A 57,671-nucleotide genomic window follows, 5' to 3' on the forward strand; every position below is an offset into this window, starting at 1 on the left:
AGAAACAATTGCTATATCCGTTAATTCTTTAACGCTCCAGCAGCCTGTTAAACCAAATACCATTAATAAAGAAATTAGGATGTGGACAACTTTCTTCATGTAATCTCCCCTTGAGACTCACCATCATTCCTTGATTTTCTAGATATTTTTTCCGGTGGCTTTGGTTCAGCAGTATATTCCCTAACGATATCTTTTTGACTAATAAGGCGCGGCCTTGAGAACATCCGCCACTGTGGGACTCGTAAAAATACATCTTTTTGATCGGCAGCAATAAATGGAGCCATCGGTGATAGGTAAGGAACCCCAAATGACCGTAAGCTAGCTAAATGAGCCACCATAATGATTAATCCCATAATAATTCCAAACAAACCAAAGGTTGCGGCTAACAACATAAACACAAATCTTAAAATTCTAATTGCAATGGCCATATTAAAGGATGGACAAACGAAACTGGCTATGGCAGTCAATGATACGATAATGACCATTGCAGCAGAAACAATGCCAGCTTCAACCGCTGCTTGCCCCAGAACAAGGGCGCCTACAATCGATATTGCTGAGCCTACTGCTCTCGGCATTCTTACTCCCGCTTCCCTTAGAATCTCAAAGGTTATTTCCATCATTAAAGCTTCTACCACTGCTGGAAAGGGCACGCCTTCACGTTGCGCAGCCAAATTAATCAGTAACAAGGTTGGCAGCATCTCTTGGTGAAAGGTAGTAACGGCTACATAGGCAGAAGGAGTTATTAAAGCTAAAAACAAACAAAAAAACCTTAACAATCTCAATAAAGTGCTGATATCCGCCCTTTGATAATAGTCCTCGCTTGATTGAAAAAACTGTACAAACACTGCTGGTGCGATTAAAACAAACGGAGTACCATCAACGATAATCACGATTCGCCCTTCTAAAAGAGCTGCAGATGCTGCATCTGGCCGCTCTGAGTTATGGATAGTAGGAAAAACCGTGAATGTTTCATCTTGGATCATTTCTTCAATATAGCCACTTTCCAAGATTGCATCCGTTTTGATTCTCTTAATTCTAGTCCTTATTTCATTAACAATCTTCTCGTTAGCAATATCTTTTATATAAAGGATGGCGACATCTGTTTGCGTTCTTTCACCTACCGGCAAAGTTTCGATCCAAAGATCTGTATTTTTAATCCGTCTTCTTATAAGGGAAGTATTCGTTCTCAAAGTCTCTGAAAATCCATCCTTTGGCCCCCTAACGACAGTCTGAGAGGAAGGTTCTTGAACCCCCCGGCCTTCCCAGCCTCTGGAACTAACGGCGAAACCCTTAGAATATCCCCCAATTAAAACGATGGTATCCCCTGAGAGCAAGTTAGTATAAAGGGTTTTTAAATCGGATATTTCCTTCATGTCCCCACTGAGTAGATTGAAATCTCTTATGACATCGAACAGATCAGCACCCCTAGTCACTTTTACATCGAGTTGAGTGATTCTCAAGTCCGTCATTAATGGCTCAATGATAAAATCTTGTACAAAAGTTTTATCCGCAAGTCCATCCGTGTAAGCAATACCAATTTCAATCGATCCATCTTTCCCTGTCTTAAAATTCCTTGTGACGATATCTGAACTATTACCCATTGTTGTTTTTATGTTTTCTAAAACGTCAGTAACATTAGCCGAGATATTTTCGGAATCGACCTTAATATTTACATGATCCCAATTTTCCTTTTTCATTTTATTTTTTTTGAAAAGCTTATTTAGCTTCATTTTGAAAAACTCCCGCAATCATTTCTCGTCTACAATTTTTAACAAGCAATATGTATTTTAAACTTTTTAATCTACTTATTGTTCCCGAACCTAATCTTTTATTATGTACAATCTATTATCAAAATAAAGTTGGCCCCCGAGATTTAAAACTCGGAACAAAGCCTTCCTTCCATCCTTCTATCCTCCTCAGTTGAGTCATAAATAAAAACAGCTTATACTAGTTGATAATGACCTCATGATAAATGCGAGCTTGGGAGTGGAGCTTTTGATATGGAAATTTTTGATGTGTTAATTATTGGTGGCGGTCCCGCCGGAATGTACTCTGCTTTTTATAGTGGACTTAGAGAAATGAAAGTGAAGATTGTTGAGGCCCAACCTTATTTAGGTGGAAAGATGCTATTATATTCAGATAAGATCATATGGGATTTAGGCGGACATCCCCCAACCCTGGCGTGTAAATTGATTGATCAAATCATTCAGCAAGGTCTAACCTTTAATCCAACGCTGTGTTTAAATGAAAAAATTACGAGTATTGAAAAACAAGGCGATTTATTCGTAGTACATTCCGATAAAACGGTCCATTACGCTAAATCCGTGATCTTAGCGATTGGCAGCGGTATTTTTACACCTCAAAAGCTATCCGTTTTTGATACTCACCATAAAAATGTACATTACGCCTTAAAGCCCCCAAGAATTTTTCATGATAAAAAAATTGTGATTTCAGGGAATGGAATTTCAGCATTTGATTGGGCAAATGCTCTTTCTGATATTGCGCAAAAAATTACGATCATTACTTCGGAGCAAGAGGAAAAAATCATTCCAATTGTTGATAAACATTTAATGAACAAATCGATTGAAATTTTAACGAATACTTCCATTGTGCAGGTAGTAGAAAATAATGATAAACACATTATTTCGTTAACCTGTGAGCATATGGGCACTAAGAAAAAGAGTCAAATTCTGGTCGATGAGGTACTGATTAATTTAGGATATGAAAAGGATTTTACACTCTTAAGAAACTGTAAACTTCCCATCCAAATCCAAGAAAACAGCTTTATTAGTGGACAACCAAACGGTACTACAACCGTACCAGGTTTATTTGCAGCCGGAGATATTATCAAGCACAATGCAAAATTAAATTTAATTACAGGAGCCTTTCAAGATGCAGCAAATACAGTCAATGAAGTGAAGCAATTCCTTGACCCAAAAGCACGCAAAACCGCAATGGTTTCCACCCATAATACTGTATTTAAGGAACGTAATGAAGAGATTCGCAAAACAATAAGGTAAACAACTGTGTACGAAAAAGATGCGTTGATCCACGACGGATTAACGCATCTTTTTCGTATACCACTGTTTATCCAAGTTTCCATAAAATTAAAAGCACCAAAAAACTATTGCTTATTTTTGATTCTCTCAAAACTAACTCTTTGGCTAAACCAGTAAGAAAGTAAGTAGAATACAGTTAATATAAAAAATGAATAGGTATATGCCCAATCAATTTTTTTGTATAAATCCATCATCGATAAAATTGGAAGTCCTACATATGCACCAAGCACACCAAAGAATACTGCTTTAATAAGTGGGTTTATATGGGGCATATATTGTAAAAACAACATTAATAACACAGGCAAAACAGAAAGTCGAAACGAAAAGTTTATTGTTGCTACAGGTATAACTTTAATAGGATAAACCCATTTTCCGAAACTAACCCCAACTGAATCCAATATTTCTGAAAGAACCATCATCAATAAAGCTGCCGAAAATAAACGTGCTGAACTTTCTCGTTTACGCAATATCCCCCATATAACCCAAGGAATCAATAACATTCCAAGTGCAATCCACCATGGCCACGTAAATAAAAAACCTTCCAGGATTGCTTCAACAACTAATTGATTTGCTTCTGTAAGTTTTTGATTCGCTTCATCTATTTGTTTTAATGCTTCTTGGTAAGTCATGCTACACCCCTTTCCTAAGGTATATTATGACTGTTAGTTTTTGTAAGACTTTCTTAAACTATACTGGACCTTCATCCCCTTTCAAAATCTCCCTCGATTACAAATCAATCTAGTGAAGCCACAAATTATAACCAGTCTTTCACATAAGCAATTAATCCCAAAACTGCACCGATAGCAGCACCAAGAAACCCATGAATAACGTAACTCTACTTATGTTTTCCAATTCTACGCAGCTTGCTAATATCACCCATCAAATTCCACCTCGATTAAACTATTCTAGAGTTAAAGGTATGTATTATTCATTTATTCCGAGGAATAGTTAATGATTTCCAATCACTTGATTTTAACATTTTTGCTATATAAATAATTTGCCCAATATGATACGAATAATGGTACATTTGGCGTTCAATTGCTTCCAAAACAGAATGTGGTTCATTTCGAATGGTTATTGTATTTAACAGATGTTTATCCTCCATCCCTTTCAATGCTTTTAAAAAGGTACCCCAGCCCATTTCCCACCGTTCGATCACCTGTTCTTTGGTTTTAAGATCCCCCACAAATTCATCATCACGATTTCGGTCGGGTTTTTCTCCATCTGTTGTAAGGAAGTCCGTCCATCGAGATACCATATTACCACTCATATGTTTCACAATGACGGCGATACTGTTGGACTCTTCATTCGGAGCCCAAAATAATTCGCTGTCGGTTAATTGTTCTATGGCTTTTTCAGCAGTACCTTTAGCGTCCTCGAACCGTTGAATCACTGTTATTAAATATTGGCTGCCTAAATTCATACCATCACCTCATCTTATTCACTTCACTTAACCCTTTTTAAACATTCTTTTTAAAAATGAAAATTCCTTCTTTTCCCATCTTGATCACTCAGCGTCCAGTGAAGCCTAAAATGAATAAGACCCATCGCAAAAGAAAAACCTATTTTTGGTATGTGTGAATGAAAGTCTTAGGAGGAGTTTGATGGAAAATGTGTTTGATTACGAAGATATTCAACTGATTCCCGCAAAAAGTATCGTGGGCAGCCGTTCTGAATGCGATACTTCCATAGAGTTTGGAGGCCGTAAGTTTCGACTCCCAGTCGTCCCAGCCAATATGCAGACGATTATCGATGAAAAGCTTGCTGTCTATTTAGCAGAAAATGGTTATTTTTATGTCATGCATCGCTTTGAACCAGAGAAGCGAATTTCATTTATTAAGGAGATGAACGAGCAAGGATTGTACGCCTCGATAAGTGTCGGCGTCAAAGAGGGTGAATATGATTTCGTCAAGCAAGTCGCAGATGCTCAGCTTTCACCGGAGTACATAACGATTGATATCGCCCATGGCCATTCGAATGCGGTGATTAATATGATTCAGCATATTAAGAAACACTTGCCGAACAGTTTTGTGATTGCTGGAAACGTCGGGACTCCAGAAGCGGTACGCGAATTAGAACGGGCTGGTGCCGATGCGACAAAGCTTGGGATTGGACCAGGTAAAGTATGTATTACAAAAATAAAGACCGGATTTGGTACTGGCGGCTGGCAATTAGCTGCACTACGCTGGTGTGCAAAAGCAGCGAGTAAACCGATTATTGCAGACGGGGGAATCCGTACTCACGGGGATATTGCCAAATCAGTCCGATTTGGTGCCTCCATGGTGATGATTGGTTCCTTATTTGCCGGACATGAAGAATCTCCAGGCGAAACGATTGAGGATGAAAAAGATGGAAAGCTCTATAAGGAATATTTCGGCTCCGCATCCGAGTTCCAAAAAGGGGAACGGAAAAATGTCGAAGGCAAAAAAATGCTCGTCGAACACAGAGGTTCAATCAAGGATACGTTAATCGAGATGGAGCAAGACCTTCAATCCTCTATATCGTATGCAGGTGGGAATACACTAGAAGCCATTAAACATGTGGATTATGTGATTGTGAAGAACTCGATCTTTAATGGGGATAAGATTTATTAGGTTTTATTCTTTTGAGGTGTTGCTGATAAAAAGCTGTTGCAATAAAACAGGAAGAAGCATGGTCAATTCCCATGCTTTTTCTATTCACTTACCAATTTTTAGTGATTAATAGTTTACATTTTTTAGCAAGTTGAAATGATCACTATCAAACAATTCTTTTATCTAATAAGAAATCCTTGAATAGCTTTGAACCATTTTCATAGGTCAAATCCCCATGGTACTCTTTTACAAGTAGACCAAAGCCTTTAAAAAACTGAAATTCATGATGATTAATAGTTGTTTTATAATGTTCATGATCGAAAAAACATGCACCATTTATCTTCATTTTGTACTTTCATGAAAATGGCCTCTAGATCATGTCCTTCTTCATAATAGCCTACATGCAAATGATATCTGTCATCGAAAATCATAGTATTTTCACCCTTAGAGATTAATCCTGAAACATTCCAAACTCGCTACCTATTCCCCAGCATTCCAGCAAGTTCACATAATGAATCGTGGCTTCGAATCCGGTAGTGATGTCCTTCCTTTTGCAAAAAGCCCTTCTCACTAAATTGGGATAACACATGTAATAAGTGCCGATAGGAAACACCTAAAAAGTCACAAACCGTTACATGTTTCTCCTTATAGATTCCTTCATCTGCCGTTTGCAAAATAAATTCCGCCAGCCGGTTCTCAAGCGGGAAGGCGAGACTTTGTGAGTACTTGGCTGCCATGTTTGTTGCTTTTAAACTTAAAAAGATGCTTAGCTCCCTTAGGAACTTCACGTCTTCAAGGACTTTCTCGCGGCAGCTGTGAAAAGGAAGGGCAAAACAAATGGTCTTCGTTGAAGCTTGAATCCCTTTTGAATAATACACATCATGTAATAATTCCATTTCCCCAATATAGTCATTTTCATTGATAAAATTGATTAACGAGACTTTCCCATTCTGATGGGTGAGATAGATTTTTGCCTTCCCTTCAATGACAAAAAATAAAAAATCCGGTCTCTTCCCTTCCTGGATAATCCATTCATCACGCCGATATTCGTGCACCTGTATAAACTCCTCAATCGGAAAGGAAAATAAATGTGAGATTGAGTGCTCTTCTAGATAATGCTGTCTTTTCCCATTTTTATAAATTTCCATATATCACCTTTTAAAATATGAGATATCTCATATTATTGTAAGGAACTCCGTGATATGATGCAACCAATGAGGTGATAATGAATGAACACACAACTTTGGATGGGTAGTCGATTTTTTAGTTTTTTTATAACTTGGGGAATATTTCTTCCTTATTGGACCGGTTGGTTGATCAATACCAAAGGGATTACTGTTTCACAAGCTAGTTTGATTATGAGCATAGGTTTGGTGGTAAGAGGTCTCTCTACTTTGTTCGCCTTTCCTTTCCTCTCGGAAAAATTCAGTAGTAAAACATTATTAAATGGAATGGCCATCGGCACGGTCCTAAGCGTTTTAGGTTATATCCCTGCAAATTCCTTTGCTGGCTTACTTATTGCTACCGTTCTTCTACATTTCTTTTATCCAGCCTTAATGCCTGCTTTAGATAGTGCAGCTGGTACGTTAGCACAAAATAAACTTTTAAAGGATTACGGGAAAAGCCGATCATGGGGGTCAATCGGATTTGTTGTCGCTGGTATGATTTTAACCTTCTTTACAGGCTCGATGGGCGATCATGTCATATTCTGGGCCTTGCTTATTGGGGCACTGATATTTTTAGGTCTAGGTTTTACCCACTCACCCGCTGTTTTATCAGATAAACCAACTATGGCATCAAACCATAAGGATGGAATGAAAAGTTTATTCCGTATCAGAAACTTTGGGTTAGTGTTAGTAATTGTGATTTTATTGCAAGCTGCCCACGCCTCGTATTACAGCTATGGCTATATTTTCTTACAGGAGATCGAGGCACCAAAGTATTTGATTGGGCTTATTCTTAACATTGCTGTCATCGCAGAAATCATTTTCTTTTCGATTGCCAACAAACACTTTCAACGTTTTTCGATTGGCTCGTTGTTGGCACTGGCGGCACTCGGTTCAACCGTACGCTGGCTGCTCGTGTTCTCCTTTCCGAATGTGATTGTTTTCTGTATTGCGCAAACCTTGCATGCCTGCTCGTTCGCAATGGGTCACTATGCCTTTATGCAATATATGATTAAACATATTCCACCTGCCCAGATTCCGAAAGTACAAGGTATGTATTCAGCACTGGCACTAAGCTGGAGCACGGCCGTTTTCACCTATTTCGGCGGCTACTTATACGAAATCGAGCCAAGATACGCCTTTATCGGGATGATTGTTTGTACCATCCCATCAATGCTACTTGCCCTTGTTTATCGGGCATCGGAGCATAGGAAAGAAGCGGTACCTTCTACTTTATAGCGAAAAAACCATTCCTCAATAAAAACCAGGGCGTTATATAAAGCAGCACTCCATTCAACATTACATGGGTGCTGTTTTTATTTAAAACCAAAGGATATTTTTGGTAAACTTATGTTAATATGTACTCGAAGATTCCCATAAAACTAAGAACTGGTTTAAGAGAGATTTGTTATGGTGAAGGGAGAAGGCTTACTTTGAATTCTAAAATGAAAAAGTTAATTATATTATTTCCAATCCTCTATTTACTTCATGATATTGAAGAAATCATTACTATAGAAATTTTCCTCCTTGCACATTCAAATATCATCCCTATTCGTGTTACTGCCGCAGAATTCACCCTAGCCTTTACTCTTTTATGGATTCTAGCTTCAGTAGGTTGTTTCTATGCATTTGCTGGAAAAAGATTTCTGAGAATGGGGCCAACTACATACCTGACATTCTTAGTTCCTGGTATGTTATTGGCGAATGGAATTGCCCATGTATTCCAATTCATTTTTTTCAAGGGCTATGTGCCCGGGATTATGACCACCATCATGATCGTATTCCCCTATTCCTTATTCACGTTAAAGTTTCTTATTACTGAAAGACTAGTAACATTCAAGAGATTCATAGTTTACTTACTAGTAGGTTTTGTTATACAGGCACCGCTCGCACTTGGTGCTCACTTTATCTCGAAGTTAACATTTACCTTATTATCAAACTAGAAAAACAATCAACATGCAGATTATTCACCCCATGGGAAAAATTTCATCGAGAATTAACAACACACATTTGAGCAGCATATGTTAACAGTAGGTGGTACACCATAAAAAAACGTGACTCGAAAGTCACGAAAAAAACGGTATTATAATGGAATGAGTAATCCATCCTCGTTTACACACAGGGTGGATTATTCTTTTTGTGCTATTTTCTCCAAGATAGGTCATCACTCTCCATTCTTTTCCTGCGTGATGGCTTACCGTTGTTAAGTAAATTGTATTGTTTTGATGTGTTCTAGATTCCAATAAACGGTTCCACCTTCAGCAGTTATGAGAGTGATATGGTTATTTCGAATCTTTTGTAATAAGCCTATTTTTTCAGGATTATCTCCACCATCTAATAGAACGAGTTGGTTTTCAAACCTTTTCAATTGTTCTTTAAATGATCTGGAAAGAGGTGCAGGTGGTGGGTTTAATGGAAATTTCCCATTGTCTAACGAATAGGGTGTCGTGTTGGGAGGATAGGGAATTAACCATTTTACATGTTTCATCGAAAGATACATCGTTTTATACAAAGGAGAGTGAAAGACAAGATAGTCATTCATGATGCTCGTTAAATAGCCATGAATGGATTTATTCCCCGTTACATAAACTTGGACAAACAAGCCTTTGGCCACTGTTAATGCTTTACGAAAGGATATAGCATCGGTTGCAATCGGTTTTTCTGAAGAAGGCTCATAATAATTTTCGTTATCCTCCTCTTTAATCAATTCCTTCAATCTTTGTATATGAACGGTTGGAATGTAGAGAAACGAAATTCCATTGAAAATCACAATGATGTCCAATCCGGCATCAAGTAACATTCCTCTGTGACAAATCCCCCCTGATATTTCAATATTTATTTTTTTGCCGATTAAATCAACAAAATCTATAACCATCCTAAGTCTCCTTTTCTCAATATCTTAATGTGAAAGAGTGCCGCTAAACAGCCAATACACCCAATAATATAAAATAACTAAAGTGAATAAGGTTGCTGGAGGTATCACAACGATCGTGACTTTTATATAATCCAGCCAACTAATCATGACTTTCCCTTTTCTTATGATATGCATCCACATTAACGTAGCAAGGGTTCCCATAGGAAGGAGTAAGGCTCCCATGTCACTGCCAATGACGTTAGCCAGATAGGCAATTTTCAATTCAAGTAAATTTAAATCCATATTCATTAAAGTGAGTGTTCCAACCATGAGGGCGGGATGATTATTGAAAATATTGGAGAGTACCGTTAGCAGCGTCCCCATCATGACACTCGCATTGAGCAGACTTCCAGAAACCATTGGCTTCATAAAAGCAATCAGCCAGTCCGTCAAACCAACGTTATTAAGACCGTAAATGATGGTATACATACAAAAGGCGAAAACGATAATATACCAAGGCGTTTTTTTCAACATATCGGCTGGGGATATTTTTAAATAGGCCCATCTCCACGCTAACAGGATAAGCGAACCGATTACAGCCATAAGAGAAACGGGGATGTCCAGAAACGAAGCAACAAAGAGGCTGCAGCGGACAGCAAATACAAATAAAAGCACATTTCTCATAAATTTGGAACGATCTTTTTGTGAAGTATGCTTGAGACCTGGTTTGAGTGGATGATAAGTTTTAAGCGACCTTCCCGTTACGTTTGTAGGTACGGTTTTCGGTAGTACCCTTTTAAACCGAAGGAACAAAAACCAAGTCAGCAGTAGTAATCCTAGTGTTGAGGGAACAAACATCATGGCTGTATGCAGCCATAAATCCATATGGACAATTTTTAAAGCAATTAAATTGACAATGTTACTTACCCCAATGGGTGCACTAGAAGCAGTCGCAATTAAGGCTCCTGACAGCAGATAAGGAATTTTCTGATGGTTTTTCAAGCCCATGTTATTTAATAACATCACGAGGATTGGGGTGGTAATTAAAATACTTCCATCGTTATTGAAGAATAGTGTCATAAGAAAACACAATAGATTAACATACCAGAATAAACGGATCCCTGACCCCCTTGCCTTTTCTGCCAACTTCTCTGCTACCCAGTTAAAAAAACCAAAACTTTCTAAAACGATTGCCATAACGATGGTTGCCATAATCGTGATGGCTGCACCACTTATTGTGTTTAAAATAATCCCCAGGTCTGAGAAGGTAACACTCCCACAAAGTACGACGATCACCGCACCTATTGCGGCAGGTATTGCTTCATTGATATTTCTAGGTCTCCAAAGAATAAATCCGAGGGTAACCAAAAATGTGATAATGGTTAACCAAACGGTTAAATGATCCATATTTGACTCCTTTCATCAAGCTTGTTATTCAACAAGCCATGATACACCCTTACCTCCCATTTCCTTTGCATCCGCTCATGTCCCCCCCTTCCATCTGTCCTTCTTGTGATGTTGTACTATATCTATATGTAACCCAAAATTGACAAGCTTTAGGTTTGTATCTATTTTTCAATAAATCCACGAGAGTCTAAATGCATAGTTTCAAGACAGTAACCCAATAAAAAAAGCGAAGCCAGGACAGCTCCGCATAAAAAAACTTATTCTCATTTTATATGAACTAGGAAAGTATTTATTCTCTTGATTTAACCAAAGATATTTTTGAAAAATTCCACTTAATGTACGGGTGATGTTAATTCTGGAAAATAAGCATCAATGACACCTTATAAAAAAGCGCTCAATATAAAAAAGAGGGAAATCCCTCTCTTTTAGGCTACATCTTGATCCTCGCTAACATTCTGCGGTACACGCTTTCCAATTCCAAAAGCGAAATAGCTCAAAACTACAATCCCTAGGAAAACAATCCCTGCTATCAATGAGATCCGGGTATCATCATTCATCCACATTCCCACTAAAACCATCAACAAGAAAGCGATGGTTACATAATTGGTCACAGGAGCAAAAGGCATCTTGAATGGATGCTTGTCCATTTCAGCTCCTTTTGCTTTTCTAAATTGAATTTGGCTGATTAAGATGACAAACCACGGAACCATTCCTGGAAGAACACTTGCACTGTATACATAGACAAATAAGTTTTCAGGCGCAAGATAACTCAACACAACTCCAACCGCTAAACCGATCAGGACACCGATCGTACCGACAATCGGTACACCGTTAGAAGAAATTTTGGTAAAGAATTTTGGGGCTTGTCCGTTCACTCCTAATGTATAAAGCATACGTCCTGCACTGTAAATCCCGCTGTTACAGCCAGACATCGCTGCAGTTATTACCACAAAGTTAATAATACCAGCAGCCGCAGTAATTCCCACTTTGGAAAACGTCGCCACGAACGGACTGCCAACCGATTGCAGCTGATCCCAAGGATAGACGGTTACAATGACCAAAATCGCACCCACATAGAAAATCAAAATTCGCCAAATGATACTTTGAGTGGCACTTGTTAGTGTTTTTTTCGGATCCTTTGCTTCCCCTGCTGTAATTCCAATCAGTTCCACCCCTTGATACGCTCCAATGACAAGGGATAAAGCAAAGAAGAATCCAGTCCATCCACCTGTAAAGAATCCACCATTTTCCCAAAGATTAGAAAAACCAATAGCCTCTCCACCATTGCCAATTCCGAAGAAAATGAGTCCAAAACCGGCAATGATCATTAAGATGATCGTTATCACCTTAATCAAGGAAAACCAAAATTCAAATTCACCAAACGATTTAACCGAAATTAAATTGGCTGCCCCTAGAATCAACATCGCGATGAAACCGGGAATCCACGCCGGCAAGTCTGGAAACCAGTATTGCATATAGGCACCGACGGCAATAATTTCAGCCATACCAACAACAACCCATTGAAACCAGTTACTCCAAGCTGTCAAATATCCGGCCAATGGATGAATATACTTATAGCCAAAGGTTGCAAAGGAACCCGTGTTGGGCTCTAGATACAGCATTTCCCCCATAGCACGCATAATGAAGAAAATAAAAATTCCCGCTGTAATATAGGCTAGCAGTACAGACGGTCCCGTCCATTGAATCGTACTCGCTGATCCCATAAATAAACCGACACCAATCGTCCCGCCGAGCGCAATCATCTGAATGTGACGCGATTCCAAGCCTCTCTTCAATTCTTTATTTGCCACTCCAATTCCCTCCTCTTTTGAATTTCCACAAATTAATAGTTTTAAAGATTCTTACTTTTTCATACAAACCCTTTATTAATAATAATAAATTCACCTTATTATTATAATCGAATAACGCCATAAAAGGCTATATAACAATGCTAATAGTGGAAATTGGTTATATTTCATTATTATAGCAATATAACCTAGGTCTTTCTATCTGGTTATTTTAGTACTAAGCAAAAAACAGGTTTGTTGAACAAGCTATTCATAAAAAAACACGATTAGCTAATCAGCTAACCGCGTTTCACCTCAAATATTCTCCTGCTTCAAGCTCTCGATAATGTTTTCATGCTTAATTTTCGCAATGGAATACAGCATCGCCGATCCTACAATCAAGAAAATTACGACAATTACGAATAAGATGCTCATCCAAGGAAGTGTAAACCCGTATTCAAAGGTATGGTCAAGGGAGTGGTGCATCCCAAACATCACTAACACGCTAATAGGCAATCCATAGGTCAGAGCCTTCACACCATAAAAAATACTTTCATAACGGATCATTTTATTAAATCCTTTCGGTGTCATCCCAACCGATCGCAGCATCGCAAATTCCCGTTTTCTTAGCGAAATGCTTGTTGAGATCGTATTAAAGATATTGGCAATCGAAATAAATGAAATTAGTGTGATAAACCCATAGGTGAACACAGACATAAGCAAAATCATTTGTTCTTCCTGTTGTCGGTTTTGATAAATATTGTATACATGAATATTTGAACCTTCTCGATCTTCAATCGCATCTTGAGTGGCCATGGGGTCCGAACTATTTAGGTACAAATAGGGGCTCACAAACTCTGGATCAATCGCCAAGCGATCCATGACAGTGTCTGGAACAATGAGATTAAGTCCTCCTGGTCCTCCCGTTTGGACCCCCATCGGAACCTCATCGGTTAACGCACCTATTTGGACACTGCTCACTAATTCCCCAATTGGTTGATCGTTTTCCCCATTGGATAAAGTAAATAAGTCAATCGTCTTCCCCACTTCAGTCTCAATGGCTTTGGCTTCGACAAATTTTTGGGTTTCGCCATCCTCATAGGTAATTTGATCAATCACAATCGCGTTTGGTTTGTCTTGCTGGGCAAAATCTTTCGCATCCACACCAACTTTTTCAGCATATTCTTTAAAACTCTCTTGATCGAGACCATGGAGAGTAACAAAATAGGGGTATTTTCCATCTTCTAGAATAGAATCGTCCTCTTGTATTTGTTCTTTTAATCGTGATGGAAGCTGATCTTTTCCAATCAGTGCCGTTAAACTTGCCTCCTCAATCATGGTCGATTTCGTGACATGATCGAGCTTCGTATAAACTGTCAATGCCTCTTTCCCTAATTGGCTGCCAGAGATTTGAATATCATACTGAACATTATCTTGAGACATCTCCAGTGACTTTTTCAGATTATCAGTAAAATAGGTAACCGATAAAAATAGGACAATACTAATCACTAACGAAAACACCGTGGCCAAATAGCGTTTTTTATTTCGTTTGACGTTTTTCAATCCAATTTCAGCCTCTAGCCCAAAGACTTTCCTCACCAATTTGGATGTCTTGACCGTTTTCCCTGACAACTTAATGTCGTGGGTTTGGCGGATGGCATCAATTGCTGAAATCTTAGATGCTTTTTGCGCTGGGATATAGGTTGAAATAAAAATCGTCAGGATGGAAACACCACAAGCGATGAGAATAGAAGCCGGTGTGATCACTAACTCCAGCTTTTCAGATATCCCGAGTGCTCCTTCAATAAATTCGTTGATAAATGAAAAGGTGATTCCTATCCCCACAATGCCGGCAAGAATCCCAATGGGGATGCTAATTGTTCCAATCACTGCGCCTTCAAAAAAGACCGAATTCCGTTTTTGCCTTTTTGTCGCCCCGACACTCGAAAGCATCCCCAGATGTCTGGCACGCTCAGATACACTAATCGCAAACGCATTATAAATTAACGCCACGGAGCCAATGATAATCACAGACATAATGATTGCCGCTAAGGAAAAAAGCGTCCTCCGCAATTGATCATTATTCGTAACCCCATAGTAACGAAGCAAATCACTGTTAAAATTAACCTTTTCGATTCCTTGTTTTTTAGCAAGACTTTTTGCATTCTTTAAAAGGGAACCATTTATTTCTTTTGCTACCACAATCGCATCAACGGTTTTCCCTTCGCTTATTGAGCTTTCGTCCACATATCCGATAACTGTGTAACCCGGTGCCCAAGTCGGTTCCCAGAAGGGTCGTTCAATCGTCCCCACGATGGTCACCGTTTTGGTTTCTTGAATACGGAGTTCTTCGTTCAGCGTATCCTCCTCCCACTCGAGGAAGTCATACTGAGTCAAAGCTGTCCCGTCCGTTTTTTTCAATCGGTCACCAATTTCCACCGTGAGCTGATCCCCGATTTGGTAACCAGCCTTTTCGTTAGTTAAGAGCTCCTCAGAAATCGCGACCTCCTTTTCATTATCGGGAAGCCTTCCTTTGCTAACTTCAATTGGGAATTGCTGCAAACCAGACGTATTATAGTTTTGAAAAAATAAATAGCGTTTATCTTCATTATCTGATTCATCTAATGCCGCATAGCCATCACTTGAGAGAACAAGCTTCTTAGTTTCCTCGTCTTTTTCAATGGCTTGGATTTGGTCTTCAGTAACGTTCTTATATTGAACATGCCATTCTCCATTTCTGGTGATTTCCTGGCGAATCATTAAGTCTAAAAAAGAAACACCTAATGTCGCAACCGCCGTGATCATCGCCACCGAAATAATGACTCCAATAATCGTCACAAGTGATCGGCGTTTGTTCTGTTTTAAATGCCGAATTGTGACTTTGTTGATAATATTCATGGACGGATCACCTCATCCTTAGCGACCCTTCCATCTTCAATCGAGATAATCCGGTCGGCCTGAAGGGCAATGCGCTCATCATGGGTGATGACAATCAGGGTCTGATTGTAGGTCTTGTTAAACATTTTAAGCAATTCCATGATTTCTTCACTATTCTTACTGTCAAGGTTACCCGTTGGTTCGTCAGCAAGCATAATGGCAGGGTTGCTGATTAATGCTCGTCCGATCGAGACGCGCTGCTGTTGACCGCCTGAAAGCTGGTTGGGCAGGTGGGCTAGCCGGTTGTTTAAGCCTAGAATGTCAACAACTCTGTTAAAATGAGCTGGATCCACTTTTTGCTCATCTAACAGCATTGGCAGCGTAATATTTTCCTCAACGGTTAAGATCGGAATCAGATTATAAAATTGATAAATCAAGCCAATTTGCCTTCGTCTAAAAATCGCCAACTGTGTTTCATTCAAGTCATATATATCGGTTTGATCAATGAGGACCTTTCCGCTCGTTGGCCGGTCGACGCCGCCAAGTAAATGAAGCAGCGTTGACTTTCCCGAACCGGACGGGCCGATGATGCAGACAAACTCCCCTTTTTTCACGGAAAAAGAAACATCATCCAGTGCTGTAACAGCCGTTTCACCTTTGCCATAAACCTTCGAAAGATTTTTTACTTCTACTATATTCATGTGATAACCTCCGTCAATTCGTTGTATGAGGTTAGTATATCGAGCTAGAATGACTTTAAAGTGACTCTTAAGTGACAATTTAGTCACTTTGGCGGGTGGGGGTAGGGATGCCTTGCCGCTATCCGCAACTAACTTCACGCCATCCTCCACTATCAGATTACTTGCTTATAAAACTTAATGCGAAATGTCGTCCCTTCACCCTTTTGACTTTTCACTTCAATATCCCCCTGCTGACTGGTAACGATACTATGTGCCATCGCAAGGCCAATGCCGACACTGTCATCACTCGCATTTTTCCCTTTGTAAAACCGTTTGAATATGTAAGGGATATCCTCCTTAGGTATTCCTTCCCCATTGTCAGAAATCGTGATTTCTGTGAATAGTGCATTCTCCGAAAATAGAATGGTGATTTCTCCGCCGTCAGGCGTGTGCTCGACACAGTTTTTTACGATATTGATGAGAGCTTCTGCGGTCCAGTTGAAGTCAACGTTAAAGGCTGCGTTTTCATCGCCTTTGACAGTTAACACTTGCATTTTAATATCCATTGGAACCAATAGCGGCTCTAGCGCCTTTTGTACGAGCTGACTAACCAATACTTTTTCCTTTTTAAAAGCAATCGTTCCCGCATCAATCTTCGAAAGTTTTAATAAGGAAGATACCAGCCATTCCATCCGTTCCAGTTGTACCTGGAGATTCCGAGTGAATTCTGCTCGCTTCCCATCCTCCAGTCGTTTATCCCCTAACAAATCTGCCATCATCATCATCGAAGTCAAAGGGGTTTTAATTTGGTGAGAAATATCGGAAATCGCATTGGTCAATTTTGCTTTATCCTCCTGTAAAACCGCCCCTTGCTCAGATAGCATTTTTGTCACTTTATAAATTTGACTTTTTAAGATACTTAACTCGCCTTCATAATTATCACGGACGTCCAACTGAAAATTGCCATTACTTATTCGTTGTAAATAGCCAGAGAGTTTCTCGATTTCTCGGTAACGCCATCTAGTAAAAATCAGCGTGCAACTAATCAGTAAAATCGATACACCAAGCACAAAACCGGCCGCATGCATTGAAACGAGAATGGCCGCCAACGCAATTCCGAAACCACTAATGAAAAGAAGAATGATTAGAAAGATTTGAACTTCTCGATTACGGAACAATTCACTCACCAACCCTATAGCCCATGCCTCGAATCGTCTTGATCAGCGTTGGGTTTTGCGGATCATCTTCTAACTTCTCTCGCAATCTTTTAATATAGACGGTCAAGGTATTGTCATTGACAAAATCACCAGCGACATCCCAAATTCGATCGAGCAGCTGTGCTCTTGTGAGTATTTGTCCAAGGTGATTAGCGAAAATGAGAAAAAGTCGATATTCTAGGGCCGTCAACAAGATCTCCTGGCCATTTTTATAGACTTTTCCTTCCAATGTGTTAATTTGTATATTTCCAATATCAATGGTGTTTTTCGGTTGAGTATGGCGCTGGTAGCGACGGAGTACCGTCTTGATCCTTGAAACAAGCTCACGAATGCGAAAAGGTTTGGTAATATAATCATCCGCTCCCATATCAAGACCCATCACGACATTCACTTCATCATCAAAAGCAGTTAAAAAAATGACCGGAATATCCCGACGTTTCTTCACCAGCTCACATAAGTCATAACCGCTTCCATCTGGTAAGGACAAATCAAATAAACATAAATCGATTTCTTCGATTTGATTTTGAATAACCTCCATTGCAGAAGCCGCATTATGACAAAGCAGGGTTTCATAGTCTTCCTGTTTCAAGGAATACTCCAACCCTGAAGCGATGGTACGGTCATCTTCGACCAATAAAATTTTCATACGGTTCACCCTAACATTTAGGTTTTTCTTTAATCTTATCAAAAAACAGCGTAAAACCCCTATCTTTAGATATGGAGATACTCATCCTCTATCACGGGATACGGAAATCTATCTATATGGATCAAAAAAGCTCTTTAGTTGAGTGAATAAAAAAAAAATTGGTTTTTAAAAAACCAATTTTTAATAAATATTTTAATTTTCCATCATCCTTTATAGATTTGAAAAAGAATCAAGGACCTTTACTAAAGACTCAATCTCAGGCTTAGAGATTTGTGCGTTAGCACCAACGCTTTCTCCTTTATGTCTTAGGTCATTGGTAATTAAGGATGAAAAAATGACTACTGGAAGTGGATTTAAAACAGGGTGTTCCTTTACCCATTTCGTCAAAGAAAGACCATCCATTTTCGGCATTTCAATGTCAGTAATTAAGCAATAAATATCTGACAAAGCATTCTTCCCTTTAGCGTTGACCGCATGTTCCAGATATTCCACTATTTCTTTTCCATTATTTTTTATCGTTAGGTTTTGGTATCCTGATTTTTGTATACTATCTCGAATGAGTTGAACAAGAAATGGTGAATCTTCTGCTATGAGAATATGTTTATTTCTTCTTTCTTCATTGTACTGGATCCCACTGATTCGTTCCTCATTGATTCCTGTGCTAGGATTGATTTCGGTAAGAATTCTTTCAAAGTCTAAAAGGAAGATAATTTTATCCTCCAAATTTAGAATCCCTACTATTTGACTATTCTTATCATAGGTAATATTCGATGGTGTAATAATATCTTCCCATGTGACCCTTTTAATTCCTATAACGTCGTCAACTTGAAAGGCCGTAACCTGTTGATTCATTTCGGTAATGACCCATTTAGGATTACTGTTAGATTTATGTTCTGATAATCCTAGCACTTTAGGTAAATCCACAACAGAAATGACGGTACCCCTCAGTTCACTGACCCCCATGATAAATGGATGGGAATTTGGTAGTGGAGTGTAATTACTCGCTTCGACTAATTCTTTTACCTTCAATACATTAATACCATAGATTACTTCACCAATTTTAAATTCCATAATATCTATTTCATTTGAGCCACTTTTCATTACATCCATTGTTTTCATTCCTCATTTCATCTTCGTTTTATAAGATGATAACCATTCCACAAAAGAAAATACTATAAAATAAATCAGCATCCCTCTATTTATATCTTTTGTGGATGCTCCTCTTTCATAAGATGATTGATCTCTTTTTCTTTATCGACTAACGAGCCCAGTTTGTTTAATGCTGTCGGGATTCAAGCAACTAGACATATTTTTATACATTTTAGTGAAAGTATTCCTATTTAAAAAAGAACCCTATTCATTAGGGCTCCTTTCCTCCATCTATCAGAATAATTAAGTTATTTTTCCACACATTGGTAATTGTTGATTTAACTTATTACTTTGCCAGTCATGCTTATATAGAGTGTAATGATGATATTTTTGATTCTCAATTTCAATATCTCCAACCACTTGAAAACCAATTTTTTGAATGACTCTATTAGAGCTAATATTATTTGTTAAGGCAATCGCATTTAATTGCTCAAGATTGGTTTTCTCAAACAAAAAATGAACCAACCCTTTTGCTGCTTTTGTTGTGTATCCTCTATTTCGATAATCCCTTGAAATTCCATAGACGATTTCTCTGTTAGGTTCCGGTAATTCCTCTTTAATTCCAGTACTTATAAAACCAATAAACTGATCCGTTTCTTTGTGGATAATACCTAATTTCAAGACATCTTTTCCTTCTATATTAGGGACTGACGATAAAAAAGCTTTGTTTGACGGGATTTCATATTTTGTTACATAGAATAATCGTTTTTCTCTTGTCGTCTTCCAATCTGGTAAAAACTCATAGACTTCTGGTTGTGAAGTAATTTCATAAATGGCATCTACATCTTCGATTGTTAATTCCCGAAGTAGAATATCTCCACAATCAATGGTAAATACATTGCTCACATTTTCATCCCCTAGTTTCCTTTTATAAAAAAGATTCTCTTAAAAAATGGAAATTCCTTCTTTTTCTTATCTGCCATTTCATTCAAAATAAAATTCCAATTACATTGAATCAAATGAAATTGAGTAAAAGAATGCAATGATAGAATCAATAAAAGAAAACTAGGACATATTTTTTGCTCCGTTAGATAACTATCTGATTTTTAAAATGATTTTCCCTTTCGCTCTTCCTGACTCCGCATATTCCATCGCTTTTTGAGCATCTTCAAAAGGAAAAACTCTATCAATGATCGGTTTGATTTTACCAGTCTCAATAAAGTTGGCAATTGTACGCAATTGCTCACCACTCGGCTTCATAAACAAAAACGAATATTCAACATTATGCTTTTTTTCAAGCGCCGTAAGTTTATGACTTGCGGCTCCAAACAACAACGTTTTAAAAAATCCGGAACCATATTCTTTACCAAACCGAGCATTCGGTAATCCCGAAACGGAAACAATTTTCCCTCCGCTTTTTACCACTTCGAAGGATTTTTCGAGTGTCTCGCCCCCAAGTGTATCAAATACGGCATCGTAGTTTTCCAGTATCTCTTCAAATTTTTCTGTCTTGTAGTTAATCATTTTATCTGCACCAAGAGATTTTACTAAATTCTCACCTGCAACACTTGCAGTCGTTGCTACAAAAGCACCCATTAATTTAGCCAGTTGAATCGCAAAGGTACCGACACCACCAGAACCAGCGTGAATCAAAATCTTTTGGCCCTTTTGTAATTGCATAATGTCTGTTAGGGCTTGATAGGTGGTTAACCCAACCAGTGGGATCGATGCTGCTTCTTCAAAGCTCAAATTTTTAGGCTTTAAGGCGATGTCATCTTCATGAACCGCGATATATTCCGCAAACGTACCGATTTTACTTTTACGTGGACGTGCATATATTTCGTCACCAACCTTAAAACGAGTCACTTTTGCGCCAACCTTTACCACGACACCAGCGAAGTCATTTCCTAAGATAAGCGGCATTTTATATTGAACTAACAATTTCACTTTCCCATCGCGTATCTTAAAATCAACTGGATTAATACTAGCTGCATGAATTTCTGCAAGTACCTCGTATTCATCAATTTCAGGTGTAGGCATTTCTGCCAAACGCATGGGAACTTTCCCATAACGATCAATAACCATTGCTTTCATAGACTATACCTCCAAATAATATGTGTAAATTCCATCATTTCAATAAAAGTTCTCCATGAACTGATCAATATCCATCACAAGCGTTTTTAATAAACCTAATTCTGTACGAACATTAATATAATAAAAGTTTTTTGTCCCTTCTTTACGCATTAAAATAACACCAGCATCCCGTAAAACCTTCAAATGATGAGACACCGCAGGTCGAGAAAGATGGGTTTGTTCCGTGATTTCACCCACCCGTAATCCTGTTTGACAATCCGTCCCCAGTAGAACTAAAAGAATAGATTGACGAGTTTCATCACCAATGGCCAATAGTACTTTTTGACAATTAATAAAATCCTCTTTAATCCTATTTAGTTGGTCCTGTTTATTCATTCAGTAAAATACCTCCAATTATCAGTTGAATGGTTTAAGTTGATGAACCAAACTGCTGAATACAACAATAAACGATTGTTATGATAGCTGCAATATTGAGAAAGAAAATCGAGACGAATACTCAGGCATCTGTCCTACGCTCAACGCGTGTTATTTCTAAGATGAAATTGATTTGGAACTTTTTGGTTTTTAATTCGTAGATAAATATAAGAAATATATTGTGGGAGGAATTACAATGAGTGAAAAGGGTTGTGTGAAATGCGGAGCTAGAGATACTGGCACTAAGGAAGTCGCCATGACGGGAACCGGTTTATCGAAAATGTTTGATCTTCAACATAACACCTTTATTGTGGTCTTCTGTAAAAAATGTGGTTATTCCGAGTTTTATAATAAGAAAACATCGACAGCATCAAATATCTTGGATTTATTTTTTGGTGGTTAATGGAGGAGATTAAATGGATAAAATATTTCTATTTTTCGTAATTGGATATATCGTAATATCGCTGATTCTCGTCCCCTTCCAGTACCGCTATGTCGAGCAAATGGAAAAAATGCGCCTGGCCAATGAAAAGAAGGGGAAAAGTCAGGGGCAGATGTTTGAAGAGATGGAGTTTGGGCAACAGGTGTTACATGCAAATGTGCAAGGGAGTCTACTATTCTTTTTAGCTAATATTATTGCGACGATTGTGTATAAAATAAAACACCGACGGTAAAGGGGTGAGGATTGCCTCACCCCTTTTCTTTTTTGTATCAAGACTCTTTTATAACTGAATGTTGATTTTCCTGTGTTTGAAAAAATAAACGGAGATTTTCCGGTTATATTAGGAAATACTCATATTTCCTTAAAATAAGGGGAGTTTTTCCGTTTAAAGCATCCAAATCTTTGGATTTTGCCTTATTTAGTGCAGTTAATCGGAATATCTCCGCTTATATTGGCTTCTTAAGCTTCCTTTAGATACATAGCCGGAAATTCTCCGCCTATTCATTCTCATTCCTACACGAAAAGCAACAAACAAGGTCACTACTACACAAAAAGCATACTTCCAAACTGATGAATTAAAAAAAATCAATAAATGCTGATTTCATCGTTGGGACCATTTTTTCAAAAATCTCAATCTCCTCCACAGATCCTTTCAAGTACCCCATTTCAAAAAGCTCCATCGGTCTTTTATATCCAAATAGTATGGCTGAAAGGGAATTGATATTTAAGCGAATTCCTTTTTTAGGAGGATGAACACATTGACCTCCAGCTTTTTCTTTAAACACCTTTATTTCATCATTTCCAATGAAATAGCTTCCATTATTCCAAGGAGCATGTGCATCTTCTAGATGAAGAAATAGCTGCTCATTTCCGAGTGTAAAAGGAAATTTCCTTAAACATTCCTCAGCATCCACGACTCTTGCCATAAAATAAGGGGATAACTCTGCTTTCACCTTGGGCTGCGGCAGAAAATAAGGAAAAGGATCGTGACTGGCAAGCGTAATTGTCACGGTTTCCACCATGGAGTCATGCTGGCAAATGAAGTTCCATAACCCGATTCTTGCTTCCTGGTTCATAGCAATCATCTCTTCCACAACCATCTTTCTATCTTTTACATGGTATAGAATATAGCCATTAGCCTCTTTCACAGAATCGTAATAGACAGCAAGTTGAGAGTCCTCATCATACACGTGATGCTTCCACCAATGGGTATCGCGTTTCAGCATTCCCGTAAATTGTATGCTAAATTCTTGATACATCTTTTCAATTTCCTCATTATGGGTCTCTTTCGAGTATCTTTTTACCAACCCTTGCTGGCTTTCAAGGAATTTCAGGTCCTTCTTTTCAATCGTGATTTTTTTCTGTTCATTTAATATTTCCCATCCAAATCTCCGATAAAATGAGATATCAAATGGGTGTAAAAGCGATACGATTTGAGCATTATCTCGCATCTGCTTTAAAGAATCGATAATAAGTGTTTTAACATAACCATTTCGTCGATATTCCGGGTATGTAGCGACACCTGCGATCCCTCCCATTTTCCATTCATCCTCTTTCATCTGAACGTTTAATGGAATAATATGAAGCTTGGCAGCCAGAATGTCCTCATCCCATATTCCTAAAATTTGTTTTTTCAACATTTCTTTTCTAGCCGGTAAGTCGGATTCCGCAACCTTATATTGAAAGGCATACATGGACAGTTTTACTGCTTCTACGTATTCATCTTCTCTTACTTCCGTAACCAACATTTAAGCCCCATCTCCTTTGCCTGACTTCATATATTTATTAGCATAGCAAGAACTTCATTCAACGATTTTTTTTATTTGTCCGTGGTACCAAATTCCGTCCATCAGGATATTTTTGTTTTCAAATATGTCCGAACTTCCTCTACATCTGTTATCTCTCTTTTAGGAATGATGTAGGCACTAACCGAACTATTGTAAAGATAGAAGTTAGAATCATCTTCCTTGAACTCATGGATTCCAGACCAATGAACCTTCGTTTCACCATTAGAAGCAACATCAACAATTCCCTCGTCAGAAAAAGTCATCGTATGCTTCCCTAATAACCCCTCATTCTTTCCTTCGTTAACCATCTTTTTCGTGTGCCGGGCAATGCGGTTAAAGAAATATTTCGGATAAAAAATCGCCCACATCATACCAATTAAAAAGAAAGGAATAAAGGCATATAAGAATGGAATATCTGCGATCAACGAAAAAATATAAGCAACAATAATATAGACAACCGGTGTTGCAAACCTTTGCATTTTCAAAGATTTCATTGCAGAATCAGAATTTTTGATATGAAAAATATTAAACTTTAGATAATCCTCTTCGGTTAAGTTGTATTTGATTTCCATTGATATTCTCCTAGCATGTATTAGAGTAGACCTGGTTTCCGTTATTTGGATCGTTTTACAATATCCTTATTTTTACGATGTTTCACTTCATCCATTTTCTCATAAAAACTTTCTTCCGCATCAAGGCCGAAAAAGTTATAAAACTTGAGCATATAAGCCAGACAATCCGACAGCTCTTTACCGATATTCTCTTTAATCTGATTCTTGGCCAACTCAAAAGCCTTATCCTCATCCATTCCCTTTTGAATATAGGAAGCCGTAAGATTAAAACCCTTCCGGAGCTCCTCCGCGACTTCAGCCACCTCTGTCGTCAGCAGCATGTAATTGTTCAGCAGCGAAGCACGGCTCTTATCATAGCTCTCTTCGCTAATCACCCAACCCATTTCTTTCTGAAACTGTTCTGCAAATGCTTGTATTTCTTTCATTTGGACCCCTTTCATTGTTCATAATTGAGGCTTTGAATTCCTTTATTTTATACATTAAATCCTAATAAATTTTTCAGAGGTAACTAATTATTATGTCGTTTGTTAACTTCAATCGTAATGAACTCCGGCAAATAGCTGGGTGTACATCCTTTTGATACTATTTCATCTTTGTAAAGACCCGTTTTCTCACCAAGTTTAATACAACGTACACGATTCTTTTCATCATAAACGCCTATCCAGCCTGCAGTGAAATTCATAGCCCATTGAACTTCCGGTTCTTCCTGCGTAATATTAGCTTCTAATGCAGATAGCAAGTATGCGGTGTTATCAGGTGGTGTTTGTCCAGTCCATCTCAATCGCGCTTGATAATACCAGAAAGCTCGCCTTTGAAGAGCAGAAGGGCTATTTTCCCATGACTCCATCAATGCAATTGTCTTCTTGTCTTTGGTGAGCTGATTAGCCATTAACCAATCCATTAAGTTATTTTGCTCATCAAAAGTGTGAGTCTGCATATCCTTATCAAGCTTATTTAGCACATCTTGTGAAAGAAGTTTTTTGTCCATAATTAAGATTGCTAATAGTCTGGGAAAAACGCTTCGGTTGACCAAAGTTCCATAGCTAGTTCGTGATCTTTTTTAATGTCCTTCGCGATTTTTCGTAAGTCGCCTAGCTTTGTTTTACTATTGATCTGAGGTAGAATGTTTTCTGCTTTTGAAGAGCGTTGTATTTCTGTATCTTTTTTTTCATCCATTTTTTACAACTCCTTTATTAAAGCACTGTTTCATATATATATGTCCTTGACGAGATATATCAAGAACTTAATTTTGTTATAAGCCTTATTGCAGTGGCGTGTCTCCAAAGTTTACCTTTTTTAATATTGTAGCATATATCGTATTAATGCTTTCTCAACCTATAATAGAAGAGCAACCATCTTTAATATAATAATCACATTTAACTTTTAATTGGATACGAAAAGAGCATTCCTTTTTAAAGAAACGCTACCCTTTAAGTAATCACTCACAAACTACAAAATTAATGTACAAACCTGCTCTTTAACGTTATTTGAGCTGCATAATATGCAAAAAAAGCACCCCAAAGGATGCCTTTAAAAATTCATCTCTATTATGCTGCTTACAGAGTCTGCTTGATGTTTTTCAAAATCTTTCGAAGCTCTTAAAGCTCCTAATAAAGATTGATAGTAATCATAATTATTATTACTGTTAAGTTTTTTATAACCTTCTCGCGCCTTTTCCGTTAAAACTGAGTTCTTATGGTAGTTTTCCAAATATAAAATTGACTTCGATACCCATGTTTCAAAGTTAACTGAATTAAAAAACTTAAATCCCATGCTTTCACTAGCTTCTGACTCTAATAGTTCTCCAGTTTTTAATAGTTCGTTTATCATATTCAATCACCTCCCTCTATACTAAAATTCGACAGATAGAAGGATTCCCCTTCTTAATTGCCGAATATTGTAAATAAAAGGAGCTGATAAATTTGAACGCTAATTTAATTACTTATGATCTTATAGCACCACTACGGGATTATGATAACTTAATAAAAAAAATAAAAACTAGCTTCAGTGATTACGAAAAAAATTACTGAATCCGTATGGATTGTTGAAACAAATAAAACAGCAAGTGAAGTTTTTGACGAAATAAAACCACATACAGATACAGATGATAGATTATTTGTTGCAAAAATAAATGGTGGAGCTAAGTGGAAAAGAAACATTTTAGGTGATTCTGATAATCTAAAAACAATATTGTAAATAACAAATACTCCATCTGTACAACAAATAAAGCCTTTTTCAATGAAACAAGAAAAAGGCTCTTTGATTTTCAATGTTCAATTTTATTTTTAACACTCTCTAGATGCGATTGTACTGTGTCTTTTTTCACACTACTAATAATTCAGAGGTAACAAGTTGCTGCTTATTAACACGCTTTTTTCGATAATCTTACTTTTTGGTGGGAGCCACATATTTTCCTTTTTCCCATTGCAATAATTGGTCATTAAATGAATGCTTCATACCTTCATCTTCTTGGTTGCAAAAATGGGTATAATATAGTAGATTGGTTGCAACGTACAAACGTCGATGTAATAAGGTTTGCAAAACAAAAAGTACACCAAAAAGCGCTTAATGCGTCATTCAGTGTCCTTCAGAGGGCTAGTAGAACATTATTATCTAGAATAATTAATTCCTACAAGAGTGTTAAAATTCTTCAGTAGGCTTTTTAAACCATAATAGTTATAAATTAATTTTACCGATTCCATTAAGCATGTTACACTCATTGCAAGGTATAACTCTTCACTTTTCTTCATATTTATTAAGTTAATCCGATTCTTCTCAAAATAAAAATTTCTAATTGCATCTTTTCCATGGGTTTCTATTGAGAGGATAGAATAAAGAAGGTTATACTCAACAAATAAACCTATTTTATGACATAATTTCTTAAAATTATTTGTATCTCCATCTAGGTTATACCATTTTTGTTCTATACGTTTCATTCCAATGTCATTTAGATATCCATCTATTATACTTTTTTGATAATTATCATCCATCTTAGCCGCAAGTTTTTCGCGTATTTCACCTTTTTTTAGTTGAAGAAATTCTCTCAATTTATAACTATCTAAACTGTCCTCGGTTAAATCATTCAATAATTGTATTTCTTTAATTTTTGTTGAGTATGTATAAGACTTAGCTCGTATTTCAGTATCCTTTTCTAGAATGAATTTACAGTATACATAGTTCTCGAAAATTGTTCTTAATATAGTATCTCCCGCTGTATGATGTTTACTTTCTAAAAGAATTAACATAGATTTTGAATGGTTTATCATATTTTCTAATAACCCTAGAATAACAGCATCTGGAATGTCAAATTCGCCCCTATCTCCCCTTTGATTAAAACACTCATCAATTACATTTTTAAATACTTTTTGAGATTCTGTTACAACTCTTTTCAAAGTTTTCAAAAGGCTCTTCCCCCTAACAAAGCCTAACTGTCTTTATTTTTTTTGTCTTCAATTTCTTTAATACAGATATCAATAATATCAATAATTAATCCAAGCCTTTTTTTATCATAACTAAGTCTACCTGTAATAACCGCAAAAGTAATAAACACAACCATTAACACTGCAAAAAATGAATAAACTGTAAACTCATTAAAAATAGACAATTTCTTCCCCATAAAAAATATTAACAAAGGAACAAAAATACCCATTACTGTTCTTAAATATAATTCTTCTGCTGTTTCTTTAGAATATTGAGTATAGTAAGCTTTCATAAGTCTTAAATTATCTATATTTTCATTCGTACATCTCAAAATATTCTCTTTAATTATTGATAGATTTTCTAAAGTTTTATACTTAACAGATTGGTTGTTTAAAAAGTAATGCAATTTATCATCAAAATTACTCAGATCATCCATCCATTCATAAACTGACATTTTCCCCCTAAATTTCTGGGGACCAGATTTCACATTGTACAGTACTAACATTAATGCGGCATACATAAATGCTGCTGCCAAAATTGTAATTAGATTCTTAACAACTACTGGAGCATTAGATAAATTAATTATGATTACTATAGAAAAAGGTATAATCATTCCGACAACAAATATTTTTATTTTCCTAAAAATCTTAGCCTTCATCAAACTTCACCTTTTTGACTTTGCTCGATGCGTAACAATTTATATACCACCATGTTCAGGTAGCTCAGTGAGCCTTGGTCTTTCATTACACACAACAACATCAAAACTTCCTTTTTGTTCCATTATATCAATTTCTATTCTGATCGTACTAGGATTAATTTCTATCTCATTTAAGCGAAAAAGGATTGCCCTCGTTTATTATAGTTATGTTGATGTTGGCCGGAGAAAACCTGGCTTTTTTATTTATTCATCCAAATCATGGTCTTGATGTTATAACTTATTAAATGCAAAACAGGTAATTATTCACACCCAATAACCATGGCAATTTTCCTATTTTTCATTTATATTTTATAAATATCATGTTAGCATTGTAATATACCTTTTATTTGGTAATTTCTTTTTTGAAATATTAATAGAAAACAGATTTAATAGGGGGAAACAACTTATATGCAAAGATGGATTGGAGCTAATCCTACACTCTTACAGAAGAATATGAGCTCAAAATTCAAGAAGGAGCTTTCAAACGCTGAGCATACTGTACTTAATTCGAATGAGATAGTTCTTAAAGCAATTGAAGTAGAGTTAGATAAGAAAAGTGGAAAAGAGATTGATGGTGTACTTACTTTAACAAATATCAAAATGATATTTATATCGAAGAACCAGTTCTATTCCTTTGAATATAGCTCGATAAGAAATATCCAAATTACAGCTGATGGGAAAGATAAAAAAGAATGGAAATTAATATTCTTTTCCGGTAGAAATAAATATGAAATTGATGACATTAAAAAGAATGACGACACCGAAGAATTCTTCTACCTCCTTCAGGAAAAGGTAAAAAATCCTATACAAGAGTTTCAAACTTCTGTAACGCACGACTTTAATTATTTCTTGCATGCCGATAGACTAAATGATTTTAAAGTAAATGGTATCAAAGTTACCCCTTTCCTGATGAAGCGTGATGACCAAGGAATAGGATCAAACGGTCAAAGGTTACTAAAGGAAAAACATCCATACGCTACACTAATTACCCAAGGATTCTTTAAAGACTCTGAAAAGAAAAAAGGTAATTTTATTGTTGTAGATTTAATGGTTATGTTATATGAATATGATCAACAAACTCGTAAAGCAAAAAAGATAGCTGCTTGGCCTTTGGCATTCTTTAATGGATGTAAAATTGACCATTTTGCTTTGAAAACAGAAGTTATTACAAGCGAAGGTAAGCTCGTTCTAAATAACTTAGGAAAACAATTTGCTGAAACCTTAATAGCACAAAATATACCTTTTATCTTATTAAAAAGAAAGTGGTACAAAAAGATTATAGGCTTCCGTAGTGGTAAATGGTGGAAGGCTTCAATTGCTTCGTTAATGTACATGTTTATCCTTTTTATCGGTATCGGAATCGTCTTTGGTGAAGATACAACTGAAAAGAAAAAAATAACAAGTACTTCAACCTCCGTTAAAACTGAATCAAAAGAACAACAGGATGAAAGTGTAAAAGAAGCTCAGTCAGCTGAAGAACAAAAGAAAAAAGAAGAGGAAGAAGCTACTAGGTTAGCTGAAGAGCAACGTCAAAAAGAAGAGGCTGCACGTTTGGCTGAAGAACAACGTCAAAAAGAAGAAGCTGCACGTCTAGCTGAAGAACAACGTCAAAAAGAAGAAGCAGCCCGACTGGCTGAAGAGCAACGTCAAAAAGAGGAAGCTGAAAGATTAGCTGCCCAACAGGCACAACAACAAGCTAGTCAAAACATTTTTTACGCAAACTGTTCAGAAGTACGTGCTGCTGGTGCAGCACCAATTCACCAAGGCGAACCTGGTTATTCTAGAAAATTAGATAGAGACGGCGATGGAATCGCTTGTGATCAGTAACTATGATTAAAGCTGCAGAAATCTGCAGCTTTTTTTATCTGTTAGGTCAAAGGAATCTTTCTAAAAAACATGGTATTATTATGATAGAAAACTAATTGTCTAGGAGGATAACTTTGAAAAAGGTCGTCAAAGTAGTAGCTGCAGTAATCGAAAATGAAGAGAATGAAATTCTATGTGCACTTAGATCACCAGTGATGTCCATCCCTAATATGTGGGAGTTTCCAGGTGGGAAAGTAGAAGCCAATGAGGATATTTATTCAGCACTTGAAAGAGAAATTGATGAAGAATTGGGTTGTAAGATTGAGACAGCTAAAGAAATCTTCAATGACAATACCCATGAATATGATACCTTTATCATCAATTTAATTTCGATTAAATGCAGAGTAGTGGAGGGAACACCAACGCCAAGTGAACACTCAAAACTAATCTGGTTAAAAAGTGAAAATCTTGATTCTCTTAAGTGGGCACCTGCAGACATTCCAGCAGTTGAACAATTAATTAACGAAAAATAGTCTTCTCGAAACGAGAAGACTATACTTTTTCAGTAAACTCAGTATATAGATTTGCCGGAATTTGATTCTCCAATTTGATTTTAACCGTCATCGGTTTTTCCCCTTCGAATTGGACAGTATCCCCTCGACCAATATAGATAAAAGGTTCATTTTTCCCATCAATTTCTCGATACTTCCTAACAAATAAATGAAGGTTAATCCCACGGCTCTTATTACGAATAATATTCTGTCCCCGATCCGTATTCTGTGAGGTACTATTTGGGGTTTGCCACTGAAAATAACAGTCATCGATAAATTTATCCTGATAGTTAATGCTTTCCTTGATGTCCTCTTCCTTGTGAAGATCAATAAACAAGAAATAATCATTTCCATTGGTAAGAAGTCCAGAACCCCTATATGAACTATGGATTTTTCGGTAATTTGAGAGTAATGCGGTGTCCACCATTTGATATTGTTCATACAGTTTAAAATGTGGAACTCCGTAATATTCTGTTTTGTATTCTTTTTCATATCGGAAAATCCCATAGGTAATGACATCTTCGATAAACTTCCTGTAATCCTCATACAATAGTAAATCTGTAAAGAGTTGAGTCTTTACTAATTTACCATTGTTATAATGAAATAATTTAGGCTTACTCTTTAATTGACCACTATCATAGTAATTTTGATTCAAGCACTCAAAAGCATGAAGAATACTATCATCATCCACATCATTGATTTGTTTTAATATTTGTTTTCTTGCCATTTCCAGATCGATGTCCTCATGGTCCAGTAAAAACCGCATAATAACAAATTCATAAACCCTCTTGAGTGGAAGTTTACTAGACAGTTCCTTTATAGCTGCTTCAAAGGATTCATTTTGCAAAAGATCCTTTAAATAGTCATCCTTTTCTACTTTGGCCACGAATTGTAAGTATGATTTCTCTCGATCGATGAATTTTACAGGATTAGGTGCACCATCATATTTCAGATAATCCAATAATAAATATGGAATCCGTCCCTGATTAAGCTTCTTAAATTCAAAATACTCTTCCTTAAGGTACTTCATTGAATTAAAGTTTTCTTTGTCAATCTGGGATAAAATTCGTTCCTGAGTGATTTTATCCATTTGAATATGCGTACAACCAGGAATGTTCGCAAAACCTGTCGCAACAGCTACCTTCAAACTTTCTTTATCATAGTATCGACTTCCATTTAAAGCTAAAGCAATAAGGAAGGTTTTGTTATGGTTCCCGATAAAATCAAGTACGGTTAAAAATTCTTTTTCTCCATGTTTTCTTAATCCTCTACCAAGCTGCTGGATAAAAACAATTGGCGAATTCGTTGGCCTTAACATTAATACAGTATTAACAGAAGGAATATCGACACCTTCATTAAAGATATCAACTGTAAAAATAAATTCTAACTCATCATGATCACTTTCTAATTGTTTGATAAATCGTTCACGTGTATCTGGTGAATCTCCTCCGTGTAGACAAACACTTTGGTAACCTCTTTTATTAAATTCGCTCGCCATATACTGAGCATGTTCAATACTTGCACAGAATCCAAGACCCTTCCTTTTGTCACCATCATGACCATAGAAGTCCATTTTTTCAATAATGAAATCTACCCGTTCATTCACCTTTAACCTTTTGGTAATCTCAGCAATATCATCAATGTCCACATCACTCAGATCAATACCTTCAATATCAGTGATTCCAAAGTAATGAAAAGGAATAACCAGTTCATCCTCAAGCGCCTCATGTAAGCGGACTTCTAAGGCAACATTATTATCAAAGAGATCGAAAACATTGTAGCCATCTGTACGTTCAGGCGTGGCCGTCATCCCTAGAGTAAATTTAGGCTCAAAATAGTCTAATACCGTTTGATAGGTTGGGCTAGTCGCATGGTGAGCTTCATCTATAATGAGATAATCAAATTCATCCCTTTGGAACTCTTCAAAGCATTTTGAAATCGTTTGGATGGTGGCAAACACATAATCCACATGTTTTTGTTTATGATTACCTGTTAGTAAACCAAAGGTAATCCCTTCATTCGGTAAAAGAATCTCAAAGGTTTCCTTCGCTTTTCTCAAAATTTCTTCTCTATGAACGATGAAAAGTAACCTTTTTGGTTTGTAACTTTTCACATCAAATGCCGACATATAAGTTTTTCCCGTACCAGTCGCGGCAATCACAAGCGCCTTTTTCTCTCCAAAACTCCTCAACCTCTCTAAATTCTCGGTAGCTCGTCTTTGCATTCGATTTGGGACAATGTATTGTTTATTTTCATATATCAATTGCCGTGTTTTCGTTGTATCCTTAAAGCGCTTTAGGAATTCTTCATATCTACTAATAAAATCCTGATCGGCAACCTCACTCATGTTCCAAAGTGAATCGTATTCCTTCAAAACATCCTGAATAAATCGACCATTCTCTTTCGTAATGATTTCAACATTCCATTCAATATTGCTTTTTAACGCACTCTGAGTAATATTTGAGGAACCGATAATTACTTTATAACTATCTTTGTATTCGAATATGTATGCCTTCGTGTGAAAACCAATCTCTTTATCGGTGACAAAAACCTTTAAATCCACATTCTTAAACTGTCTAATCTTTTCCAATGCCTTTGCATCCGTGAAATTTAGATAAGTGGAAGTAATGATTTTTCCTTTAACTCCTTTGGCCTCAGCTTCCTTCAACGGATCCAGCAAAAGCTGCAGGCCGCTATAGTTAATAAAAGCCACACTAAAATAAAACTGCTCACACTCATTCATTGACCTTACTAATTCTCTTAACAAATTCCCTTTATCGGAATTCACGATTAGTTTTTTCTCTGCAAAATCCATGGAATTTCCCCTGACTTTTTAACTATTATCAATTTTGTTAATGTTATTATTTGGATATATTGAAATTGTACAATATATAGGGGGAAATAAAAAGATCTTCTATCCACAATGGATAAAAGATCTCACTTTGAATTTTTTCTTATTTTTTATTTATTCCCATCAAAGAATTCATAAGAACATATGGTACGGTTCAGCGTTATAAATCTAAATGAGGTTTCTTCAAATTCAACCAGTTAGTCTAGGGCTCTGATTTTACGGTATTTTTCTGCCATACTAGTGAATGCTTCAATATTTAAGTTATATTTTTTATCTACGTTTTTATCTTCATTTTTTACTATATTTAGGATATTCACTCCAATAATTAGAGTAACTAGTCTTTTCAAAATAATTAAATCTAAGTTTATCAACTGAATTATTTATATGAACATTTGGTAAAATTAGTTGAACCTTTTTATACAAAGGCATTCCAGACCTAATAAACTGTGAGCTATTACTTAATAGAATACTTACCCCTTTGTAGTTTTTATATTTTACAAATCCACGTCCAAACTCATCATTTTCTTTACCAGACCTAATATAAACAGTAGGTAATATACCTTCCACCTCCATTTTTAGCACTACTTCACTAATTGCATTACAAGTTTCCTCTAATTCACCGATACTTGGAAATTCATGAATTGGCCTATTATGTTTAATCCTATTTCTAACATTACTTATATTTTTCGTTTCGAGGGTATCAGATATTTTTTTTAATAGTTCAATTATTCTTCTAACATCAGTCTTTTCTAAATCTAATAATAGTACTTTATACCTAAAAGGGAAATCATATAAATCTGTCTTTTTATAATAACTAGGATATTCCGTTTCTAACCTTTCATACTTATCTTTAAATTTTAAATGCTCCTCACAAATTTCAGCTATTGCTGAAAATCCTTTTATAAGTGGATATAGAGTATTTCTCCCATCTTTATCTAGATTAAGAAATTCATTATCGTTTATTTTGAAATGGTGGTTATTGACAATATTAGCGGTAAAAGTCCTCGCATCTTCCAAATTAAAGGTGAACTTATCTGAAATGTAATGGTCCGATAATAACGCCCATGTAATAAAAGAAAGAGCATAATCTAAAATTTCCTCAAGCGAAACGAAAAAATTCACTCCCGAACTTCGAATTGCTTCTCTTTCATCTTCAGTAAACACTTGATTATTTTTAATTATTCTCAAAAATTGGTCGTGCCTCTTCCAAAATAAACTTTGATAGGAAGGGAAAACTGTTATATCAAATCCAAGTTTCCATAATATCATATTTATAAAATATTCTTCTTTATATGGGTCCAATAGAGTACCAAAATCTGTACAATTTAAATACTCAAAAGTCTTTTGGACATTATTAGGATTGTCAAAAATTAGATTTGTAATAATTTCTCTTGGATTCTCAGTAAGAAGATACCTACCTAATATTTCATCAAGAGTACTGCCTTCAAAACTCCTTAACTTCCATTTTAGTTTTTCTTTGTCTGTAGAAGAAGTATAATATAGTTTTTTAATTAAACTTTTTAATCTAATTAAAGCAGTATTTATTTCTTTACCCATTGTAATAATACTTCTAAAACCATATTTGGAACATTGAGTCTCTGTATGAAAAATGCCTCTCCTATTTATCATTAGCTTACCTTTTCTTATTTCAGTTTCTGGTATATTAATCTTATTATTAAATATCAAATCCTCTAACTTTTTTAATATCTCATCATCTTTAAATAGTAATATTAATTGAAAACATTGGTTATGAGTAAGGTCACTCGAGATTTTTTGTCCATTTCCTTTCCATAAATCTTTAAATCTATTAGGAAACAATTTTCTAATAGATTTATCACTATTAATTAAATCTGCTAATAGTAATCTTAATTCTTCATCTGGAAATGATCCGATTAAATAAGCAAGCTCATCAATTCTATTATAGTCGTAAGGATTAAATGAAATTATTTCATTTATAGACATTTCCTCATCTACAGTGGATATTTCTGCCGCTGCCTCCACTAAATTCTGAATAATATTTTCTGAAGAAGTTAATTTAGTCCGATGAATATTTAAACAAGAGACATCTTCACAATGCCAAAGTGGATATTCTCTGAACTTGGAAGGGGGCATGGCTCTTGTTTGTCTAGACTCTAAAATTCCAAAAGGACCAATTAGAAAATTCCCGAATTGAAAAACACCTATTGGAGAGTCATTTAAAAGCTTTGTTGTTTCCTCTGCATTTAAAAGGTCATTATTGTTAAATAATTCATGAAATTTATTGTAAAGTTCTCTGCCATATAAATATGGAAATAATAATTTTTTATTAATTATTTCTTCACTTATTATTTCTTTAAGTTTACCAAGATTTAGTTTTTCCATATTTATATTTTCTACTGAAGTAAGCATTAAACTTAACTTTATTTCTGAATTATACGTATCATCTAATATAGAAAATTGACTTTTTAGATCTTCATATATTTTTTGCCCTTTTTCATTTAAAATTATTGTTTCATTGTATTTTGGACTAGGAATATATTTTACTTTTAATATTGATTTTTCTAAGAATTGATTTAATATTAGTACTTGTTGCTTTTTTCTTTCTAATTCATTTCTTTCATTCTCTACTACTTCTGTCTCTACAGAAATCTGTTCCTCTACTAAAGTTTCATTTAACATAACAGCCCCCCATAAATACCTATATTTCCTAGTATATAACATGGTATACATAGATTAAATATATCTTGGTACTTCTGGTAATAAAAAACAAAAAAGTCATGACTTAATAAAGCTTTACTATTTTCCAGTGTAATTTAAACCCATATGATTATTTGTTATCACTTTATATAAAACATTTACAAATGGTACGATTCACCGTATCATTTGTAGCACCAAGCTTAATTTTTCTAGAACCTGTTAATTTGAAAAGATAATATTTATTCTCTTTTTCAAATCCATCTTCAATGCTGATTGGTAAAAAATTATTCTTCTTTTCGTGAATGTTCTACCAGTTTTTTTGTACCATTCCCATTCTTCTGGAGACATGCTTACTGGACGTTCATTCGCAGCCTTTGCTCTTTGCAGCATTTCCAACTCTTCTTGATCGTCCGTTTTTCGTATCATTTCACGGTAGAGCCTGCTACGTTCTTCTACTTCTAACCTCTGCAATTCTAGAGCAGCCTTCTTCGCTTCTTCTTCGCGCAGTAATTTTTCCAAGACCTCTTGTTGTACTTTTAACTCCGCTTCTGCTTGAATGATTTTGTCTCTAAAGGATTGTTTAAAGTCCTGTCGCTGCTCATCTTCATTTTCACGATAGAGAAGCAAATCATTCAAGTTAGCATTCAAAGTTAATGCTCGTTCCAAAGGGATGGCTGGCTCAGATAATTTGTAGAAAGTGAGATTATAATTATTTTGATCAGCCTCTAAAAACCTGATGATTTAACATACGCGACTCTCGATATTAACGTAAGCAATACTTTTTATATCAATAGAATTCTGAAGTCCTGCTACTTCTGTATTTAAATATTTGAATTCATCCCTTGATAGCCCTTGCTCAATGAAATGATCCCACCGTTGGTCCTCATTACTTTTGTTCGTGACTAACAATTCAGCATTTAGTAATGCTCCTTTATCCGTTTCTGAAATGATGGCCAACCAAGTATCATCTATAAATGAGAATACCTTAAACCCTTCTGTCTGATAGGTTTTCATTCGTTTTGCGAGATTCTGAGTATAACTGCGGGGAGCAATGGAGGTGTAATAATCAATCGCCCAAATATCACTTTTAAAAGGAAATTTCACGATAATATCCGGAATAAAAGAAAGTTTCTTTTTGCAAAAATAACCTCTTTTTATTACAGCCCCAGTTGATTTCAACTGACCTTCCAAGATTTCTTTAAATACGGTTAATCCGATATCCTTCTTTTTCTTATCTTGGTGAGTGGAAACCTGATTAGCATAAGTTTTGCTATTTTCAGAGTATGTACAATCCTTGCCATCTAGATGCTAAAAGTAAAAAGGCCTGCCATCATCAACTGTTAGATTCATATTCACTGGTTCTTTACAAGAAGGGCATGTAAACCCACGCTTCCTTGAAAAAACTCGGTACTGTTCAGTAAGCTTTTTTCTAATCTCGCTTCTACTAAAGTTCTTGCCTTCCAGTTCCGATCTCTTAGTTTCAATATTTACGATTCCACCATGTAACAGTGCCTCTTCCATCTATCCACACCCTTTGTAATAAAACCCTATATTTTACTATTATTATAATATAAGTAAATTCTGGAGTGGGATTATTTTCCTTTAAAAATGATATGAAGATAATGATTGTTGCAAAATTGTGATAGAATTTCCCTAGGAGTGATTAGATATGGGCAAAAACAAAAAGAAGAAAAAATGCAAGAAGATCGATTATGGCACAGCCGAATTTTATTGCCGCCACTGTGACTACAAATTTGAATTGGATTGGGAAACCATTTGTGTCATTCAAGAATGTACGCATGGCAATGTAGGCTATCATTTAAATGATACATATATCAGCTGCTCGAAATGTGATGAGGTTTGCTGGGACGAAGAAACACCCGAAGTAAAGAGTCCAGATAAAGTTATATCCGATGGAGATTTACCATTTTAAATTTTATAATATTTTTATGCATTGCCCAGTGATGATTTTATTATGGCCTAATTCCTATATGTTACTTTATCTGTAAAATCAATAATTAACTCAGACTTAATCATGAAATCAACACCAAGGATTCCATTAAATCCATTGGTCTCTTTTGTCATTCCTAACTGCATTTGAAAGGAATCCATCAAAAAGCCATCTATTTCTAAATTTGTTACAGTCTGCTCATAACACAGTTCACTTTCTCCACCAACTCCATACATCCTTCTTGGCCTGCCACCTTTACGGTCTATAACAAGTCCACTTTCTTCAACTTCATCCGTACCAAAGATAGTAGTTGAACACCCTGTATCCAAGAGACTTCATCCAATGTGATAAATTTTCCCTTATAAACAAGGGAATCAGATACTATTGGTAACCCATCCTGCATTAGAATTTTCATTGGAGCCGTCTCCTTACCCCAATAAACTTCTGTTCTTTTACTTCAATGGATTCATGGTCAGTATGGAAAATATAGTATTCTCGGGAAGGGTCGGCCAAATGTAGCTTTTTGTATTCTTTCCATGCGAAAGTTGACTCGGGGAAATTTGAAATGACGGATAGTTCTTCAAAATGGCGGATTGAATCTTTTGAGTAAGCTGAGATGGCTTCAACAAGTACCCATTGTTCTGGATAATGTTCACGAATTTGCTCCCATTTCATTTTTTAGCACCTCCATTCTTATTACATCTAGTATATCATTTAAACACAGGGGACGGTTCCACTGGTAAATACCTAAGCCATAAGAACCGACCCTGTGAATTATGTGGATTACCAAGACCTAATCAAATTCCTTCATCTCTTTAAAATAAGTAGGCACACTCATAAATCCTTTTACGGCTATTAAATCTTTATTTCCTTTGACAGCATAAACTCTTTCCATATCATTTTTTGTCTTTCCAATTTGTTTATCTAGAGGATAATCATCAGGATAGATGATTGGATTTACTGATTTATATGAATGATTTTTGAAATAAACATAATGTAGGGCATATTGTTCCCCATCAATTATTTCTTCTCCGGCATTGTAGTCGATAATAAATATTGGGAGCATTTGGACTCGGATATAAAAATAACTGGGGATTAAAATACAAAGCACCGTAATAGAAATAATAAAATGTTTTATACTCCTTTTCATTCTCGACTCCTCTCTATTAACCCCTAACAATACAATCCCTTCCTCTAATACACTTTTGCATATTCTAGCGCCTTACATATTTCGCCAAAAAGTTTCCTTTTTCCTCCAAATACCTCTAATAGTTTTCAAGTTCTTTTAAAGCACATATTTTATATTTCCAGCGGATAACAGCCTTCAAAAAGTTACTGCATATTATCCTTCGTCTCCAAATATATTAGTTTATGTAAAAATTTAACATTTGTAACAAGGAGGTGATTTTGTTTAGACATAACAAAAGGTCCAAGGCTGCGATACTTTCCCAAAGTTATGACATGGGGGGGATAGCGATGTTTGAAAAACTTCAGCGTTTAGGCAAGGCGTTTATGATACCGATTGCGGTTCTGCCGATAGCGGGATTAATGCTCGGTATCGGAGCAGCATTTACTAACCTTGTAATGGTTGAGACTTATGGATTAGCAGGAATCCTCGGTGAAGGAACATTTCTGTACTATATTTAAGTATTATGTCTGCCATAGGCAGTATCGTTTTTAGTAATTTGCCATTAATCTTTGCGGTTGGGATTGCTTCCGGCCTGGCGTTACAGGAGAAAGGAGCTGCGGGCTTATCTGCGGCAATCGCATTTCTTGTCATGCATGTGATCATTAGTACTATTCTAGGATTTTTAGGGCATACACCTGCGTCTACTACGACAGATTATTTCTTATCAAAGGGTCTAGATCCCGTAGAGGCTGCCAGACAATCAAATGTGTATGGATATGAGCTTGGGATATTCACCGTTCGAATTGGAGTGCTTGGGGGAATTATCGTAGGTTTGCTTGTAGCCTTTTTAGCAAATCGATATTATGAAAAGAAGCTTCCTGATGCCCTATCGTTTTTCTCAGGTGTAAGATTTATTCCGATTATTTCCGTACTATCGATTAGCATCGTTGGTGCAATTATTCCATTTGTGTGGCCCTATATTCATATTGGCATTTCGACTTTCTCTGAATTCTTTGGCCGGACTGGCCCGATTGGCATGTTCTTCTATGGTTCTTTCATGCGGCTTCTGAATATCTTTGGGCTTCACCATGCGATTTATCCATTATTCTGGTATACATCGCTTGGCGGTGAACTGGAGGTAGCAGGAAAGTTAGTGCAAGGAGGACAAAGTATTTTCTTTGCTCAGCTGGCTGATCCAACGGTTACCAAGTTTTCTGCTGAGGCTACCAAGTATTTTACCGGCGGTTACTTACCAATGATGTTCGGTCTCCCAGCGGCGGCTCTTGCTATGTATAAAACGGCTGATACGAAAAACAAAAAAATTGTCGGCGGTATCCTCTTCTCTGCTGCTCTAACCTCATTCTTAACTGGAATTACCGAACCCATCGAGTTTACATTCCTGTTTGCCGCGCCACTTTTATACGGTATCCATGCGGTCTTGGAGGGAATATCTTATGCGGTATTATACGCCCTTGATGTAGCGGTAGGAGTTACTTTTTCAAGAGGGATCATCGATTTCACTTTATTCGGTTTGTTGCAGGGAAATGATAAAACAAATTATATTTGGATCCTTGTCCTAGGAATCCCGACAGCCATTATTTATTACTATGTATTTAAAACGCTGATTTTGAAAATGAATCTTAAAACTCCTGGACGTGGCGAGGATGCAGACAACATATTATATTCCAAGAAAGATGTACTGTTAAAAGACATTGATATTGAGGACGTTATTGCTGCTTTGGGCGGAAGAGACAACTTAGTCGATGTAGATGCCTGCATTACCAGATTAAGAGTTACCGTAAAAGATACGAGTAAGGTTGCAGATGACTCTGTTTGGAAAGGAAAACTCAAGGCTAAAGGTCTGTTCAAAAGTGGCTCAGGCGTTCAGGTCATCTATGGAGCACTAGCCGAAATCTTAAAGAATGAGATCAATAAAATAAGGTAAAAAGCATAGGGGACGGTTCTCCTGGCACACACTAAGCCACGAGAACCGTCCCTGTGGGTTTTTCTCCCTTTTAAAAGATACTTAAATCATAGGTCTGTGATAGTTTTTCGATAAATTTCATTCCAGCAACGCTGTTTCCTATATGATCGATTCCTGGACTATAGACACTGATACCTAATTTTCCTTGAAGTTGTTCGATTTTACCGTGCGTGACTGTACATAGAACACCGCCTGATACACCACTTTTCATAGGTATACCGATGGAAGCTGCATATTTTCCAGAGGCATTATATAGTCCACATGTTATCATTAAAGCTTTTGACACTTTTGCGGTATTTTTGGTTATGAACTTTTCATTTGTTAGTGGGTAGACACCATTCCCCGCTAACAACAGTCCAACTTTTGCAATATCCTTAGGAGACACCTCAAGTGCACATAAACGAATATATACCTCTAGTGCTTCCTCAACATCACAAAGCAAATAATCATTTGCCTTTAGGTAATAAGCAATTGCTCGGTTCCGATCGGTAGTTTCCATTTCAGAACGATACACTGCCTCATTTACTTGATGATGACTACCGGTAATCCGGCTTAAAAAGTCCACAACATATGTTATCCGATCCTCTACAGTTTTCCCTGGTAACATGGAGGCAACGGTAATAGCACCTGCATTAATCATCGGATTGAATGGTTTTCCTGGGACCGTGCTTTCCAAACGAATAATTGAATTAAAGGGATCACCTGTTGGCTCCACATCCACCTTATCTAGAACAAAATCTAAACCATGAAATTCACAAGCAACCATAAAATTGATTACTTTTGAAATACTTTGTAGGGTAAATCGTGTATCCGTATTGCCCGCCTCAAAATAATTTCCATGTTCATCAATGATACATGCAGCAAATTGCTCTACAGATTGACAGGCTAGTTCCGGAATATAAGACGCAGGTCTTCCTCCCTTTGTATAAGTTAACGCCTCATTGGCAATTTGATCTAATGACATTTGAGCTAACATCCCGCTTACTCCTCTTTATGCATGAAAGAGATGTTCCTAGGCAGGTTAACGTCTCTTACCCATGGCTTTCATTTTTTAAAATTAGTAATACGTACTTTTCGACGGATTACACTAGTTTTTCATTATTAAAGAAGATCTTTAAATGCGGGATAAATTATATATCGGATTTCAAAGGCTCGCAATATTTTTTTATCCATATAAAGTGAAACTTCAATCAATGGGGGGGTTCTTCATCTCCCATTGCCTACTTGGGTGGATTAAGTTGTTTAATCATTGGACTATTATTAGCATTTTATAAGCCTAGATCAAAAGAATAGCGAACAGTGCCTGTCACTGTTCGCCTAATTAAAGATAGCACTTTTATTTTATTAATTGCTTACTTATCTCTTCAATTTCATCAAATTCTAAACTTGTCAATTTTGAGATTAACTCAAAAGGCATCCCTTCTTTTAGCATGTTGCAGGCAATTGTCCTTTGGGCTTCTTTATGCCCTTCTTTTTGTCCTGCTTTAATCCCTTCCTTTTGTCCTTTCTCTCTCCACGAATTCGAGATATTAGTTATTTGTAACGGATTACTTATCTTAGGTTCATCTAATCAACGAATTATTGATGGTCAGCGTAGTATAAAAGAAAGTTATTCGTTAACAATCTATGCCCCGCCACTTAGTGATTTATCTCATTTAATATTTTTATTTACATTCTTATAATAGTTTGTGGCAATCAAACTATATTCTAAAGAAGGTTTGTGGAAGTATGAAAAACAAGAATAGTTATGTTCCATCTAGATTCAATGCTCTATCACACACGGATGACAATGGAGTTGTGCTTTTTAATAGTTATACTGGTGCCATAACTTATGTCTCAGCTGAAGAAAAAGAAGCAGTCTTATTTTCTTTAAAAAGAGCTGGTACAGATATTTTAGAAAACGAAATACAAAAAGAGTTATATAATAATGGTTTTTTAGTTTCTAGCAATGTCGATGAAAAGAGAAGGGCACAATTTCTTCATCAGTCATTACACCGAACAGATATAATGCACCTTATACTTTTACCAACCGAAGCCTGCAATTTCCGTTGTACATATTGTTATGAAACGTTTGAACGTGGAAAAATGAATCGCAAAATAATAAATGGTCTTAAAGCGTTTGTACATGAAAAGAAGGCAATTTTATCCAGGCTGCATATTAGTTGGTTTGGTGGTGAACCATTAGTTTCAATAGATGTCATTGAGGAACTTTCCAATTACTTTCTATCGATTGCAAAGGAAAACAATATACACTACTCTTGTGATCTTGTTACAAATGGTTATTTATTAACAAAAGATGTTTTTCAAAGATTGCTATCTTGGAATATTAATCAATTTATGATAACGATTGATGGAATTGGAGAAGTGCACGATCATCGAAGACCATTATTAGGTGGCGGTAAATCATTTGGTAAAATCATTGATAATCTGATAGCAATAAAAGATGTCCCAGATTCATTTGATATCACCATTCGAACAAATTTCGATGAAAGTAATTTACAGGAAGCATCCAAGTTAACTGAGTTCTTAAAAGAACATTTTGCAGATGATAGTCGTTTTGGAATTATGTATCGACCTGTTGGAAGATGGGGTGGAAAAAACGATGATGACATCCCTGTATGCAGCCGCACCATGTCTAACAAAAAGATTTGGGAGCTGACTGATGAAGCCATTTCACAAGGATTAAGCATGAGCCCCATGGTAACAGAGTCATTAATGCCCTCTGCATCGGTCTGCTATGCAGCAAAACCACACTCATTAGTAGTCGGCTCTGATGGACAATTATATAAGTGTACCCTCTCTCTTGATGAGGACTTTAATAAAGTCGGAAAAATACATGAAGATGGTAGTCTAGAACTAGATTATGATAAAATCGCCAGTTGGGTAACTTCAGGAGAGGAAACGGATGAAGTTTGCCAATCCTGCTTCTACCGTCCTGCATGCCAAGGCAATCATTGTCCATTATACCGGATCCGTACCGGAGAGAGGCCTTGCCCTTATGAAAAGCGAAACATTAAAAAAGCATTAAACTTAATATGGAAAAATAGTTTGTGATATAGAAAACGTATATAGCTAATGGATTATACGCCTATTTAACCATAGTGAAAGGGGGTGAGTTACATGCGCATATTACGTCCGGCTTCATCTCCAGTTAACAACAATAGCACTGGAAAAATTATGAAATCAGTACCTAGCAACTTAAAATAAGAGCCTATATCAACAGAAGGCAATTCCCCAAGTAGGGCGAGTTGTCTTCTAAATGGAGCAATAACAGGCATCGTATATCAGATTGTTCCTCAAACCTACTCAGCAAGGTAAACTAGGTGTTAATTTTCATAGTTAAGATTTGACCAAGCTGGATATTTAAATAATTGGCATCATAAGAAAAATCAGCTTTATGCAATGCCTCTTTTGTTATCACTATACGCGCAAATCTTTATGCAAAAATTTTTTTCACCTCTTATTAAACACACCATGAATTATCAGTGACTGATAACACCTTTTGAAAAGCTAACAAAACGATTAACAAACTTGTCACACCTTACCTCCGAATCCCCTGTCCTTTTCACCCCTTCCTTTCTATATAGGAAGTGAACTTGAATATGGCGAAATCCTTTATTACGACTGGCTGAATTCAGACCTGCCTGCTTAATTTCCAATTTTCACCAATTTAATCAAGAAGGTATAAGTGTCTTGGATTACCCTCATTTTTTTCATAGTAGACAAAACACGGCGTCACAAGGGAGTTTTTTGATTACTTTTGGAGAAAAATGGAATTTAATAAGAAGTTCGCAAGTTATGTCCTTTTTTCTCGAATGTGATAATAGATTGGAGAATTAATATAGTAATCTAGCTTTTTGATAGGAAAGTATTAAGTGAAAGCCTATTAATTATCATCCTAATAAAAATAAATTTGGTAGCTCTTGCAAAATAATGAATAGATTCAGTGCAATGCCATTAGCGGATTTTAAGGGATTTTGTAAAACGATTCTTGTTTACTATAATTTCCAAAATAGGAATAATGAGAGTATCACTTTTTCAAGGGGGAGTTTCATGTTTCGTCGTAAATCGATTATCACGGTTCTAACAGCAAGCATGCTTTTATCTTCAGGAGTGGTTTATGCTCAGACAAATGGTGCCACAAATTCACAATCAGACACTGCTTTTGACAACAAGGTTATCAAAAAAATAAACGTAGATAATATGTACAATGCGATTAAGTATCTATCCGCAGTGCCTAGGGAAGCTGGCACCGAGGGAGAAGTTCGTGGGGTTGAGTACATAGAAAGCCAGTTTAAGAGCCTGGGTCTCGAAACGAAAAGAATACCGTTTCCTATCTATGATTATAAGACAAACCGCCAGTCAGCTGTAGTTGATGGAATCAATTTAAACGGCCGTGCCTTTAGCGGCAGCGGAAGCGGAAATGTAACGGCAGAACTCGTTAATGTTGGAAAAGCATTAGCTGGCACGGTTCCTGATGAAGTAAGTGGGAAAATCGCCTTGATTGAGCGTGGGGATATCACGTTCGTTGAAAAAGTGCAGAACGTAGTTGCCAAAGGTGCCATTGGGGTACTTATGTATAACAGCAATCCTAATGGTAATAACTTTGGACAAGCCAATGGGGAAGTTCCTGCTCTCGCTATTACCCAAGCACAGGGGAAAGAATTGGTTGAAAAATTAAAGAGCGGTCCTGTTAAAGCCACCTTAGATGTAGATATCCAAAAAATCGAGAAAACATCCTATGTGGTTGAGGCTAAATTAAAGCCACACAAGAACAAGGACACCGGACAGATTGTCACAATTGGGGCACACCATGACTCTGTTCCTCTTGGACCGGGTGCAAATGACGACGCGTCCGGAGTATCAGCCGTACTCGAGCTAGCTAGAATTCTTGTCAATACTCCAATCGATACCGAAGTCCGCTTCCTGACATTCGGCTCCGAAGAAAGAGGGATGGTGGGCTCATCCTTCTACGTATCGCAACTTCCACAAAGTGATATAGACCGCATGGTTGCCCACTTCCAAATGGATATGATTGGCGGGGCTGAAGCAGGAGAAGATCATCCATTAGGTGGACTGATCATGTATACGATTGACGGTCAGAAGAATCTTGTTACAGACTTAGGAGCGTCATCCGGATCTAGAATTTATGATGTGGCTCTGCCGTATGGGCAATTAGGAAGAAGTGACCATCAGCCATTCCATGATGTGGGCATTCCTTCGGCTCTATTTATTCATTCACCTGTTGAACCTCAGTATCACCAGCCAACAGATACGATTGAACATATCAGTAAGGAAAAGCTGCAACAGGCTACATCCATCGTTGGAACAGCAGCCTATCAAATTGTTCGCCCGGACACACCAGCTCTCGATCGAGCACATGTGGCTCCAGCAACAGTAGACTACGATTTTGAAAACCGCCCAGTAGATTAATATAAAAATAGGAAAAAGGCTTGAATCTAAATTTGATTCAAGCCTTTTTCCTATAGGCATCTGATGCGGTAGAATTAATTGGAAGCATTTTTTCAACAAACCAGGTTAATCAAATAGGAAACTAGTTTAAGAATATTATTAGTAGGCGATACCTACACGTGACCTTATATAATCGCTAGTTTGAATCTGTTTAAAAGTAAATTCTGCTGTATCCTGAACGGATATCTCAACTCCACCCTCCGGCAAATAATTTCGGGCTATTCGATACTCCCCTACCCTTTCTCCATCAGGCAAATAAGTTGGGCAGACAATCGTCCATTCGAGAGTCGATTGATTGAGCATATCGTAAACTTTATGATGTTCTTCCGCTGCACGGGTTGACTTCCGCTTTGATTCACTTGATTGATAACGAAGTGAATTTGGAGTGGTTCTACTTTGCAAGATACCCGCCGTTCCAACCGTTATAATTCGTTTTATCCCCTCGTTTTCCATTGCTTCGATAATAAGTGGCATACTTTCCGATAGAGTGGTTATGCCATCCGTATTAAGTGCACTAATAACCACATCCCTCCCATGCATTGCACGTACGATATCCTCTTTATTTAAAACATCACCTTGAATAACGGATAAATTTTCATTATTTATTTGAATCTTTTCTGAAGTGCGGACTAAAACAGTAACATGGTGTTTGTCATGAAGGGCATAAGGAACGATTTGACTTCCAACTCGCCCAGTTGCACCTAAAAGTAAAATATTCATTAGAACGAGCCTCCTTTTGTAAAACTATTTTATTATCATTTTCAACTTACATCTGCTTTTTCCTCAATCGAGAACCCAGCAAAAATAAAATAAGCGAAGGTTTTTCGGTTAAATGTAGATTAGAGCTCGTTTCGGGGTAAATAAGGGAAGATTTTTCTGCTATGCAAAGTAAAATCCCCCATTTTCACGTTTGTCGGATCAATAGACGAAATTTCTCCGTCTATTTTAGCAGTTTTTTATTTGATTTCCTAATTAAGTGAATTTTTTCCGACTATTTAACTGATCGGGTGCTTAACCTGATCCCCCCGAACGATTCTACCCGGTTCTTTCCCATGAACCTCATTTTGCTGCTTTCATCGGAATGAATCTTCCCGTTTACGAAATGTAATCCCCTTGCATGGGGATAATTTTGAACATTTTGTGGCAACTGACTATTTAGGACTAACTATTAAGACTAACCATTACACTTGTCACTATTGTTTTGAAAAACCTATTGTTACAATGAGTGAAAATTTAGATTCACCTAATAGAAATGGGGTTGTTTTAATGAACGTTCCACAATTGAAAATTGGTCATATGTTACCGAAGTTTCCAATCATGCAAGGGGGTATGGGTGTAGGTATTTCCTTAAGCGGACTTGCTTCTGCCGTTGCAAATGCGGGGGGAATTGGCATCATCTCAGGTACTGGGATTACTGTCGACGAAATGAGATCACATATAAGGAAAGCGAAGGAAAATATAAAGGAATCAGGCTATATTGGGGTAAATGTTCTTTTTGCGATGAATGACTTTGCTGAAAAAATGAAAGCAGCCATTGAAGAAAAGGTAGATTTCATCATATCAGGGGCTGGAATTTCAAGAGATATGTATGCATGGGGCAAAGAAGCCGGGATCCCTGTCATCTCGATTGTGTCTACTGCGAAGCTGGCTAGGTTATCAGAACGCCTTGGTGCTTCAGCGATTGTGGTAGAAGGTCATGAAGCCGGCGGACACCTTGGTACGGATCGACCTTTATTTGATATTTTGCCTGAAGTGGTGGAAGCTGTGAAGATTCCGGTTATTGCTGCTGGTGGAATTATGACGGGAGAAGATCTAGCGAGAGCTTTTCGTGTGGGGGCGTCTGGGGTACAGATGGGTACTAGGTTCGTTGCTAGTGAAGAATGTGATGCACCATTATCCTTTAAAGAGAAATATGTACAGGCCGAGCAGAAAGATACCATGTTAGTTAAAACAACAGTCGGACTCCAGGGTCGTGCCATTAAGAACCATTTTACTGAACTGATTTCTGATGATAAAAAAGTAAAAATTAAAAAGTGTGTAGATTGCCTAAAAAATTGTTCATATCGTTTTTGTACGCTGGATTCTTTGATCACATCGATGAATGGAGATTGCGAGAATGGTCTTGTTTTTGCCGGAGCAAGAGTTCATGAAATTAAAGAAATCCTCCCCGTTAAAACCATTATCAATAATATAATGAGTGAATATAAAGCTTGTATGTGAGTTTGAATAATACTTAACCCTTTGCATAATTCCACATGAATAAATTAAGCCTCCAAAATGATTGGAGGCTTTACTTATACTTTAAACTATAATCTAGAATTTTATAAATGTAGATTCCATTGTGGAAATCTCATTAATATCCATAATTTGAGACCATAGTTTATATCCATTTGTAACTGTTCTTGTTTCTAATGCATATGACTATTTATGGTTATTAAATATTTATGGAGTGGCCCATGAAAAATTATCCTTCGTATCCCTATATTGCAAAGAAAACAAAGTGTGAAGAAAAATTTATTGCATTTCCCCCGCAACATCAAGAGCAGCAACCTGGAATGGAATATTTAATGGATCCAAGGCCTATTTTTGAAAATCCGAGCTATTTAGGCAATCAAAAGCTTCAGGACCAAGTCGCAATTGTTACTGGAGGTGATAGTGGCATTGGCCGTGCCGTTTCCATAGCTTTCGCCAAAGAAGGGGCCGATATCGTCATTGCCTATCTGTATGAGCATCAAGATGCTGAGGAAACCAAGGCTAAAATCGAGCAGATTGGAAGAAGATGCTTAACGCTTCCAGTTGACCTCCGCTTTAAAGATAATTGCAAAAAAGTTGTGGAACACACCATAAAAACCTTTGGAAAATTGAATATTCTCGTAAATAATATTGGAGTAGTCTACCCACAACAAACACTTCTTGATATATCAGAGGAGCAGCTTATTTCTACCTTCGCAACCAATGTTTTTTCCTACTTTTTTATGACACAAGCCGCATTGCCATTTTTAATGTTTGGAAGCTCAATCATTAATACTACCTCAGTAGTAGCCTACAGTGGGGAAAAGTCATTAATTGATTATTCCTCCACTAAAGGGGCAGTTGTTTCGTTTACACGTTCACTCTCTCTATCTGTGGCTGACCAGGGTATTCGTGTCAATGCTGTGGCACCGGGGCCGACTTGGACACCTTTGATTCCTTCTGCATTCTCAGCAGAAAAAGTATCGACCTTCGGAACAGATACCCCATTGAAACGTGCTGCCCAGCCTTTTGAACTGGCGCCAACATATGTTTACCTTGCAAGCCAAGATTCCCAATATGTTACTGGGCAAACCCTGCATGTAAACGGAGGCAGCTTTATTACTTCTTAATTTGAATATTATTCATAACCCCTACCCCTCACTTATGAAAAAATGCATGCGTAAATTTTTTTATGGAGTAATTGATTCCTCCTTAGTGAATAGTAAATATATAATTCTTTATGGTGGGGTAGGTTATGATTTTTCTTTCTTATTTGTTGCTTAACCTTCTTATTTTGGCTTTTTTCTTTTATTGGCAAAAAAAGCACCTTCATTCACTCGAAATTTTCGTTTTATGGCTAGTCGGTTCTATGCTATTTCAAAATTACTCCGCTCTCTTCTTTATGAATTTCAAATATTTTGTCATACCAAATGTTTTTAGTATTGAAATGACCCATTTCATGAATCGAATTGTATTAATCCCAATCTTTACAATTATTTTCTTAAATCAGCTGATTATACTAAAATCTTTTGTTCCGAGAATAGTTTGTACTATCATTTTCGTCTTTTTGCTTACCGGAATAGAAAAATTAGCAGATTATTTGGGTGTTCTCAAACACGTGCATTGGAACATAATGTGGTCAATTAGTTTCTGGTTTATTTATATTCTTATATTAATTACTACTATGTGGATTTTCCGAAAAAGATTGGCTAAAGAGGTGGGACAAGCTTGAATTGGCAATTTGACTGGAATGAATGTTTTATGATTGTTACCTCCATAATCGCATTTTCAATAATGTTGCTCCTCAGGAAACACTTCCATAATATTACTTTTATCATTATTTGGATCTATTCAGTTGCTTTTGTTCAAACCGTCGATTATTTTCTGGCAGCTAGTCCTTTCAGGGTATATTACTGTGCAGATAATATTACCTATGAACCAGCAGGAGCTATGATCCATCTATTTCTTTATCCAGCCTTTTCCTTTATCTTTCTATTTTTCTATGATCGATGGAACATCTCTGGAAAAAATCTTATTCTATATCTTCTAGTATGGGATATTTTTTCAATCTTCTTCGAATGGTTAAATGTCATAAATGGCGTCTTTACTTATACTAGTTGGCACATATACTATTCCATCTTTGTTTATCCCGTTTCAAGTCTGCTCCTCATTAAAGTTTATCTTTTTGTTAAAACACAATTAATGAAACCAATACCAGCTAGCCCTATAAAACCATAGGGACCGCACCAATGGATACATCGAAAAGGAGAGCAAAATATATGCTCTCCTTTCGTCCATTCAAAAAACTCCTTTATTTATGGTAAGGTCCACCTCAAATGGTTAGTAAATCTAATCAAGACTTTTCCATATAATTATACTTCGCCTTCAAAATTTCAAGCTCATACCAAGTAAATGGCCCATTCTCCAATTGCCAAGTCACCTTTAGCTTTACAGGTATTCTGATTCCATCCAATACACCATAAGCTTTCGCTTCACCGATACATTCTACTAACCTGGAATCTTCCTCCTCTTCCTTATATCTCATAGCACTTACCTTTACAAAATCTCCGGCTTCATCGAAGTAGAAGGTTGCCCTGCCGATATTCCCTTGATAATTCATCGTTGCCAATGCCGTATTTAGGTCTACTTCTTCCCATGTAATGTAAGGGCTTAGTGCCGCAGAAGGATACCAGGGCAGTTCCATCAAAAATCTCTGCGAGGTCGATTGATTGGTCTTTTCCTTATTTTCAATATTCACCACTGGTATAAGAGATCCAATTTTTATCATCATGGCTGCTTTTCCTTGCTGAAATATATCTCTTCCAAGAACATTTAGAAAGCCATTCATTTTCATATTAGCCTTCCAGAGGAAACCAGGTGAATCAATGGTTACATATTGCTCAACTTTAGCAGGGAACCAAGATTTTTGGTCAGGCCTCAATTTCATCTGTCCCATTTGTTCAAAGTAAGCGGAATGGATTACCTCTTTACCTATAATTCCTACATGGTTTAACCACCTTTTCACAGGGGATGGCAAGGAACGAAGCATTTGTTCATTTACTTTTTTTGAACCTATGTGTCTTGACTGCGCTAAAAGAAAGCTTACTTCTTTCTCTATCTTGCTATTAAAATCCCAAGCTGCAAATGAAAAAATTGCAAAGAGTAAAATAATTACGTTAGGGATGGTTCCAAATTTCGCATCCTGCCAAGAGTAAATAATAAGAATTTGCGATATCACTGCCGCCATTGACGCAGGAATCCAAACCCACTGTTTACTTTTTACCACAAAGAAACCTACCATCAACATAAAAAACACAACTAATAACCAAACCATGCCCAATGGCTTTGAAATTTCTTGTGTCAGTTGACCCATTTCAGCCAAGCCAAAAGCCTTCACAAATCCAAATAAATGAATCAGCCCATGTAAAACTAGTATTATTGGAAAAATTAGCTTCACCATAAACAATCCCCTCCTAAATAAAATTGTATATTCCTTTAGGTGGGATAACTCTAAAAATTATGGCAATCTAGTTAAATTCCTCCTAGAATGCGTTTTACAAAACCTAATAAAGAAGTGACAATATTTTAAAATAATATTTTATTATGATTATAAATAATATTCTAAATATTCATTTACATTGAAAGAAATTATGATAAAATCATAAATAATTACAGTAACACAGTAAAAATTCCTCCCATAAAAGAAAGGAATTACGGTATGGATGAAATTTTTCAAAAAATAAAGCAATTACGATTTGAACAAGGAATGACGTTAAAGGAATTGAGTGAAAAGACAGATTTATCCGTTAGTTTCTTATCCCAAATTGAGAGAGGAACATCATCACTCGCTATCACCTCATTAAAGAAAATTGCCGACGCTTTTGGAGTAAAGATGATTCATTTCTTCGAAGAGACGGAGAATTTAAATTATGCAGTGAAAAAGCAAGAGCAAAAACCTTTTAAAATAGAAAGTTCTGATTCTACTTATATTAGGTTAAGCAATAATTTTACAGATAGAAAAATAGAGCCCTTTCTCGTAACAATAAAGCCTCATCAAAAAGAAAATGAACCAGTTAAACATCCGGGTGAAGAATTTTATTACGTTCTAAAAGGGGCTGTATTATTCACAGTTGACCAGACTGAATATTATTTACGAGAAGGAGAAGCACTCCATTTCCCTTCAACTCTTCCTCATATTTGGGAGAATCCGCTCGATCAGGAAACTGTATTACTATCTGTTATCACTCCTGTTATTTTTAACTAGACGAATTACAATACATTTGAAAAAGGTGAGGCTTATGACATTACTAAAAGTAGAAGATTTGACGATTAAATTCAAATCGCGCCAGGGTGTTGTCAAAGCAGTGGATCGGGTTAGCTTTGAATTAGAAAAAGGTAGTTCACTAGGAATCGTTGGTGAAAGCGGCAGTGGCAAGAGCGTTACCTCTCTCACTATTATGGGGCTTTTACAAAATGCTAACTCTGAAATAACTGGAAGCGTCGATTTTGAGGGCGTAGATTTATTAAAACTTTCACCTGAAGAAATGAGGAAAATTAGAGGGAAATCTGTATCAATGATTTTCCAAGAGCCAATGACCTCACTTAATCCTCTACATACATGCGGCAAACAAATCATGGAGCCAATCCTGATTCACCAAAAAGATGTTAGCAAGCAGGAGGCAAAAAAATATGCCATTGAGATGCTGAGAATGGTAGGAATCCCTTCCCCTGAGCAGAGATTTCATGAATATCCCCATCAAATGTCTGGTGGGATGCGGCAAAGGATCATGATTGCTATTGCTTTAGCTTGTAATACAAAACTATTAATTGCAGATGAGCCTACTACTGCATTGGATGTTACGATCCAAGCACAAATTCTCGATTTAATGAACAGCCTGAAGAAAAAGAGAGACATGAGTATTATCATGATCACCCATGATTTAGGTGTTGTGAAAGAAATGTGTGAGAACGTAGTGGTCATGTACACTGGCCAAATTGTTGAAAAAAGTCCAACTGAGTTAGTGTTTGCTGACCCTCTTCATCCGTATACAAAAGGATTACTCAATGCCATACCTAAAATCTCTAGTAAAGTAGATAGACTTGAGGCGATCGAAGGTACGGTACCTGACGCCTTGCAAATGCCAAGTGGTTGCAGCTTCCATCCTCGTTGCAAATATGCAACAGAGAAATGCATAGTGGAAGCCCCTCCTTTATTTAAACTAGAAGATGGTCGTGAAGTAAGATGTTTTATTTATGACGGATCAGAAAAGGTTGATGAAGTCTATGCCTCAAAATGATTCTAAAGCAATAGCAACGTTATCAAACTATCATTCCTCTGAAAACATATTAGAGGTTTCCCATTTAAAGAAGACTTTTCATATCAAAAGTCCTGATGGAAAAAAAGGCTTACTTAGGGCAGTAGATGATGTTTCTTTTACGATAAAAAAAGGGGAAACATTTAGTCTTGTTGGTGAAAGCGGCTGTGGGAAAAGTACACTTGGCAGGACACTGCTTGGTCTTTATGCCTCAGACCGTGGTTCTAAAATTATGTTTAATGGTGAGGATATTACCCATATTCCTAAATCGAAACGAAAAAATTTCGCCAAGAAGGCACAACTGATTTTTCAAGATCCATCTGCTTGCTTAAATCCACGTAGAACCATCAGGCAAATTTTATTGGAGCCATTCAAAATTCATAAAATGGAAAATGGTGAAGCCAAAATTACTGAACTAATGGATATGGTCGGTCTGGCAAGCCGCTTTTTAGATCGATTTCCTCATGAAATGTCAGGTGGTCAGAAGCAACGGGTAGGAATTGCTAGAGCATTGGCATTGGGTCCAGAACTTATTGTGTGTGACGAACCTGTTTCTGCTTTGGATGTGTCGATCCAAGCACAGATTATTAACTTACTAGAGGACCTGCAGAAACAATTAAATCTTACTTATCTATTTATTTCACATGATCTAAGCGTGGTTCACCATATAAGTGACCGAGTCGCAGTTATGTATTTAGGCAAAATCGTTGAGTTGACAACTCGGGATGATCTATATAAAAAAACACAGCATCCATACACAAAGGCGCTACTCTCATCTATTCCAGATATAAGCGGTGAAACTAGAGAGAAGATTATTCTCACAGGCGATGTTCCAAGTCCATCTAACCCACCATCTGGCTGTCGGTTTCACACAAGATGCCCTTCAGTAATGGATATTTGCAAAACAAAGGAGCCAGATTTTATTCAAACAAGTAGTAACCACTTTGTTGCCTGTCATTTGTGTACAAAGTGATTCTATAAAATTTTTAAAAGAAGGGGTCTTGGATAATGAAAAAAATTATTTTATTGGGCATCACCTTGATATTGGCTTTTTCACTTATCGCATGCAATAAGAAAGAGAAAACTGGAGGATCCTCTGCATCCAATGGGGATACGATCGTTATTGGGGTTGCTTCTGACTGGAAAACCCTAGATCCAGCTCGTGCTTATGAAGTGTACGGGAATTTCTATTTTTATGCTACGTATGAGAATCTGTATATGTTGGAAGGATCAGAACTCACACCAAAGCCAGCCCTTGCAAAAGAACACTCTGTGGATGAATCAGGACTTGTATATACCTTCAAGCTGGATGAAGGTCGTAAATTTTCGAGTGGAAATGCTGTAACAGCAAATGATGTTGTATTCAGTTTTAATCGTACAATTAATATAAAAGATAATGCTTCGGCTCTTGCAGATGGAATTGCAAAGGTAGAAGCAACAGATGACAAAACGGTTGTCGTCACACTTAAAGAGAAGGATGCATCCTTTCTTTCAAAAATTACAAGTAATGCCTTTGCAGTTGTAGATAGCAAGGTTGTGAAGGAACAAGGTGGTTCTGATGCGAAAGATGCAAGCACAACAGATGAAGCATCCACTTACCTTGATGGGGCATCTGCAGGCAGTGGTCCATATGTATTAAAAAAATGGACACCAAATACAGAGATGGTCCTTGAAAAGAATCCAAATTATACGGGCACTGTGAATGCAAGTAAGATCATCATCAAAGAAATTCCTGATCCAAACACACAAATTCAAGCACTTGAAAAAGGGGAAATTGACGTTGCATTAAGCGTTGGACCTGACCAAGTGAAAAACATCAAAAGCGGTGGAAATGTTAAGATTGTGTCTTCACCAACTTCAACCATCTCATTTTTGCTAATGAATAATAGTGCTGAAATCGGTAAAGAAATGGCAGATCCACTGGTTCAGCAAGCGGTCCGTTATGCCCTTGACTATGAAGGATTCCAACAATTAGCTGGTGATGGCGCGCTATTGCCAATGTCATTTGTTCAAGAAGGTTTTGTTGGTGCAAAATCAAGAGCGGATAATTATCAAAACCTAGAAAAGGCAAAGGACTTAATGAAGCAAGCAGGGTTTGAGAAAGGCTTCACAATCCCTCTAACAGCCGCGAATTACGATTCTGAGGGACTTTCATGGATAACAATAGCTGAAAAAGTAAAGGAAGATCTTTCAAAAATTAATATCAATGTAGAAATTAAGACCGGTGAAGTTGGCGTTGTTATCGAAGACTATCGAAATGGTAAGACTCCATTCCTGGTTATGCACTGGTCACCTGACTACTATGATTTAAGTAATCAATTAGCGTTTATTCCAGGTGATATTGTAGGAACACGTGCGAACTGGAAACCTGAAGCTAATGCTGAATTAGTAAGTTTGGCAGAACAAGCGAAGGTGGAAATTGACGATACTAAACGGGCAGAAATTTCCGGTAAGATGCAAGAAATCATCGCTGAGAATAGCCCTTATGCATTTTTAGTTCAGCACCCAAAATCATTTGCTGTAAGCTCCAAACTTGAAGGTGCTGCTTATAATGATCTTTTTAAGTTAACTTTAAATGAATTAAAGCTTTCAAAATAATGATTTGATTTACCTGATAGCTATCCGTAGGCAGGCAGCTGCCCACGGTAGCTATTTATAGGCAATATTGTTTTTAGTTGGGGGTGTGATCCGATTGCTTAGATTTATTGCTAGACGTCTATTGTTTCTTCTTTTCTTATTATTTGGTGTGGCACTTTTCGTTTTTATTCTTTCGCATTTAGTGCCAAGTGATCCGGTTGCTGCGAATTTGAGCCAAAGTGCTATGAATAATCCCGAAATTGTTGCTGCTTTTAAAGAAAAGTGGGGACTTGATCGGTCGCTATTTAGTCAGTTAATTCTGTACTTCCAACACTTATTGACGGGT

General features: G+C 36.7%; 57 protein-coding genes and 1 pseudogene (2 of these 58 cut by a window edge). 22 read left to right on the forward strand and 36 right to left on the reverse strand.

Annotated elements, in window-relative coordinates; all coding sequences use genetic code 11:
* Both ACWM35_RS21275 and ACWM35_RS21280 read right to left on the reverse strand, forming a co-directional pair.
* Positions 1–99: the start of a Ger(x)C family spore germination protein gene (locus tag ACWM35_RS21275; RefSeq protein ID WP_454820900.1), read on the reverse strand. 1,092 nt of this gene lie to the left of the window's left edge; 99 of the gene's 1,191 nt are visible here — the first part of the coding sequence; its start codon is at positions 97–99; its stop codon lies beyond the left edge, outside the window.
* Positions 96–1,730: a spore germination protein gene (locus ACWM35_RS21280; RefSeq protein WP_454820901.1), complete on the reverse strand. Its 1,635-nt coding sequence runs from the start codon at positions 1,728–1,730 to the stop codon at positions 96–98. Before ACWM35_RS21280 ends, ACWM35_RS21275 begins: the two co-directional genes overlap by 4 nt.
* A 270-nt stretch (positions 1,731–2,000) precedes the next feature.
* Here ACWM35_RS21280 and ACWM35_RS21285 point away from each other — a divergent pair, with 270 nt between their 5' ends.
* The gene (locus ACWM35_RS21285; RefSeq protein WP_454820902.1) at positions 2,001–3,020 is read left to right on the forward strand and encodes an NAD(P)/FAD-dependent oxidoreductase; all 1,020 of its coding nucleotides are present in this window, start codon (positions 2,001–2,003) and stop codon (positions 3,018–3,020) included.
* A 104-nt stretch (positions 3,021–3,124) separates the two neighbouring features.
* Here the strand turns inward: ACWM35_RS21285 and ACWM35_RS21290 are convergent, their stop codons facing one another.
* Positions 3,125–3,688, reverse strand: a complete 564-nt coding sequence (locus tag ACWM35_RS21290; RefSeq protein WP_454820903.1) for a CBO0543 family protein — start codon at positions 3,686–3,688, stop codon at positions 3,125–3,127.
* Between the two features lie 299 nt (positions 3,689–3,987).
* Entirely contained in the window at positions 3,988–4,482 is a 495-nt protein-coding gene (locus ACWM35_RS21295; protein ID WP_454820904.1) for a DinB family protein, read from the reverse strand.
* A gap of 181 nt (positions 4,483–4,663) precedes the next feature.
* Here ACWM35_RS21295 and guaC point away from each other — a divergent pair, with 181 nt between their 5' ends.
* Positions 4,664–5,653 carry a GMP reductase gene (gene guaC / locus ACWM35_RS21300; RefSeq protein ID WP_454820905.1) on the forward strand — a complete coding sequence of 330 codons (990 nt, stop codon included), beginning with the start codon at positions 4,664–4,666 and terminating at the stop codon, positions 5,651–5,653.
* Positions 5,654–5,798: 145 nt separating this feature from the next.
* Here the strand turns inward: guaC and ACWM35_RS21305 are convergent, their stop codons facing one another.
* The 3 genes from ACWM35_RS21305 to yeiL are packed head-to-tail and all read right to left on the reverse strand — an operon-like array spanning position 5,799 to position 6,780.
* Positions 5,799–5,978, reverse strand: coding sequence for a hypothetical protein (locus tag ACWM35_RS21305; RefSeq protein WP_454820976.1), 180 nt, complete (start codon positions 5,976–5,978; stop codon positions 5,799–5,801).
* Entirely contained in the window at positions 5,944–6,063 is a 120-nt protein-coding gene (locus ACWM35_RS21310; protein WP_454820906.1) for a DUF3986 family protein, read from the reverse strand. The genes ACWM35_RS21305 and ACWM35_RS21310 overlap by 35 nt, the downstream gene beginning before the upstream one ends.
* Positions 6,064–6,108: 45 nt before the next feature.
* Positions 6,109–6,780 carry a transcriptional regulator YeiL gene (yeiL, locus tag ACWM35_RS21315; RefSeq protein ID WP_454820907.1) on the reverse strand — a complete coding sequence of 224 codons (672 nt, stop codon included), beginning with the start codon at positions 6,778–6,780 and terminating at the stop codon, positions 6,109–6,111.
* Between the two features lie 81 nt (positions 6,781–6,861).
* Here yeiL and ACWM35_RS21320 point away from each other — a divergent pair, with 81 nt between their 5' ends.
* Positions 6,862–8,037 (forward strand): MFS transporter, encoded by a 1,176-nt coding sequence (locus tag ACWM35_RS21320; RefSeq protein ID WP_454820908.1) that lies wholly within the window; start codon positions 6,862–6,864, stop codon positions 8,035–8,037.
* Between the two features lie 194 nt (positions 8,038–8,231).
* Positions 8,232–8,741, forward strand: coding sequence for an HXXEE domain-containing protein (locus ACWM35_RS21325; RefSeq protein ID WP_454820909.1), 510 nt, complete (start codon positions 8,232–8,234; stop codon positions 8,739–8,741).
* 260 nt (positions 8,742–9,001) lie between these two features.
* Here ACWM35_RS21325 and ACWM35_RS21330 read toward each other — a convergent pair whose 3' ends face one another.
* The 11 genes from ACWM35_RS21330 to ACWM35_RS21380 all read right to left on the reverse strand — a co-directional run bounded on the left by ACWM35_RS21330 (position 9,002) and on the right by ACWM35_RS21380 (position 21,824).
* Positions 9,002–9,673 carry a DUF2642 domain-containing protein gene (locus ACWM35_RS21330; RefSeq protein WP_454820910.1) on the reverse strand — a complete coding sequence of 224 codons (672 nt, stop codon included), beginning with the start codon at positions 9,671–9,673 and terminating at the stop codon, positions 9,002–9,004.
* Between the two features lie 24 nt (positions 9,674–9,697).
* On the reverse strand, positions 9,698–11,059 hold the full coding sequence (locus tag ACWM35_RS21335) for an arsenic transporter (RefSeq protein WP_454820911.1): 1,362 nt from the start codon (positions 11,057–11,059) through the stop codon (positions 9,698–9,700).
* Between the two features lie 425 nt (positions 11,060–11,484).
* Positions 11,485–12,870, reverse strand: coding sequence for an amino acid permease (locus ACWM35_RS21340; protein ID WP_454820912.1), 1,386 nt, complete (start codon positions 12,868–12,870; stop codon positions 11,485–11,487).
* Between the two features lie 291 nt (positions 12,871–13,161).
* Positions 13,162–15,744, reverse strand: coding sequence for an ABC transporter permease (locus ACWM35_RS21345; protein ID WP_454820913.1), 2,583 nt, complete (start codon positions 15,742–15,744; stop codon positions 13,162–13,164).
* Positions 15,741–16,424 carry an ABC transporter ATP-binding protein gene (locus ACWM35_RS21350; RefSeq protein WP_454820914.1) on the reverse strand — a complete coding sequence of 228 codons (684 nt, stop codon included), beginning with the start codon at positions 16,422–16,424 and terminating at the stop codon, positions 15,741–15,743. Before ACWM35_RS21350 ends, ACWM35_RS21345 begins: the two co-directional genes overlap by 4 nt.
* Before the next feature lie 152 nt (positions 16,425–16,576).
* On the reverse strand, positions 16,577–17,581 hold the full coding sequence (locus tag ACWM35_RS21355) for a sensor histidine kinase (RefSeq protein WP_454820915.1): 1,005 nt from the start codon (positions 17,579–17,581) through the stop codon (positions 16,577–16,579).
* Position 17,582: 1 nt separating this feature from the next.
* On the reverse strand, positions 17,583–18,266 hold the full coding sequence (locus ACWM35_RS21360) for a response regulator transcription factor (RefSeq protein ID WP_454820916.1): 684 nt from the start codon (positions 18,264–18,266) through the stop codon (positions 17,583–17,585).
* Positions 18,267–18,476: 210 nt separating this feature from the next.
* Positions 18,477–19,376 (reverse strand): chemotaxis protein, encoded by a 900-nt coding sequence (locus ACWM35_RS21365; protein ID WP_454820918.1) that lies wholly within the window; start codon positions 19,374–19,376, stop codon positions 18,477–18,479.
* 282 nt (positions 19,377–19,658) lie between these two features.
* On the reverse strand, positions 19,659–20,261 hold the full coding sequence (locus tag ACWM35_RS21370) for a GNAT family N-acetyltransferase (RefSeq protein ID WP_454820919.1): 603 nt from the start codon (positions 20,259–20,261) through the stop codon (positions 19,659–19,661).
* A 189-nt stretch (positions 20,262–20,450) separates the two neighbouring features.
* Complete coding sequence (locus tag ACWM35_RS21375) at positions 20,451–21,449, reverse strand: NADP-dependent oxidoreductase (RefSeq protein ID WP_454820920.1); 999 nt, start codon at positions 21,447–21,449, stop codon at positions 20,451–20,453.
* A 39-nt stretch (positions 21,450–21,488) separates the two neighbouring features.
* Positions 21,489–21,824, reverse strand: coding sequence for an ArsR/SmtB family transcription factor (locus tag ACWM35_RS21380; RefSeq protein ID WP_454820921.1), 336 nt, complete (start codon positions 21,822–21,824; stop codon positions 21,489–21,491).
* A 235-nt stretch (positions 21,825–22,059) separates the two neighbouring features.
* Between ACWM35_RS21380 and ACWM35_RS21385 the strand changes: the two genes are divergently transcribed.
* Entirely contained in the window at positions 22,060–22,266 is a 207-nt protein-coding gene (locus ACWM35_RS21385; RefSeq protein ID WP_454820922.1) for a zinc ribbon domain-containing protein, read from the forward strand.
* Positions 22,267–22,279: 13 nt separating this feature from the next.
* Positions 22,280–22,537, forward strand: a complete 258-nt coding sequence (locus ACWM35_RS21390) for a DUF3949 domain-containing protein (protein WP_454820923.1) — start codon at positions 22,280–22,282, stop codon at positions 22,535–22,537.
* A gap of 343 nt (positions 22,538–22,880) precedes the next feature.
* Here the strand turns inward: ACWM35_RS21390 and ACWM35_RS21395 are convergent, their stop codons facing one another.
* The 5 genes and pseudogenes from ACWM35_RS21395 to ACWM35_RS21415 form a co-directional block, all read right to left on the reverse strand.
* The gene (locus tag ACWM35_RS21395; RefSeq protein WP_454820924.1) at positions 22,881–24,053 is read right to left on the reverse strand and encodes a GNAT family N-acetyltransferase; all 1,173 of its coding nucleotides are present in this window, start codon (positions 24,051–24,053) and stop codon (positions 22,881–22,883) included.
* Positions 24,054–24,154: 101 nt separating this feature from the next.
* A complete protein-coding gene (locus ACWM35_RS21400) occupies positions 24,155–24,664 on the reverse strand; it encodes a YcxB family protein (protein WP_454820925.1) in 510 nt (169 codons plus the stop codon).
* 41 nt (positions 24,665–24,705) lie between these two features.
* Positions 24,706–25,089 carry a MazG nucleotide pyrophosphohydrolase domain-containing protein gene (locus tag ACWM35_RS21405; protein WP_454820926.1) on the reverse strand — a complete coding sequence of 128 codons (384 nt, stop codon included), beginning with the start codon at positions 25,087–25,089 and terminating at the stop codon, positions 24,706–24,708.
* An 83-nt stretch (positions 25,090–25,172) separates the two neighbouring features.
* Positions 25,173–25,840 (reverse strand): annotated as a pseudogene (locus ACWM35_RS21410) (DNA alkylation repair protein).
* 354 nt (positions 25,841–26,194) lie between these two features.
* Positions 26,195–26,494, reverse strand: coding sequence for a hypothetical protein (locus ACWM35_RS21415; protein WP_454820927.1), 300 nt, complete (start codon positions 26,492–26,494; stop codon positions 26,195–26,197).
* A 177-nt stretch (positions 26,495–26,671) separates the two neighbouring features.
* Here ACWM35_RS21415 and ACWM35_RS21420 point away from each other — a divergent pair, with 177 nt between their 5' ends.
* The gene (locus ACWM35_RS21420; RefSeq protein ID WP_454820928.1) at positions 26,672–26,860 is read left to right on the forward strand and encodes a hypothetical protein; all 189 of its coding nucleotides are present in this window, start codon (positions 26,672–26,674) and stop codon (positions 26,858–26,860) included.
* 413 nt (positions 26,861–27,273) lie between these two features.
* On the opposite strand, the gene ACWM35_RS21425 is transcribed toward ACWM35_RS21420, so the two are convergent.
* Together ACWM35_RS21425 and ACWM35_RS21430 are read right to left on the reverse strand one after the other, a co-directional pair.
* Entirely contained in the window at positions 27,274–28,065 is a 792-nt protein-coding gene (locus tag ACWM35_RS21425) for a DUF5677 domain-containing protein (protein WP_454820929.1), read from the reverse strand.
* Positions 28,066–28,088: 23 nt separating this feature from the next.
* The gene (locus ACWM35_RS21430) at positions 28,089–28,742 is read right to left on the reverse strand and encodes a hypothetical protein (RefSeq protein ID WP_454820930.1); all 654 of its coding nucleotides are present in this window, start codon (positions 28,740–28,742) and stop codon (positions 28,089–28,091) included.
* Positions 28,743–29,189: 447 nt separating this feature from the next.
* Here ACWM35_RS21430 and ACWM35_RS21435 point away from each other — a divergent pair, with 447 nt between their 5' ends.
* Both ACWM35_RS21435 and ACWM35_RS21440 read left to right on the forward strand, forming a co-directional pair.
* Positions 29,190–30,608, forward strand: coding sequence for an excalibur calcium-binding domain-containing protein (locus ACWM35_RS21435; RefSeq protein WP_454820931.1), 1,419 nt, complete (start codon positions 29,190–29,192; stop codon positions 30,606–30,608).
* Between the two features lie 113 nt (positions 30,609–30,721).
* On the forward strand, positions 30,722–31,120 hold the full coding sequence (locus tag ACWM35_RS21440; RefSeq protein ID WP_454820932.1) for a (deoxy)nucleoside triphosphate pyrophosphohydrolase: 399 nt from the start codon (positions 30,722–30,724) through the stop codon (positions 31,118–31,120).
* A gap of 19 nt (positions 31,121–31,139) precedes the next feature.
* Here the strand turns inward: ACWM35_RS21440 and ACWM35_RS21445 are convergent, their stop codons facing one another.
* The 5 genes from ACWM35_RS21445 to ACWM35_RS21465 form a co-directional block, all read right to left on the reverse strand.
* Positions 31,140–33,953, reverse strand: coding sequence for a DEAD/DEAH box helicase (locus tag ACWM35_RS21445; RefSeq protein WP_454820933.1), 2,814 nt, complete (start codon positions 33,951–33,953; stop codon positions 31,140–31,142).
* Between the two features lie 324 nt (positions 33,954–34,277).
* Positions 34,278–36,647 carry a hypothetical protein gene (locus tag ACWM35_RS21450; RefSeq protein WP_454820935.1) on the reverse strand — a complete coding sequence of 790 codons (2,370 nt, stop codon included), beginning with the start codon at positions 36,645–36,647 and terminating at the stop codon, positions 34,278–34,280.
* Positions 36,648–36,884: 237 nt separating this feature from the next.
* Positions 36,885–37,313 (reverse strand): hypothetical protein, encoded by a 429-nt coding sequence (locus ACWM35_RS21455; protein WP_454820936.1) that lies wholly within the window; start codon positions 37,311–37,313, stop codon positions 36,885–36,887.
* 93 nt (positions 37,314–37,406) lie between these two features.
* The gene (locus ACWM35_RS21460; RefSeq protein ID WP_454820937.1) at positions 37,407–37,844 is read right to left on the reverse strand and encodes a hypothetical protein; all 438 of its coding nucleotides are present in this window, start codon (positions 37,842–37,844) and stop codon (positions 37,407–37,409) included.
* A 129-nt stretch (positions 37,845–37,973) separates the two neighbouring features.
* Positions 37,974–38,186 (reverse strand): hypothetical protein, encoded by a 213-nt coding sequence (locus ACWM35_RS21465; protein WP_454820938.1) that lies wholly within the window; start codon positions 38,184–38,186, stop codon positions 37,974–37,976.
* Between the two features lie 148 nt (positions 38,187–38,334).
* Between ACWM35_RS21465 and ACWM35_RS21470 the strand changes: the two genes are divergently transcribed.
* Positions 38,335–38,598 carry a hypothetical protein gene (locus ACWM35_RS21470; RefSeq protein WP_454820939.1) on the forward strand — a complete coding sequence of 88 codons (264 nt, stop codon included), beginning with the start codon at positions 38,335–38,337 and terminating at the stop codon, positions 38,596–38,598.
* A gap of 47 nt (positions 38,599–38,645) precedes the next feature.
* Here ACWM35_RS21470 and ACWM35_RS21475 read toward each other — a convergent pair whose 3' ends face one another.
* From ACWM35_RS21475 to ACWM35_RS21485, 3 genes are all read right to left on the reverse strand, one after another.
* Positions 38,646–38,945 carry a hypothetical protein gene (locus tag ACWM35_RS21475; protein ID WP_454820940.1) on the reverse strand — a complete coding sequence of 100 codons (300 nt, stop codon included), beginning with the start codon at positions 38,943–38,945 and terminating at the stop codon, positions 38,646–38,648.
* A gap of 82 nt (positions 38,946–39,027) precedes the next feature.
* On the reverse strand, positions 39,028–39,291 hold the full coding sequence (locus ACWM35_RS21480; RefSeq protein ID WP_454820941.1) for a hypothetical protein: 264 nt from the start codon (positions 39,289–39,291) through the stop codon (positions 39,028–39,030).
* A 118-nt stretch (positions 39,292–39,409) separates the two neighbouring features.
* Positions 39,410–39,766 (reverse strand): hypothetical protein, encoded by a 357-nt coding sequence (locus ACWM35_RS21485; protein ID WP_454820942.1) that lies wholly within the window; start codon positions 39,764–39,766, stop codon positions 39,410–39,412.
* A gap of 326 nt (positions 39,767–40,092) precedes the next feature.
* On the opposite strand from ACWM35_RS21485, the gene ACWM35_RS21490 reads away from it, so the two are divergent.
* Positions 40,093–40,263: a hypothetical protein gene (locus ACWM35_RS21490; protein ID WP_454820943.1), complete on the forward strand. Its 171-nt coding sequence runs from the start codon at positions 40,093–40,095 to the stop codon at positions 40,261–40,263.
* A 5-nt stretch (positions 40,264–40,268) separates the two neighbouring features.
* Positions 40,269–41,690, forward strand: a complete 1,422-nt coding sequence (locus tag ACWM35_RS21495) for a PTS transporter subunit EIIC (protein ID WP_454820944.1) — start codon at positions 40,269–40,271, stop codon at positions 41,688–41,690.
* Positions 41,691–41,760: 70 nt separating this feature from the next.
* On the opposite strand, the gene glsA is transcribed toward ACWM35_RS21495, so the two are convergent.
* Complete coding sequence (glsA, locus tag ACWM35_RS21500) at positions 41,761–42,705, reverse strand: glutaminase A (protein WP_454820945.1); 945 nt, start codon at positions 42,703–42,705, stop codon at positions 41,761–41,763.
* 752 nt (positions 42,706–43,457) lie between these two features.
* Between glsA and ACWM35_RS21505 the strand changes: the two genes are divergently transcribed.
* Both ACWM35_RS21505 and ACWM35_RS21510 read left to right on the forward strand, forming a co-directional pair.
* Positions 43,458–44,783: a radical SAM protein gene (locus tag ACWM35_RS21505; RefSeq protein ID WP_454820946.1), complete on the forward strand. Its 1,326-nt coding sequence runs from the start codon at positions 43,458–43,460 to the stop codon at positions 44,781–44,783.
* 999 nt (positions 44,784–45,782) lie between these two features.
* Positions 45,783–47,162, forward strand: coding sequence for a M28 family peptidase (locus ACWM35_RS21510; protein WP_454820947.1), 1,380 nt, complete (start codon positions 45,783–45,785; stop codon positions 47,160–47,162).
* A 138-nt stretch (positions 47,163–47,300) separates the two neighbouring features.
* On the opposite strand, the gene ACWM35_RS21515 is transcribed toward ACWM35_RS21510, so the two are convergent.
* Complete coding sequence (locus tag ACWM35_RS21515) at positions 47,301–47,921, reverse strand: NAD(P)-dependent oxidoreductase (protein ID WP_454820948.1); 621 nt, start codon at positions 47,919–47,921, stop codon at positions 47,301–47,303.
* Positions 47,922–48,467: 546 nt separating this feature from the next.
* On the opposite strand from ACWM35_RS21515, the gene ACWM35_RS21520 reads away from it, so the two are divergent.
* From ACWM35_RS21520 to ACWM35_RS21530, 3 genes are all read left to right on the forward strand, one after another.
* Complete coding sequence (locus tag ACWM35_RS21520) at positions 48,468–49,421, forward strand: NAD(P)H-dependent flavin oxidoreductase (RefSeq protein WP_454820949.1); 954 nt, start codon at positions 48,468–48,470, stop codon at positions 49,419–49,421.
* Between the two features lie 236 nt (positions 49,422–49,657).
* Positions 49,658–50,563 (forward strand): SDR family oxidoreductase, encoded by a 906-nt coding sequence (locus tag ACWM35_RS21525; RefSeq protein ID WP_454820951.1) that lies wholly within the window; start codon positions 49,658–49,660, stop codon positions 50,561–50,563.
* Between the two features lie 598 nt (positions 50,564–51,161).
* The gene (locus tag ACWM35_RS21530; RefSeq protein WP_454820952.1) at positions 51,162–51,671 is read left to right on the forward strand and encodes a hypothetical protein; all 510 of its coding nucleotides are present in this window, start codon (positions 51,162–51,164) and stop codon (positions 51,669–51,671) included.
* A 115-nt stretch (positions 51,672–51,786) separates the two neighbouring features.
* Here ACWM35_RS21530 and ACWM35_RS21535 read toward each other — a convergent pair whose 3' ends face one another.
* Entirely contained in the window at positions 51,787–52,893 is a 1,107-nt protein-coding gene (locus tag ACWM35_RS21535) for a DUF6920 family protein (RefSeq protein WP_454820953.1), read from the reverse strand.
* A gap of 258 nt (positions 52,894–53,151) precedes the next feature.
* On the opposite strand from ACWM35_RS21535, the gene ACWM35_RS21540 reads away from it, so the two are divergent.
* The 5 genes from ACWM35_RS21540 to ACWM35_RS21560 all read left to right on the forward strand — a co-directional run.
* Positions 53,152–53,697 (forward strand): helix-turn-helix domain-containing protein, encoded by a 546-nt coding sequence (locus tag ACWM35_RS21540; RefSeq protein ID WP_454820954.1) that lies wholly within the window; start codon positions 53,152–53,154, stop codon positions 53,695–53,697.
* 34 nt (positions 53,698–53,731) lie between these two features.
* A complete protein-coding gene (locus tag ACWM35_RS21545; protein WP_454820955.1) occupies positions 53,732–54,730 on the forward strand; it encodes an ABC transporter ATP-binding protein in 999 nt (332 codons plus the stop codon).
* Entirely contained in the window at positions 54,717–55,721 is a 1,005-nt protein-coding gene (locus ACWM35_RS21550; RefSeq protein ID WP_454820973.1) for an ABC transporter ATP-binding protein, read from the forward strand. The genes ACWM35_RS21545 and ACWM35_RS21550 overlap by 14 nt, the downstream gene beginning before the upstream one ends.
* Before the next feature lie 35 nt (positions 55,722–55,756).
* The gene (locus tag ACWM35_RS21555) at positions 55,757–57,346 is read left to right on the forward strand and encodes an ABC transporter substrate-binding protein (protein ID WP_454820956.1); all 1,590 of its coding nucleotides are present in this window, start codon (positions 55,757–55,759) and stop codon (positions 57,344–57,346) included.
* 94 nt (positions 57,347–57,440) lie between these two features.
* Positions 57,441–57,671 carry the 5' portion of an ABC transporter permease gene (locus ACWM35_RS21560; protein ID WP_454820957.1) on the forward strand. It continues 783 nt past the right edge of the window, so only the first 231 of its 1,014 coding nucleotides appear in the window; the start codon lies at positions 57,441–57,443; its stop codon lies off the right edge, out of view.

The organism is Neobacillus sp. K501 (genome assembly GCF_053749995.1).

Bases quoted from the DNA above. Each gene is read 5' to 3' on its own strand.
- ACWM35_RS21495 (WP_454820944.1), top strand. From the start codon at position 40,269: ATGTCTGCCATAGGCAGTATCGTTTTTAGTAATTTGCCATTAATCTTT.
- ACWM35_RS21480 (WP_454820941.1), bottom strand. From the start codon at position 39,291: ATGAAATGGGAGCAAATTCGTGAACATTATCCAGAACAATGGGTACTT.
- ACWM35_RS21450 (WP_454820935.1), bottom strand. From the start codon at position 36,647: ATGTTAAATGAAACTTTAGTAGAGGAACAGATTTCTGTAGAGACAGAA.
- ACWM35_RS21465 (WP_454820938.1), bottom strand. From the start codon at position 38,186: ATGGAAGAGGCACTGTTACATGGTGGAATCGTAAATATTGAAACTAAG.
- ACWM35_RS21290 (WP_454820903.1), bottom strand. From the start codon at position 3,688: ATGACTTACCAAGAAGCATTAAAACAAATAGATGAAGCGAATCAAAAA.
- ACWM35_RS21395 (WP_454820924.1), bottom strand. From the start codon at position 24,053: ATGTTGGTTACGGAAGTAAGAGAAGATGAATACGTAGAAGCAGTAAAA.
- ACWM35_RS21435 (WP_454820931.1), top strand. From the start codon at position 29,190: ATGCAAAGATGGATTGGAGCTAATCCTACACTCTTACAGAAGAATATG.
- yeiL (WP_454820907.1), bottom strand. From the start codon at position 6,780: ATGGAAATTTATAAAAATGGGAAAAGACAGCATTATCTAGAAGAGCAC.
- glsA (WP_454820945.1), bottom strand. From the start codon at position 42,705: ATGTTAGCTCAAATGTCATTAGATCAAATTGCCAATGAGGCGTTAACT.
- ACWM35_RS21380 (WP_454820921.1), bottom strand. From the start codon at position 21,824: ATGAATAAACAGGACCAACTAAATAGGATTAAAGAGGATTTTATTAAT.
- ACWM35_RS21415 (WP_454820927.1), bottom strand. From the start codon at position 26,494: ATGATAAACGAACTATTAAAAACTGGAGAACTATTAGAGTCAGAAGCT.
- ACWM35_RS21405 (WP_454820926.1), bottom strand. From the start codon at position 25,089: ATGAAAGAAATACAAGCATTTGCAGAACAGTTTCAGAAAGAAATGGGT.
- ACWM35_RS21485 (WP_454820942.1), bottom strand. From the start codon at position 39,766: ATGAAAAGGAGTATAAAACATTTTATTATTTCTATTACGGTGCTTTGT.
- ACWM35_RS21430 (WP_454820930.1), bottom strand. From the start codon at position 28,742: ATGAAGGCTAAGATTTTTAGGAAAATAAAAATATTTGTTGTCGGAATG.
- ACWM35_RS21540 (WP_454820954.1), top strand. From the start codon at position 53,152: ATGGATGAAATTTTTCAAAAAATAAAGCAATTACGATTTGAACAAGGA.
- ACWM35_RS21545 (WP_454820955.1), top strand. From the start codon at position 53,732: ATGACATTACTAAAAGTAGAAGATTTGACGATTAAATTCAAATCGCGC.
- ACWM35_RS21535 (WP_454820953.1), bottom strand. From the start codon at position 52,893: ATGGTGAAGCTAATTTTTCCAATAATACTAGTTTTACATGGGCTGATT.
- ACWM35_RS21390 (WP_454820923.1), top strand. From the start codon at position 22,280: ATGGATAAAATATTTCTATTTTTCGTAATTGGATATATCGTAATATCG.
- ACWM35_RS21470 (WP_454820939.1), top strand. From the start codon at position 38,335: ATGGGCAAAAACAAAAAGAAGAAAAAATGCAAGAAGATCGATTATGGC.
- ACWM35_RS21515 (WP_454820948.1), bottom strand. From the start codon at position 47,921: ATGAATATTTTACTTTTAGGTGCAACTGGGCGAGTTGGAAGTCAAATC.
- ACWM35_RS21345 (WP_454820913.1), bottom strand. From the start codon at position 15,744: ATGAATATTATCAACAAAGTCACAATTCGGCATTTAAAACAGAACAAA.
- ACWM35_RS21400 (WP_454820925.1), bottom strand. From the start codon at position 24,664: ATGGAAATCAAATACAACTTAACCGAAGAGGATTATCTAAAGTTTAAT.
- ACWM35_RS21280 (WP_454820901.1), bottom strand. From the start codon at position 1,730: ATGAAGCTAAATAAGCTTTTCAAAAAAAATAAAATGAAAAAGGAAAAT.
- ACWM35_RS21385 (WP_454820922.1), top strand. From the start codon at position 22,060: ATGAGTGAAAAGGGTTGTGTGAAATGCGGAGCTAGAGATACTGGCACT.
- guaC (WP_454820905.1), top strand. From the start codon at position 4,664: ATGGAAAATGTGTTTGATTACGAAGATATTCAACTGATTCCCGCAAAA.
- ACWM35_RS21335 (WP_454820911.1), bottom strand. From the start codon at position 11,059: ATGGATCATTTAACCGTTTGGTTAACCATTATCACATTTTTGGTTACC.
- ACWM35_RS21330 (WP_454820910.1), bottom strand. From the start codon at position 9,673: ATGGTTATAGATTTTGTTGATTTAATCGGCAAAAAAATAAATATTGAA.
- ACWM35_RS21285 (WP_454820902.1), top strand. From the start codon at position 2,001: ATGGAAATTTTTGATGTGTTAATTATTGGTGGCGGTCCCGCCGGAATG.
- ACWM35_RS21360 (WP_454820916.1), bottom strand. From the start codon at position 18,266: ATGAAAATTTTATTGGTCGAAGATGACCGTACCATCGCTTCAGGGTTG.
- ACWM35_RS21350 (WP_454820914.1), bottom strand. From the start codon at position 16,424: ATGAATATAGTAGAAGTAAAAAATCTTTCGAAGGTTTATGGCAAAGGT.
- ACWM35_RS21555 (WP_454820956.1), top strand. From the start codon at position 55,757: ATGAAAAAAATTATTTTATTGGGCATCACCTTGATATTGGCTTTTTCA.
- ACWM35_RS21305 (WP_454820976.1), bottom strand. From the start codon at position 5,978: ATGAAGATAAATGGTGCATGTTTTTTCGATCATGAACATTATAAAACA.
- ACWM35_RS21365 (WP_454820918.1), bottom strand. From the start codon at position 19,376: ATGGATGTAATGAAAAGTGGCTCAAATGAAATAGATATTATGGAATTT.
- ACWM35_RS21550 (WP_454820973.1), top strand. From the start codon at position 54,717: ATGCCTCAAAATGATTCTAAAGCAATAGCAACGTTATCAAACTATCAT.
- ACWM35_RS21310 (WP_454820906.1), bottom strand. From the start codon at position 6,063: ATGATTTTCGATGACAGATATCATTTGCATGTAGGCTATTATGAAGAA.
- ACWM35_RS21320 (WP_454820908.1), top strand. From the start codon at position 6,862: ATGAACACACAACTTTGGATGGGTAGTCGATTTTTTAGTTTTTTTATA.
- ACWM35_RS21375 (WP_454820920.1), bottom strand. From the start codon at position 21,449: ATGAAAGCAATGGTTATTGATCGTTATGGGAAAGTTCCCATGCGTTTG.
- ACWM35_RS21490 (WP_454820943.1), top strand. From the start codon at position 40,093: ATGTTTGAAAAACTTCAGCGTTTAGGCAAGGCGTTTATGATACCGATT.
- ACWM35_RS21295 (WP_454820904.1), bottom strand. From the start codon at position 4,482: ATGAATTTAGGCAGCCAATATTTAATAACAGTGATTCAACGGTTCGAG.
- ACWM35_RS21525 (WP_454820951.1), top strand. From the start codon at position 49,658: ATGAAAAATTATCCTTCGTATCCCTATATTGCAAAGAAAACAAAGTGT.
- ACWM35_RS21520 (WP_454820949.1), top strand. From the start codon at position 48,468: ATGAACGTTCCACAATTGAAAATTGGTCATATGTTACCGAAGTTTCCA.
- ACWM35_RS21505 (WP_454820946.1), top strand. From the start codon at position 43,458: ATGAAAAACAAGAATAGTTATGTTCCATCTAGATTCAATGCTCTATCA.
- ACWM35_RS21445 (WP_454820933.1), bottom strand. From the start codon at position 33,953: ATGGATTTTGCAGAGAAAAAACTAATCGTGAATTCCGATAAAGGGAAT.
- ACWM35_RS21510 (WP_454820947.1), top strand. From the start codon at position 45,783: ATGTTTCGTCGTAAATCGATTATCACGGTTCTAACAGCAAGCATGCTT.